Source organism: Aliidiomarina indica (assembly GCF_015354615.1).
GTDB classification, from domain to species: domain Bacteria; phylum Pseudomonadota; class Gammaproteobacteria; order Enterobacterales; family Alteromonadaceae; genus Aliidiomarina; species Aliidiomarina indica.
Genome location: NZ_JACAVQ010000004.1, coordinates 115,344 through 173,014 on the forward strand (window position 1 = coordinate 115,344; position 57,671 = coordinate 173,014).

Annotated in this window: 51 protein-coding genes and 1 riboswitch (2 of these 52 cut by a window edge); of the genes, 38 read left to right on the forward strand and 13 right to left on the reverse strand. The window is 50.2% G+C overall.

Translation table 11 applies throughout. The features are described 5' to 3' along the window. The 3 genes in view from recC to recD are tightly spaced (each overlapping or abutting the next) and all read left to right on the forward strand, a layout consistent with a single transcriptional unit that may run on beyond the window. Positions 1-699: the final stretch of an exodeoxyribonuclease V subunit gamma gene (recC, locus tag HXZ99_RS07785; protein WP_194756723.1), read on the forward strand. Its footprint begins 2,829 nt before the window's first position; only the last 699 of its 3,528 coding nucleotides appear in the window; its start codon lies beyond the left edge, outside the window; it ends in the stop codon at positions 697-699. Further along, positions 696-4,382 carry an exodeoxyribonuclease V subunit beta gene (gene recB / locus HXZ99_RS07790; protein WP_194756724.1) on the forward strand — a complete coding sequence of 1,229 codons (3,687 nt, stop codon included), beginning with the start codon at positions 696-698 and terminating at the stop codon, positions 4,380-4,382. Before recC ends, recB begins: the two co-directional genes overlap by 4 nt. After that, complete coding sequence (gene recD / locus HXZ99_RS07795) at positions 4,379-6,271, forward strand: exodeoxyribonuclease V subunit alpha (RefSeq protein ID WP_194756725.1); 1,893 nt, start codon at positions 4,379-4,381, stop codon at positions 6,269-6,271. The genes recB and recD overlap by 4 nt, the downstream gene beginning before the upstream one ends. A gap of 11 nt (positions 6,272-6,282) precedes the next feature. On the opposite strand, the gene HXZ99_RS07800 is transcribed toward recD, so the two are convergent. Further along, entirely contained in the window at positions 6,283-6,759 is a 477-nt protein-coding gene (locus tag HXZ99_RS07800; protein ID WP_194756726.1) for a peroxiredoxin, read from the reverse strand. A 184-nt stretch (positions 6,760-6,943) separates the two neighbouring features. Between HXZ99_RS07800 and HXZ99_RS07805 the strand changes: the two genes are divergently transcribed. Beyond that, a complete protein-coding gene (locus tag HXZ99_RS07805) occupies positions 6,944-7,891 on the forward strand; it encodes an ATP-grasp domain-containing protein (RefSeq protein ID WP_194756727.1) in 948 nt (315 codons plus the stop codon). Positions 7,892-7,905: 14 nt separating this feature from the next. Here the strand turns inward: HXZ99_RS07805 and HXZ99_RS07810 are convergent, their stop codons facing one another. Next, positions 7,906-8,796, reverse strand: a complete 891-nt coding sequence (locus HXZ99_RS07810) for an ABC transporter substrate-binding protein (RefSeq protein ID WP_194756728.1) — start codon at positions 8,794-8,796, stop codon at positions 7,906-7,908. A gap of 253 nt (positions 8,797-9,049) precedes the next feature. Here HXZ99_RS07810 and HXZ99_RS07815 point away from each other — a divergent pair, with 253 nt between their 5' ends. Both HXZ99_RS07815 and HXZ99_RS07820 read left to right on the forward strand, forming a co-directional pair. After that, complete coding sequence (locus tag HXZ99_RS07815; RefSeq protein WP_194756729.1) at positions 9,050-9,595, forward strand: PH domain-containing protein; 546 nt, start codon at positions 9,050-9,052, stop codon at positions 9,593-9,595. After that, positions 9,588-11,024, forward strand: coding sequence for a PH domain-containing protein (locus tag HXZ99_RS07820; RefSeq protein ID WP_194756730.1), 1,437 nt, complete (start codon positions 9,588-9,590; stop codon positions 11,022-11,024). Before HXZ99_RS07815 ends, HXZ99_RS07820 begins: the two co-directional genes overlap by 8 nt. Before the next feature lie 34 nt (positions 11,025-11,058). Here the strand turns inward: HXZ99_RS07820 and HXZ99_RS07825 are convergent, their stop codons facing one another. Continuing rightward, a complete protein-coding gene (locus tag HXZ99_RS07825) occupies positions 11,059-11,802 on the reverse strand; it encodes a ferredoxin--NADP reductase (protein ID WP_194756731.1) in 744 nt (247 codons plus the stop codon). Positions 11,803-11,990: 188 nt separating this feature from the next. On the opposite strand from HXZ99_RS07825, the gene HXZ99_RS07830 reads away from it, so the two are divergent. Next, positions 11,991-12,920, forward strand: a complete 930-nt coding sequence (locus HXZ99_RS07830; protein WP_194756732.1) for an alpha/beta fold hydrolase — start codon at positions 11,991-11,993, stop codon at positions 12,918-12,920. On the opposite strand, the gene HXZ99_RS07835 is transcribed toward HXZ99_RS07830, so the two are convergent. After that, positions 12,900-14,822 (reverse strand): M48 family metallopeptidase, encoded by a 1,923-nt coding sequence (locus tag HXZ99_RS07835; protein WP_194756733.1) that lies wholly within the window; start codon positions 14,820-14,822, stop codon positions 12,900-12,902. The genes HXZ99_RS07830 and HXZ99_RS07835 overlap by 21 nt on opposite strands. Before the next feature lie 20 nt (positions 14,823-14,842). Beyond that, the gene (locus tag HXZ99_RS07840; protein WP_194756734.1) at positions 14,843-15,433 is read right to left on the reverse strand and encodes a LemA family protein; all 591 of its coding nucleotides are present in this window, start codon (positions 15,431-15,433) and stop codon (positions 14,843-14,845) included. Between the two features lie 200 nt (positions 15,434-15,633). On the opposite strand from HXZ99_RS07840, the gene gmk reads away from it, so the two are divergent. The 4 genes from gmk to HXZ99_RS07860 all read left to right on the forward strand — a co-directional run bounded on the left by gmk (position 15,634) and on the right by HXZ99_RS07860 (position 19,378). Further along, entirely contained in the window at positions 15,634-16,263 is a 630-nt protein-coding gene (gmk, locus tag HXZ99_RS07845) for a guanylate kinase (protein ID WP_194756735.1), read from the forward strand. A gap of 114 nt (positions 16,264-16,377) precedes the next feature. Next, positions 16,378-16,659 (forward strand): DNA-directed RNA polymerase subunit omega, encoded by a 282-nt coding sequence (gene rpoZ / locus HXZ99_RS07850; RefSeq protein WP_194756736.1) that lies wholly within the window; start codon positions 16,378-16,380, stop codon positions 16,657-16,659. Between the two features lie 208 nt (positions 16,660-16,867). Then, the gene (gene spoT, locus HXZ99_RS07855; RefSeq protein WP_194756832.1) at positions 16,868-18,982 is read left to right on the forward strand and encodes a bifunctional GTP diphosphokinase/guanosine-3',5'-bis pyrophosphate 3'-pyrophosphohydrolase; all 2,115 of its coding nucleotides are present in this window, start codon (positions 16,868-16,870) and stop codon (positions 18,980-18,982) included. Between the two features lie 3 nt (positions 18,983-18,985). Further along, positions 18,986-19,378: a Rid family detoxifying hydrolase gene (locus HXZ99_RS07860; protein ID WP_194756737.1), complete on the forward strand. Its 393-nt coding sequence runs from the start codon at positions 18,986-18,988 to the stop codon at positions 19,376-19,378. A gap of 44 nt (positions 19,379-19,422) precedes the next feature. On the opposite strand, the gene HXZ99_RS07865 is transcribed toward HXZ99_RS07860, so the two are convergent. Further along, positions 19,423-20,772 (reverse strand): Na+/H+ antiporter NhaC family protein, encoded by a 1,350-nt coding sequence (locus HXZ99_RS07865; RefSeq protein ID WP_194756738.1) that lies wholly within the window; start codon positions 20,770-20,772, stop codon positions 19,423-19,425. A 214-nt stretch (positions 20,773-20,986) separates the two neighbouring features. Here HXZ99_RS07865 and HXZ99_RS07870 point away from each other — a divergent pair, with 214 nt between their 5' ends. The 12 genes from HXZ99_RS07870 (at position 20,987) to hemB (ending at position 33,525) form a co-directional block, all read left to right on the forward strand. Further along, entirely contained in the window at positions 20,987-22,516 is a 1,530-nt protein-coding gene (locus HXZ99_RS07870) for a carbon-nitrogen hydrolase family protein (protein WP_194756739.1), read from the forward strand. Between the two features lie 15 nt (positions 22,517-22,531). Next, entirely contained in the window at positions 22,532-24,607 is a 2,076-nt protein-coding gene (gene recG, locus HXZ99_RS07875) for an ATP-dependent DNA helicase RecG (protein ID WP_194756740.1), read from the forward strand. Positions 24,608-24,693: 86 nt separating this feature from the next. Continuing rightward, positions 24,694-25,446 (forward strand): bifunctional demethylmenaquinone methyltransferase/2-methoxy-6-polyprenyl-1,4-benzoquinol methylase UbiE, encoded by a 753-nt coding sequence (gene ubiE, locus HXZ99_RS07880; protein WP_194756741.1) that lies wholly within the window; start codon positions 24,694-24,696, stop codon positions 25,444-25,446. Continuing rightward, a complete protein-coding gene (locus HXZ99_RS07885; protein ID WP_194756742.1) occupies positions 25,446-26,072 on the forward strand; it encodes a ubiquinone biosynthesis accessory factor UbiJ in 627 nt (208 codons plus the stop codon). Before ubiE ends, HXZ99_RS07885 begins: the two co-directional genes overlap by 1 nt. A gap of 4 nt (positions 26,073-26,076) precedes the next feature. Next, positions 26,077-27,717 carry a ubiquinone biosynthesis regulatory protein kinase UbiB gene (gene ubiB / locus HXZ99_RS07890; RefSeq protein WP_194756743.1) on the forward strand — a complete coding sequence of 547 codons (1,641 nt, stop codon included), beginning with the start codon at positions 26,077-26,079 and terminating at the stop codon, positions 27,715-27,717. 33 nt (positions 27,718-27,750) lie between these two features. Then, on the forward strand, positions 27,751-27,999 hold the full coding sequence (gene tatA, locus HXZ99_RS07895; RefSeq protein WP_194756744.1) for a twin-arginine translocase TatA/TatE family subunit: 249 nt from the start codon (positions 27,751-27,753) through the stop codon (positions 27,997-27,999). A 3-nt stretch (positions 28,000-28,002) separates the two neighbouring features. Beyond that, on the forward strand, positions 28,003-28,401 hold the full coding sequence (gene tatB / locus HXZ99_RS07900; protein ID WP_194756745.1) for a Sec-independent protein translocase protein TatB: 399 nt from the start codon (positions 28,003-28,005) through the stop codon (positions 28,399-28,401). Position 28,402: 1 nt separating this feature from the next. Further along, a complete protein-coding gene (gene tatC / locus HXZ99_RS07905) occupies positions 28,403-29,131 on the forward strand; it encodes a twin-arginine translocase subunit TatC (protein ID WP_194756746.1) in 729 nt (242 codons plus the stop codon). Beyond that, positions 29,128-29,781, forward strand: a complete 654-nt coding sequence (locus tag HXZ99_RS07910) for a hypothetical protein (protein WP_194756747.1) — start codon at positions 29,128-29,130, stop codon at positions 29,779-29,781. Before tatC ends, HXZ99_RS07910 begins: the two co-directional genes overlap by 4 nt. A 10-nt stretch (positions 29,782-29,791) precedes the next feature. Continuing rightward, entirely contained in the window at positions 29,792-30,604 is an 813-nt protein-coding gene (locus HXZ99_RS07915) for a TatD family hydrolase (protein ID WP_194756748.1), read from the forward strand. Further along, positions 30,597-32,435 carry a sensor domain-containing diguanylate cyclase gene (locus HXZ99_RS07920; RefSeq protein WP_194756749.1) on the forward strand — a complete coding sequence of 613 codons (1,839 nt, stop codon included), beginning with the start codon at positions 30,597-30,599 and terminating at the stop codon, positions 32,433-32,435. The genes HXZ99_RS07915 and HXZ99_RS07920 overlap by 8 nt, the downstream gene beginning before the upstream one ends. Positions 32,436-32,514: 79 nt before the next feature. Next, complete coding sequence (gene hemB / locus HXZ99_RS07925) at positions 32,515-33,525, forward strand: porphobilinogen synthase (protein ID WP_194756750.1); 1,011 nt, start codon at positions 32,515-32,517, stop codon at positions 33,523-33,525. A gap of 5 nt (positions 33,526-33,530) precedes the next feature. Here hemB and HXZ99_RS07930 read toward each other — a convergent pair whose 3' ends face one another. Next, complete coding sequence (locus HXZ99_RS07930; protein WP_194756751.1) at positions 33,531-35,018, reverse strand: Ppx/GppA phosphatase family protein; 1,488 nt, start codon at positions 35,016-35,018, stop codon at positions 33,531-33,533. A 25-nt stretch (positions 35,019-35,043) separates the two neighbouring features. After that, positions 35,044-36,312, reverse strand: a complete 1,269-nt coding sequence (gene rhlB / locus HXZ99_RS07935; RefSeq protein ID WP_194756752.1) for an ATP-dependent RNA helicase RhlB — start codon at positions 36,310-36,312, stop codon at positions 35,044-35,046. A 100-nt stretch (positions 36,313-36,412) separates the two neighbouring features. Here rhlB and trxA point away from each other — a divergent pair, with 100 nt between their 5' ends. The 10 genes from trxA (at position 36,413) to trhO (ending at position 47,110) form a co-directional block, all read left to right on the forward strand. Further along, positions 36,413-36,739: a thioredoxin TrxA gene (gene trxA / locus HXZ99_RS07940; RefSeq protein WP_194756753.1), complete on the forward strand. Its 327-nt coding sequence runs from the start codon at positions 36,413-36,415 to the stop codon at positions 36,737-36,739. Between the two features lie 480 nt (positions 36,740-37,219). Then, on the forward strand, positions 37,220-38,482 hold the full coding sequence (gene rho / locus HXZ99_RS07945; protein WP_194756754.1) for a transcription termination factor Rho: 1,263 nt from the start codon (positions 37,220-37,222) through the stop codon (positions 38,480-38,482). Between the two features lie 3 nt (positions 38,483-38,485). After that, entirely contained in the window at positions 38,486-39,955 is a 1,470-nt protein-coding gene (gene ubiD, locus HXZ99_RS07950; RefSeq protein WP_194756755.1) for a 4-hydroxy-3-polyprenylbenzoate decarboxylase, read from the forward strand. Positions 39,956-39,959: 4 nt separating this feature from the next. Continuing rightward, positions 39,960-40,661 (forward strand): NAD(P)H-flavin reductase, encoded by a 702-nt coding sequence (fre, locus tag HXZ99_RS07955; RefSeq protein ID WP_194756756.1) that lies wholly within the window; start codon positions 39,960-39,962, stop codon positions 40,659-40,661. A 65-nt stretch (positions 40,662-40,726) separates the two neighbouring features. Continuing rightward, positions 40,727-40,840, forward strand: a riboswitch (TPP riboswitch). Positions 40,841-40,901: 61 nt separating this feature from the next. Further along, positions 40,902-43,025 (forward strand): TonB-dependent receptor, encoded by a 2,124-nt coding sequence (locus HXZ99_RS07960; protein WP_194756757.1) that lies wholly within the window; start codon positions 40,902-40,904, stop codon positions 43,023-43,025. A 12-nt stretch (positions 43,026-43,037) separates the two neighbouring features. Next, positions 43,038-43,292: a YkoF family thiamine/hydroxymethylpyrimidine-binding protein gene (locus HXZ99_RS07965; RefSeq protein WP_194756758.1), complete on the forward strand. Its 255-nt coding sequence runs from the start codon at positions 43,038-43,040 to the stop codon at positions 43,290-43,292. Further along, a complete protein-coding gene (gene pnuC, locus HXZ99_RS07970; protein ID WP_194756759.1) occupies positions 43,285-43,902 on the forward strand; it encodes a nicotinamide riboside transporter PnuC in 618 nt (205 codons plus the stop codon). The genes HXZ99_RS07965 and pnuC overlap by 8 nt, the downstream gene beginning before the upstream one ends. Positions 43,903-43,932: 30 nt before the next feature. Further along, on the forward strand, positions 43,933-44,772 hold the full coding sequence (locus HXZ99_RS07975; protein ID WP_194756760.1) for a phosphotransferase: 840 nt from the start codon (positions 43,933-43,935) through the stop codon (positions 44,770-44,772). After that, positions 44,747-46,081: an MFS transporter gene (locus HXZ99_RS07980; protein ID WP_194756761.1), complete on the forward strand. Its 1,335-nt coding sequence runs from the start codon at positions 44,747-44,749 to the stop codon at positions 46,079-46,081. The genes HXZ99_RS07975 and HXZ99_RS07980 overlap by 26 nt, the downstream gene beginning before the upstream one ends. 108 nt (positions 46,082-46,189) lie before the next feature. Further along, positions 46,190-47,110, forward strand: coding sequence for an oxygen-dependent tRNA uridine(34) hydroxylase TrhO (gene trhO, locus HXZ99_RS07985; protein ID WP_194756762.1), 921 nt, complete (start codon positions 46,190-46,192; stop codon positions 47,108-47,110). A 67-nt stretch (positions 47,111-47,177) separates the two neighbouring features. On the opposite strand, the gene HXZ99_RS07990 is transcribed toward trhO, so the two are convergent. The 3 genes from HXZ99_RS07990 to HXZ99_RS08000 all read right to left on the reverse strand — a co-directional run bounded on the left by HXZ99_RS07990 (position 47,178) and on the right by HXZ99_RS08000 (position 50,684). Further along, entirely contained in the window at positions 47,178-47,651 is a 474-nt protein-coding gene (locus HXZ99_RS07990; RefSeq protein WP_194756763.1) for a Dps family protein, read from the reverse strand. A 92-nt stretch (positions 47,652-47,743) separates the two neighbouring features. Next, on the reverse strand, positions 47,744-49,528 hold the full coding sequence (locus tag HXZ99_RS07995; RefSeq protein WP_194756764.1) for an ExeM/NucH family extracellular endonuclease: 1,785 nt from the start codon (positions 49,526-49,528) through the stop codon (positions 47,744-47,746). After that, positions 49,521-50,684: a chorismate mutase gene (locus tag HXZ99_RS08000; RefSeq protein WP_194756765.1), complete on the reverse strand. Its 1,164-nt coding sequence runs from the start codon at positions 50,682-50,684 to the stop codon at positions 49,521-49,523. Before HXZ99_RS08000 ends, HXZ99_RS07995 begins: the two co-directional genes overlap by 8 nt. A 141-nt stretch (positions 50,685-50,825) precedes the next feature. On the opposite strand from HXZ99_RS08000, the gene HXZ99_RS08005 reads away from it, so the two are divergent. After that, positions 50,826-51,449, forward strand: a complete 624-nt coding sequence (locus tag HXZ99_RS08005; RefSeq protein ID WP_194756766.1) for a hypothetical protein — start codon at positions 50,826-50,828, stop codon at positions 51,447-51,449. On the opposite strand, the gene cfa is transcribed toward HXZ99_RS08005, so the two are convergent. Then, positions 51,450-52,589, reverse strand: a complete 1,140-nt coding sequence (cfa, locus tag HXZ99_RS08010) for a cyclopropane fatty acyl phospholipid synthase (RefSeq protein WP_194756767.1) — start codon at positions 52,587-52,589, stop codon at positions 51,450-51,452. It abuts the gene before it with no gap. A 175-nt stretch (positions 52,590-52,764) separates the two neighbouring features. On the opposite strand from cfa, the gene udk reads away from it, so the two are divergent. Genes udk through HXZ99_RS08025 form a run of 3 tightly spaced genes read left to right on the forward strand, consistent with a single transcriptional unit; the run spans position 52,765 to position 55,368 of the window. Continuing rightward, a complete protein-coding gene (gene udk, locus HXZ99_RS08015; protein ID WP_194756768.1) occupies positions 52,765-53,397 on the forward strand; it encodes a uridine kinase in 633 nt (210 codons plus the stop codon). 28 nt (positions 53,398-53,425) lie between these two features. Next, positions 53,426-54,637, forward strand: a complete 1,212-nt coding sequence (locus HXZ99_RS08020) for a NupC/NupG family nucleoside CNT transporter (protein ID WP_194756769.1) — start codon at positions 53,426-53,428, stop codon at positions 54,635-54,637. 59 nt (positions 54,638-54,696) lie between these two features. Then, on the forward strand, positions 54,697-55,368 hold the full coding sequence (locus HXZ99_RS08025) for an MlaC/ttg2D family ABC transporter substrate-binding protein (protein WP_194756770.1): 672 nt from the start codon (positions 54,697-54,699) through the stop codon (positions 55,366-55,368). Here the strand turns inward: HXZ99_RS08025 and HXZ99_RS08030 are convergent. Then, the gene (locus HXZ99_RS08030; RefSeq protein WP_194756771.1) at positions 55,365-56,381 is read right to left on the reverse strand and encodes a hypothetical protein; all 1,017 of its coding nucleotides are present in this window, start codon (positions 56,379-56,381) and stop codon (positions 55,365-55,367) included. The genes HXZ99_RS08025 and HXZ99_RS08030 overlap by 4 nt on opposite strands. Before the next feature lie 165 nt (positions 56,382-56,546). On the opposite strand from HXZ99_RS08030, the gene gorA reads away from it, so the two are divergent. Continuing rightward, a protein-coding gene (gene gorA / locus HXZ99_RS08035) for a glutathione-disulfide reductase (protein WP_194756772.1) crosses the window boundary here: on the forward strand, positions 56,547-57,671 show its 5' portion. Its footprint extends 231 nt past the window's final position; the window shows 1,125 of its 1,356 coding nt (coding positions 1-1,125); the start codon lies at positions 56,547-56,549; its stop codon lies off the right edge, out of view.

Sequence of the window (57,671 nt, forward strand, 5' to 3'; positions counted from 1 at the left end):
GCGTTATTCGGAGAGCACGCGGAACAAGAAATTAGTCGCGTGGTGGAGGTGGTTCGCGAGCGACTGTCTGCAACGGGAGAGCATTGGCAGCCCTGTTCAGAGCCACTGCACGTGGAGATAGAGCTGGCTTCGCCGGATACTGACACGCAAGCATCAGCGCTAACGCTTACCGGCCAGATCGGTTCGTTATTTAGCAATCAAGCACAGGAACAAGCACTGGTTCTGGCGCGGCCTTCAGCCATTAGCGAAAAAAGCCAACCGCGCTGGAGCAATTTGATCGACGCATGGGTACAGCAACTGGCAGCAAATGCGGCGGGCTACCCGCTGCGGGTGGTGCAGTTTGGATTGGATACGCATTTGAGTATACCGCCATGGTCTGCGTCTGAGGCAAAAGCGCTCTTGCAAGACTTGCTTGGTCTGTGGTGGGCGGGTCTTCAGCAACCCTTACCGGTGGCGAGAAAAACCTCGATTCTGGCGGTGCAAGGAAAATCCGAGCGCGAGCTACAAGACAGTTACGAAGGCGGCTTTCACAGTAGTGGCGAAGTACAACAGTCGGCGGAGTTGGCGCGCTATTATCCGACACTCGAAAGTTTACAGCAGACAGGGTTCCTGGAATGGAGTGAGCGTATCTACGGGCCCCTTGTGCGCACTCGCTGTGATATGGCGGGACAAATGCAGGATCAGGGAGAGCCGCTATGAGTGCAACTATTCTGAACCCTCTCGCGTTTCCTCTTCAGGGCGTGCAACTCATTGAAGCCAGTGCAGGGACCGGAAAAACATATACCCTCGCTGCATTGTATGTGCGCTTAGTGTTGGCCCATGGTCGCGAGCAAGGCCCCCCGGGCGGACGTGGCTTGTTACCGCCGCAGATTCTTGTGGTGACCTTTACTACGGCAGCGACAGAGGAACTGCGTGACCGAATTCGGGCGCGGCTCGTAGAAGCGGCTGCGGTGTTTCGTGGTCAAGCAACACGGGATGACTTTCTCCAGCAAATGCTCAATGACTACGAGCAAAGTGAGCATGCGACCTGCGCGGCACAACTGCAATTGGCAGCCGAATGGATGGATGATGCCGCTATTTTCACCATCCATGGCTGGTGTCAACGCATGTTAAGTGAGCATGCCTTTGACTCAGGTCTCGGCTTTCAGCAAGAAATGGCTCACGATTTGGATGAGCTGATGCTGTCTGTGGCTCGGGATTACTGGCGGACATGGCTATATGGCTTGAATGATGCGCGCGTGTTAACTGATTTAGGCGGCTTGGCGCAATCACCAGATCAGCTTTTAGAAGCGTGTCGCCCCTGGCTTCGTCCTGAGCGGGAAGCCACGCAGTTTTTGGCGGCGGGCGTCGCCCTGCCGACGGCTCATTCCCCAGAACAAGCCTGTGCGGCGTTGCAAGAATGGTATAAAAAGCTGGAAAAACGGATTGCTCGGTTACAACCCCTGTTGACCGAAGATACCTTGGCATTCCTCGATGATCTTTACGCATCAGAGTGTTTGAAGAAAAACATTTATCAGCCGAAAACCTGGCTCAGCAAGGAACGGCCTTTGTTTCAGCAGTGGCTCACTATGCCCGCGCGCATTAACTTATTGCAAAGTGACGGCGAAGCCTTTGTGGTGAAATTTGCTCGCCGTAAGCTAGAAGCATCTCTCAAGAAAGGTGCTCAGATTCCGGACCATCCATTGTTTGATGTACTTGATCACATTCAAGACTTTCTTGCGACACGGCCTGAAATTCGCTTGGGTGTACTGAGTCATGCGGCTGAGTGGTTGGCGGCGGGGATTGAAGCACAGAAGCAGCGCACAGCGACCATGGGCTTTGATGATTTGCTCACCCGATTGCATAGTGCTCTTAAACGCCCGGGAGGAGAAGTACTGGCGCAACGGATTCGCGATCAGTTTCCGGTTGCAATGGTCGATGAGTTTCAGGATACAGACCCGATTCAGTTTGCTATTTTTCAGGCGATTTATCCGAAGGTATCCGCGTCGGAATACAATCTCACTTTGGTGGGCGACCCCAAGCAGGCGATTTATAGCTTTAGAGGCGCGGATCTCAATACCTATCTAAAGGCGCGGCGTTGGACCCAAGGTCGTCACTACAATCTACCCCGCAATTTTCGTTCAACCCATGCCTTGGTGGAGGCGGTAAACGCGCTTTTTGTGCAAGGCGAGCAACTCCCTCGTGGCGCATTTGGGTTTCAGTCAGATGCAGGTAATGAGCTTCCTTACTTTCCGGTCTCGGCACATGGCCAAACGTGGGCCTATGAAGAATCCGAAACTCAGGCGCCGCCAGTATCTTATTGGCTAGCGTCGGAACCGACGAAAGAATACAAAAAGCGCGATTATCAGCAAGAAATGGCGGAAGCCTGCGCTGACCGCATTGCCCAGATGCTAAATGGCTCTGCCGAGGGACGTTTGGGGCTGCGCCGAGAGCAAGAATTACAGCCGTTGCAGCCGAATTCATTTGCGGTACTGGTGCGCGATAGAAACGAAGCGCGGCTAATTCAAGAGGAACTGAGCCAGCGCCATATTCGTTCTGTTTATTTATCCGATCGGGAATCGGTTTTTGCCAGCGAGGAAGCGCAACTGGTACTGGCCTGGATGCAGGCTATCTATGCCCCAGATGATGAACAGAAACTTCGAGCCGCACTGATGTTGCGGTTATCTATGCAAAGCGACGCGCAACTGGCGGAGTGGCTTGACGACGAACAATCCTGGGAAGCGGTCACCGATCATGTCCGTGATTTCCAACGGATTTGGCGTTGGCAGGGCATTTTGCCGATGGTGCAGGCATGGCTACATCGCTTTCAGTTGCCCGCGCGCTGGCTATCCTTGGCGAACGGCGAACGTATTCTTACGAACGTGCTGCATTTAGCGGAGTTATTGCAACGGGAAAGCGCGCAACGAGATGGTGAAACCGGATTAATGCGTTGGTTCGCCACGCATATTCAGCAGCCATCGGGTGCTGATGAGCAAATTCAGCGGTTGGAGAGCGATGCAAGTCGAGTGCAGATTGTGACCATTCATAAATCAAAAGGTCTGCAATATGATTTTGTATTCTTACCTTTTATTTGTGCGGCAAAATCCGTAAAGAAAGGACGCGCGCTCCGCTACTCCGATGAATTTCAGATGGTACTCGATGTGATGCCTACCGATGATACGGTGGCGCGTGCCGACTGGGAACGTTTACAAGAAGATGTACGCCTTCTTTACGTGGCCCTCACGCGCCCGGTGTATGGCTGCTGGCTTGGACTAGCCAGTTATTCAGAAGGCCAAGGGCATTCGAGTAGCATCGGAAAAAGCGGCCTCGGTTATTTGCTTGGCTTAAATGCAACTACCGACGCTCACCAATTTCAGCAGGCCTTGGCGTCCTTGCCTTGGGTACGTGAGCCTTTGCCAACCGCCGCAGAGTTCACTAGAGCAGGTGCAGACGAAGAGCGTATTCCGGCACTGCAATTGTCACGTCCTGTAGCCCCCGAGCGTTGGTGGATTGCGAGCTACTCGGCGTTGCGAACCGATACCGAGGCTGGCAGCGCCGCACCTGATACGGCGCGACAGGCACAGCAACAGGATGATGATGAAGTGGATCCGGAGCAGCTGGCGCTAATCCTTTCTGCAACGTCCCAACCAAGCACGACTGTTGGGCTGCATGAGTTTCCTCGCGGTGCCAGTATCGGAACCTTCCTGCATGGACTGTTGGAATGGGCCTGCGAGCAAGGTTTTTCCGCATGTAGCGAGCTTAATGGTGAACAACGCCGGTTATTAGAGCGGCGCTTGCAACAGCGCGGATTGGCAGAACACAGTGAGTCTATTCAAACCTGGTTAAACGATATGGTGACAACGCCGTTAGCATTACCTCATGGTCAAAGCACTATCAATCTCGCCACCTTATCTGCCACGGTATCCGAGTTGGAGTTCTGGTTAGAGGCCAAGCATGTGTCTGTGGCAACGCTTGATCAGCTGGTACAGCGTTATTTTTGGCCCGGGTCAGCGCGTCCAAACCTACTGCCAGAAACCTTAAATGGCATGCTAAAAGGCTTTATCGATCTGACCTTTGTGGCAGATGACGGTCGTTACTGGGTCTGTGATTATAAGTCGAACTGGTTAGGGGAGTCAGCCGCCGGATATACCCAAGCGTCAATGCAAAAAGCTATGCTCGGGAAGCGCTACGATGTGCAGGCCGCACTCTATTTATTTGCTTTGCATCGGTTACTGAAGGCGCGCTTACCTGCCTACGAGGACAATCCGCAGCAGTATTTAGGCGGGGCTATGTATTGGTTTATACGCGAGCCTGCGTTAGGACAACTGTGGATGCCCGCTCCTCATGATTTCTTACAGGCCATGGATAACTTGTTCGCGACGGCCACGGAGGCAGCATTATGACACCCAATGATATGCAGCAATTATTGTCGGGTCTTGTTGATGCCCGTCTGTTGCGACCGGTGGATGCGCAGTTGCCATTGGTCCTTGATCGCATGGCCCCGCAGGCCAATCCGTTGCTTTGGTGGCTCACCGCCTTGGTGAGTTATCAGTATGGCCGAGGGCATACTTGTTTGATCCTTTCACAACTTTGTGAAAAGCCATCAGTTGTGCTTTCTATCAGTGATGATGATGTTCTGAAGCTGTCAGAGTCGAACCGACAACGGTGGCACGAAGCGCTCAGTTTATTGCAGGAAACTGCGCTAGACACTGCGCTTGATTCGATCTGGATACAATCCGCAGGCGCCAGTGCACAGGCCCCTCTGACCCGTGTGGATGATCGTCTTTATTTAACCCGACTGTATCGCGCTGAGGCCCTGGTAAAAGCAAAAGTTGAGCAACGCATGCCTATTCAAGCCGTGTCTGAAAATGTGTTGCAGCCACTGATTGCGTCGGCGTTTCCAGAAGCGGCCGACGCGCGTGCAAAGAACCAAATACACTGGCAGAGTTTAGCCTGTGCACTGGCGGTGCAGCGGCGCTTTACCATTATTACCGGTGGCCCAGGTACCGGCAAAACCACCACAGTGGTGCGCTTGTTGGCGGTGCTGTTACAAGCGCGCGAAAAACAAGCGCGCATTGCATTAGCGGCGCCGACAGGAAAAGCAGCCGCACGCTTAACTGAATCCATTCGAGAGAAGATCGGCGAGTTACCCGAGCAGATGCGAGACAATATTCCGCAAGATGTTGTCACCTTGCATAAATTGCTTGGTGCCCAGCCTCACCGCCGAGGCTTTCGTCATCATCAACAACATCCATTACCGGTCGATGTGGTGGTGGTGGATGAAGCGTCCATGATTGATGTGGAAATGATGGCGGCTCTTATGGCCGCCTTACCTGAGCACGCTCAGCTCATTTTGTTAGGTGATAAAGACCAACTCGCATCCGTTGAAGCGGGATCGGTATTGGGCGATCTGTGCTTGGGTGCCGAGCAAGGCGGCTATAACGAAAATACCATCGCGCATTTAGCACCTTATGCCACCGCTTCCTTAGCCTCCTATCAAGGCGACGGCAGTATGTATAATCAAGCCACCGTGATGTTGCGTGAAAGTCATCGCTTTGATGCATCGTCGGGCATTGGTCAATTGGCGAAAGCAGTGAATCAGGGCAGCGAATACCCCCAGTTGTTTGAGCAGTTTATAGATATCAATTGGTTGCGGGGCCATGTTGGCGATGATTTTCGAGCGCTTGTTATAGCGGGTTATCGCGATTATTTGGAGCAGATAAAGCGTGGTCCCCATGGCAGCGACAGCACTCAGTTGGAACTGTGGGCAAAGGCCGTGCTGAAACAACATCGTGCATTCCAAGTGCTGGTGGCGTTGCGACAAGGAGAGTGGGGTGTTGAGGGGTTAAATCGGCGCATCGCCGATTGGCTCTATGGCGCCAAACTCATTCCTACGACACAATCTTGGTACGCTGGTCGGCCGGTACTGGTGCGTCGCAATAACTACGGTTTAAAGTTGATGAACGGTGATATCGGCATTACCTTGCTGGATCCGAGCAGCGGTCGTCTGCGCGTGGCATTTGAGCAAGCGGACGGTACGATTAAATGGATTCTGCCCAGTCGGCTTGCAGATGTGGAAACGGTATTTGCCCTGACGGTGCACAAATCCCAAGGCTCTGAGTTTAAGCATGCGCTGTTGGCATTACCGGAGCGTATGAATCCGGTGCTCACCCGCGAACTGATTTATACCGGGATTACCCGAGCCAGTCAGAATTTTACACTGGTTACACCTGAGCCTGAGGTGTTTGCCGAAGCAGTGCAGGCCCAGGTGTTACGCAGTAGTGGATTGTAGCTCCCTAAGTATTAGAGATGTTTTAGGACATTCTCAACGGAACTTACATCGAAGCTTTTTGGATCTTCAACAAACAACTTATCGATGACGCCATCACGGATGATCATGGCAAAACGTTGCGCTCGCACACCGCCAAAATTGCCGGTATCCATGGTGAGTTCCATCGATTCTAACCAACTGCCGTCGCCATCCGAGAGCATGGTAATTGAACCACCGACATCTTGCTCTTTGGCCCAACTCGCCATCACAAACGCATCGTTAGTGGCAACACAATAGATGCCATCGACACCATTACTGCGCAGCGCTTCCGCTTGTCGCACATAGCCAGGAAGATGCTGCTCCGAGCAGGTTGGAGTGAAGGCGCCGGGTACTGCGAAAAGAACATGAGTGCCCGTTGCAAATAACTCTTGCGGATTCACTTGATCTAATCCAACTTGGCCTCGGGTGGTGAGTGTACCGGCGGGTACCTTCGTTTTTTCTGAAATCATGTTTGTATCCTTGCTTGGTTAGTGCGTGAACGGTGTAAAGACAACGCTTATGACAAAAGCGATCTAAACTGAATCGAATACGTACTGCTTAGTCAATTTCGATCTGTCTTACACTCGATTTGTATAAAGCATGAGTCGAGATTCAGTTAAAATCAATGTTTAGATGTTAACGATTGAGGTAGCGATGCGTCCAATCTATGTATTACATGAGAATGAAGAGTGGTTAGTGCCGCTGCGAGCAGAATTCGCCGCCCGTGGTGTCACCTTAAATGAATGGTTTTTAGACACCGGCGTGGTCGCATTTGACCAAGCACCCGAAAATGGGGTGTATTACAATCGAATGAGTGCAAGCTCCCATACGCGCGGTCATCGCTTTGCACCAGAGCTCACCCGCATGGCTCTGACCTGGCTAGAGCAGCACCCTGTGACTGTGCTCAACGGTACGCCCGCGTTGTATTTAGAGGTGTGTAAACTATCCCAGTATGCGGGGCTAAATAAAGCCGGATTAACCACCCCACGAACGCGTGCCGTGGTAGGACGCGAACAGCTTACGGAAGCTGCCCGCAACTTTTCCAGCTGGCCCCTAATTTTGAAGCCCAATCGTGGTGGCAAAGGTTTAGGCGTCATGCGCTTTAATCAGTTGGACGAACTTGCGCACTTTGTGCAAGGGCCCGATTACGAAGAGCCATTGGATGGTCTTTGGTTGCTTCAGGAGTATATTCAACCGAAAGCTCCCCATATCACTCGCTGTGAGTTTGTCGGGCAAACGTTTGTATACGCCGTTGATGTCAACACCGAAGGTGGCTTTGAGCTTTGCCCGGCAGATGTATGTGCTATCGGCGATGATTTTTGTCCAACCACGGCTAGCCCTGCTCAAGCCCCGAGTAAATTTCGGATTAGTCAGCGCTTTGATCATCATCCAATCATTGCACAGCTTGAACAATTCTTGCGACAAGCTCAGATTGATGTGGCGGGCATTGAAGTGATTGAAAACGAACAGGGTGAGCTGTTTGTTTATGACGTAAATACTAACACCAACTACAATCAGGCGGCTGAGAAAGCGGCGGGTGTTCAGCGCACTGGAATGGGCGCGCTAGCAGATTATCTGATTGAGCGCGCACAGCAGAACTAAGAATCATGACGCTATCACGGAATATCGTTGATGTGGGAGTCGCTGTTGTACTCCCACACGCGTTTTTGCAGTAATACGTTGTAAGGCTCATCCTCGGGTTTGCCATGAAACCAGCGATTAAGTATCCGTAAGAAATTAGGATCTTGGCGTATTTCCGGTAAAACCTCATTAATGCGCGCCGTGATCATACGTCCCCACTCGTTATCGGTACATCCGATAGCACCTAGCACATGCGTTCCAGAAGTTTCCGCTATCTCAATAAACTCCAATTGACTGCCACTAAAGTGCTTATCAAACGTGTGTAAAATTTGATAATCAATGGTGAAATCGATTCTGCCTGCTTTAATCATGGCAAGAATCGCCATGGTAGCGTTCTCACCCGTGTGAATAATCCGATAGCTATTTGGTGCGATTGCGTCGATGACCGGCTGCAGATCGCCATAGACACGACCAGACGGATAACCATAGCGATAATTACTCTCGCTAAGTAAGCGTGTGAGGGATATGGGCTCGCCGAAGGTTTCACGCATTTCACGGGCATTAGCTGCGGTGGTAATAATGCCATGGGGATAGTAAAAATGGGTGGGTTCGGTAAATACAGCCGAACGTGCGGCATGCGGCCGGTAAATCATACAGGGAAAACAACGGTTTTCGTTTTGTTCAAATTGTTGACGAATACGTGTTTGCGGCAAAATGGAACGCTGCGTTGGGATGTCGGGTAAATGCTGTTCAACGGAATCCATGAGCACATCACAAATACCTTCATTTTGCAGAGGACCGGCAACCACATGGAAAGGTGGTGCGGTATTGATCGCCCAATGTATATTTAACGGCGCTTGCGCCGCGGTAGTTCCGCACAGCGCTAAGGCAAATACTATCAAGCTAAAATTGCGAACATGGTTCATGGCTTAGTCTCAATCCATCATTGTTGCGCGTCGACCCGTTTATGTTAACGCGGTTGCTCTCACTTTGGTTCCAGTTCTCAGGGTAAATTTTGCGCGTCATTAAGTGTGCTGAATGTGCTGCAAGGATCATGAGAAGGAATCAGTGCGCTCGAATTGAATGGTATTACTCCCACTATCGAAGAAAATTAGATGAGAATCCAGTAAGATTTGTTAAATTGTACGCATATACTTACTAAAAAAAGAGTCGTTCAGCATGGAAGAATTGAAATGGCAGCATGTATCTCCTCGTTATGTCTCTCTCTTACGCATTGATAAAAGTATTTTATGCGGGCTTATTTTAATTGTTGTGTCGTTGCCCGCGATTCTAGTCGATGCGGTTCCTCTTTGGGCCGCGGGCATTTTCTGGGGCGCGTTATTTGTTTTGTGGCTGATCCTGATTTTCCTGTGGGCGCCTCGTCGGTTTCGGGTAACCGCCTTTGCCACTGAGCCGAAAGAAGTCCATTTTCGGGTTGGCGCCCTGTGGTACCGGCATACCGCCGTTACGCACAACCGCATTCAACATCTGGAAATTGAACAAAGCCCGTTTGAGCGCATGTTGGGTTTAGCGCGGCTGATTATCTTTACGGCAGGCGGTAGTGGCGCAGACCTCACCATACCCGGGCTAGCCCGGGACGATGCGATGGCGCTCCGGGATGAATTGTTAAGCATGATTCGTGATGAGCAGCTTGACGAGGCAGCGATTACTGAAGCCGGTCCGGTTTCGTCGGATGCTAAATCTGGGGACGCCACCAATGAGTGATTCTCGGCAATGGCAGCGCTTGCCATTACTGGCTCTCTGCTTTTTCTTCTTAAGTACCATTCGCCTCATGATGAAGCATCTTTATCAAGCGGCCCCGGCGTTAGCCGCGGCATTTATTGCGGTCAGCGCATTGCGTCCATTTATCCCACATATACTGCTGGGTCTCCTGGTTCTCATCATGATCACCACGGTGCTGCGATATCGGCGTTTTTTCTATGCCACTGAAACGCAAAGAATCTGCGTGAAACAAGGGGTGTTGCGGAAGGTAGAGCTTAATCTTGAGTATGATCGCATTCAACAAGCAGATATTGCGCGTCCTTTTTATTTTCGTCCGTTTCAATTGGCGATACTGAAGTTACAAAGTGCCGGAAGTAAAGCACAAGAGGTGGAAATTGCCGGATTACGAGTGGATCGCGCGGTCGCTATACAAGCAGAAATTCTTGCTGAAATTGAGGATGATAAAGGTGCTGGCGCAACCCAAGCGCAGGATTCAGAAGCCTCAAGCGGTGTAGATTTCACCTTCACGTTACCTCCCAGCGAAGTATTGCGCATTGGACTGATGCAAAACATTTTTGTGGTGGTCGGTGTAATAACGGCGCTGTTATTTTCAAATCAACAAGTGAATGCGCGTGTGCGAGAGCAGTTTGTTACCTTTGTGGAACAGTTCCCGAGCACCGGAGAAGCAATTTTTGCAATCGTAGCCATCTCCCTCGGTGTGCTGGTGCTATTAATTTTGGGTACCATTGCGATTCAGTTTAATAAATATTACGGCTATACCTTAACGCGACGAGGCGATCGGGTGCGTTATGAAGCGGGATTAACCTCAACGTTAACGCGTAGCTTTCGTGTTCAAAAATTGCAATTGCTAGACATTCGTCAAGGCTGGATGGGACGTTTATTGAATCGTCAGCAAATTCGTATTTCCCAAGCGGGCAACCAACAGAAACAAGATGGTAAATTTGTTTTGCCTTGTGTGTCGCCGAAAATTCGTCGGGAGTTTAATCAGGATTTGCGACTTCCACAGGCAAATTGGCAGCCAGTACATTGGTTAATGTTCCCCCGCTTTGTGCTGTTATTTTCCGGATTAGGGTGGCTGCTGTTCGATTGGCGCGTTGCGGCGGGCGTGTTGGTTGGCTTGACCATTGTGCGATGGCGCTGGTGGCACATGTTCGCATGGCACTTCGATGGCGAGTGGCTAGCCATTCGGCATGGTTTTATCGGCTCGCGCCAGCAGTGGATGCCGGCTGCAAAGCTACAGCATGTAAGCATTACCCAAGGGCCTATTCAACGCCGTTTCAAGCTGAGTAATTTGCAGGTCAGCACGGCGGCAGGCAATCTCTATTTACCTTACTTAAAGACCGCTACAGCCGAACGTTTGCAACAGCAGTTACTGGATGTGACCCGAGACAATTACAAACGCTGGATGTAAGTGAGCGCTTACAACTCGCGCTCACATCCAGCGCTTACTTCCAGTATTGCTCAACGGTGACATTGCCCGGTTTGCGGCGTAGGTTAATGTTAAGATTCCGCGCCGCTAACTCTGCTTTTGCATCGGTAATCATCTGTGGGTTACCACACAGCATGATTTGCGCGTCTTGATCTAAGGTTCCGCCAGTGGCGTGTTCCAACTCACCGCTGTGAATGAGTGCGGGAATGCGTGCATGCAGGGCACCAATGATGGGCTCGCGAGTTACTACCGGCTGATACACCAGTTGCTGCGGATAGCGGCTCTGCCATTCACGAATTTTATCTTGATAACACAGGTCGGCTTCGGTGCGGACACCGTGTACGAGATATATTTTCTCGTAGCGTTGCCATGGCTCATCGGTTCCCAACATGGAGAAATAGGGACCAATACCGGTACCTGTGCCGATAAGCCAAAGACTCTTACCATCGGGTATTTCGCTAAGAATAAAGAAGCCACTGGCCGGCTGGCTCACTTCTAGGGTATCGCCGGGCTGAAGTTGGTCGAGGCGCGGCGATAATTCACCGTCTGGAACCGTGGTGACAAGAAAATCGAGTATCGGCTCGCTGGGACTATTCACCAAAGAGTAAGCCCGTTGAATGCGCTTCTCTGGACCGGGCATGCCGAGCCGAACAAATTGTCCTGCGATGAAATCGAAGGGTTCGGTTTGAACGCGCAAACTAAATAAGTCTGCATGCCAACGTTTGTTCTCGACAACGGTTCCGGTAATCCACGTGGCCATTTAATCCTCACTTATTACATTCGCTTAGTGCATTATGATGAATGGTTTTGCGGCTAACAACAACCAGTGATAGCGAGTTCGAGCAAGGAGATTCTTTCGATGATAAATTCTTGTATGCTGTGATCACAGGCGTTATCCACAAAGCAGCCAATTGACATGGACACTTTAGACCGATTTGAGCGATTGATATGGCAAGTTTGATAGATCCAAAGCAGACGGTCAGCGCGGGCGGAATCCCATGGCTTCCCTTTACCTCATTGACCCCAGAAGGGTTTTCCATTCGGGGGCAACGCACCTTAGTGCACGCCAACTCAGACAAGCCGGTGGTGCATTTTATTCATGGCAATTCGTATTCAGGTTTAACCTACTTGCCCTTGTGGCAGGCATTAATACCTCATGTGGATATTATTCTGCATGATGCCCAAGGTCATGGTGATAGTGATGACGGTGGCCCATTTGTTGGTTGGAACCGATCGGCAGAGATTGCCACTGAAATTTGGCAGGGGTTGCGACAGGACTATCAAAATCGACCTGCGATAGGTCTTGGTCATAGCTTCGGAGGGGTACTCACCTCGCTTATGGCCGCTGCTGACCGCTCGTTGTTTGCGCAGGTGTTATTGCTTGATCCTATTGTCTTTACGCCCGGGATGTTGCGCTGGATGCAGCCCTTACAGTGGCTGCAATTGTATAGCTACAACCCCATTGCCAAGAAGGCCAGAAAGCGGCGCAGTGAGTGGGAATCTTGTGCCCAGGTGATGGAATCATTGCGCGGCAGGGGGATGTTTCGTGGTTGGGATGAACAGGCCTTGCAGGCCTATGCTGAGTTCGCAACGGCGCCCAATAAGCATGGCCAACGTCAATTAAAATGCACGCCGCAACGAGAGGCTGAGATTTTCTCGTCTTACGCCCGCGGGCTGTGGGGAAAGTTGCCGCAAATTGATGTGCCCACGCGGGCATGGGTGGGCGAAAAGAGTTATCCATTTGTCCATCAATCGATGGCACTTTGGCAGCAAAAAAATCCTAAGTTTTCTTACCAAGCAGTGCCCGGTGGGCACTGCTTTATGCTTGAGCATCCTCAGCAAATCGCGCAGAAACTTCTAGCTGCGCTGCAACGCTGATTCAGGAATGGGTTCGCCAATACATGTGGACAGGGCGGTAAGTAACTTCCGTTCAACCACTGTAATTTCACCGTCATGCTCTGCACAGGTAAGCCAAGCATTGACCATCCGTTCTTTATTCTGAGGCGCCCATTCGTTGATGCGGTCTAACACATCAGCCAGATCGCCAAAGCTAAACTTATGGTGAGGGAAGGGGACAAGGGGCTTAGGAAAGTGTTGCGCGCCCGCTTGAAATGCAGCTTCACTCGCTGTTTTATCGTTGGGGCTACCGTAATGAGCAAGCACCGACAATGAATACTCGGCGTCACTAACAAAGCGGGTTTTTACCAATGGCACACGTTTATTTGGGGCGAATTGGGCTAACACATAGCGCCGCACAATTTGTCCTAAACACCAATCATAGAGCGTAATTTGCTGATCCGCGGCAAGTACATCCTGCAACGTTGCCAGAATGGCTTTTGCTTCCTGTTCCGCGAAGCCTTTGAGTGCAGGGATGGACAATTCAACCAGTGGCAAACGCTCTTCAAGGGGTAAGTCGCGAACCTGCGTGTAGTCGTTTAGTGTGCGAGTGGCTAAGGCTTCACCATGTTGTTCACGAATTAAAGCCAGTTGCTTTTCGCGCACGGATTCATCGGCACTCAATGCAATAGCAAAGATAATGGCCTCAGCACCTTCTTGTTGGCGGACTTCTTCGCGCAAGGCTGCAGAAACCGGAATAGCACTACCAGCAACACGACCCCCGGCTTCTCCCGCGCCGAGTACAGCCCCGGTGAGTATTGTATTGAGCACCGCTTTCTTACGGGAATCTTGTTGAGATGCCTTTTCTTCTGCCGCCGCGTCACTTTTTTCTGCATCCAGCTCTTGTTTTAATTGCTGTGCAGAATTGGCCCGAAACTTACCGTCCCAACTAGGACGTACGCGTTTAATGCGTTTACTCAAGGGCGGGTGCGTTGCAAAAACCGACATCATTTTATTCACTGCTTGGCCAAAAAATAGATGGGCCGCTTCGTCTGCGTTTTTACTCTCAACCCGACTGCCTGGCCCGGATTTTTGTAATGCGCCAATTTGTTCTAGCGCGCCCCCGATACCGTCGGGGTTACGGGTGAATTGCACCGCTGAAGCATCGGCTAAATATTCGCGTTGTCGGCTCACTGCCGCTTTAATCAGGTTTCCGAACAAAATGCCAATGGCACCGATAATTAATAGACCAATCCCTATCAATGGCAGCGGATTTTTATCATTGCGGCGGCTAAACATACCCGTACGCAAGAGCAGGTAGCCGGCGTGGCTAATAAACAAAATGCCGTTCAGAATCGCCATAATGCGGATATTCATACGCATATCCCCATTAAGGATGTGGGCGATTTCGTGGGCAACGACCCCTTGTAATTGATCCCGCGTAAGATTCTCAACACAGCCGCGCGTGATCCCAATGACGGCATCCCCAGGAGCGTAACCTGCGGCAAATGCGTTAATACCCGATTCGTTTTTCAGTAAATATACCGGCGGCACGGGCATATTCGCAGCAATGGCCATTTCTTCGGTTACATTTAGGATTTTGCGTTCGATGGGGTCGCGACTATCGGGCGATAGACGGACGCCACCTAAAGCCTCGGCCACAATACGACCACCCCCGCGCAATTGTGACCATTTATATAACACTGCAAGGCTGATCGCAGAGAGGGTTACACCCATCGCGGCGACGATAATATCCCATTGCAGCGTGAAGCTCTCGGTGTGCGCTGGCGTTTGTTGTGACGCATGCATGCCGCCGCTGACGGCGGCCACAAGCAGGCCCGTGAGTGCCAACAAGCTAATGACCGCTAGCCCAAACAGAATCACAAGCAAACGCGTATTGCGTTTGGCGACGGCTTGATGTTCGAAGAAATCCATTGCTGCCATAGTTACCTCAAGTCGCCGTGTTAAAATTTAACTTCTGGCGCTTTCTGAATTTCTTCACGATCTTCAAACTGCAACAAGGTTGCGTCTGTACTGTGACCAAACATGCTTGCAAACACGACAGGTGGAAACGACTGCCGATAGGTGTTGTAAGCCATGACAGCATCGTTAAAAGATTGGCGAGAGAACGCAACGCGATTCTCTGTGCTGGTGAGCTCTTCACTCAGCTGCATCATATTCTGATTTGCTTTTAAATCAGGATAGGCTTCCATCACCACATTCAGGCGACCGAGTGCACTCGATAATGCCCCTTCCGCGCCCACTAAATTCCCCATCGCTTGCGCATCACCGGGTGCAGCGGCAGCGCCTTTTAAGGCCGCGGCGGCTTGATTACGGGCTTCTACCACAGCTTCTAAGGTTTCGCGCTCATGCTTGAGATAGGCTTTTGCTGTCTCAACAAGGTTAGGAATCAGATCGTAGCGGCGCTTCAGTTGGACATCGATTTGCGCGAATGCGTTTTCAAAGCGATTTTTTAAAGCGACAAGTTTGTTGTATATCCCGACTACATAGAAAACCAGTAGCACGAGAACAATTAGGGCAATCCATAACTCCATGATGTACTTCCTCTTTTTAGTGTACGCCGACGGTTCAATGCTTAGGCACTGTTATAGCACGGAAGTTCGCCGAAAAATATGTTTGCGGCGTGAATTCAGTGATCAACAAATAGCCATGCGGTATCGGAAGAATGGTGGCACTTGTGCAGGCTTTGGTGTACTTTAAAGTGCATTCTAAGACCTCCGGGAAACGGTTGCTTATGTCGAATGTGAGCGGAAATCTTTTTGTTATCGCGGCGCCGAGTGGCGCCGGCAAATCTAGTTTGATCAAAGCGCTATTGGAGCGCCACACCGATGGCACGATGGAGGTGTCGGTAAGCACCACTACGCGCCGACCGCGTCCGGGTGAGATAGACGGCGTGCATTACCACTTTGTTTCGGAAGATACTTTTCTCAAGCAGGTTGATAAAGGTGATTTCTATGAGTGGGCGAAAGTGTTTGACCATTACTACGGCACATCGCGCACTGTGATTGAGAAAACCTTGGCCAGCGGCACAGATGTATTTCTTGATATTGACTGGCAAGGCACACGGCAAGTAAAAGCAGCCTACCCTGGGGTACATACTATTTTTATTTTACCCCCTTCCAATGAAGAACTTGAGCGACGTTTACGTAGCCGTGGTCAAGATAGTGACGAGGTGATTGCGAAACGCATGGCCAAAGCACAGCACGAAATGTCGCATTATGCAGAGTTCAGTTACTTGATAGTGAATGAAGATTTTGACCAGTCCGTCAATAATCTAGAGCATATTGTGATGTGTCAGCGGATGCGCCGCTCGAAGCAGCAAATACGGTACCGAGAAGTCCTGCAGAATTTACTCCACGAATAGAGCTTGGCGTTAGCGGGTGATTTACAGTACAATAATTGCCCTTTTCGGCCATAGGGCTCGAAATTGGCGTGAAATGAGTTTTTTTAATTAGGTTTAACTTAAGGCGGAACATAAATGGCACGGGTAACAGTTGAAGATGCAGTAGATCGTATTGGTAACCGGTTTGATTTGGTACTGGTGGCTGCTCGGCGTGCGCGTCAAATTGCGAATGGCGGAAAAGAGCCTCTAGTTGAAACTAACAATGAAAAAGCAACGGTTATCGCGTTACGCGAAATCGAAGCAGGTCTTATCGACGCTGAGCGTTTAGATCAAGACGATCAAGAAGAGCGTTTTGCCCAAGATGAGGCAGAAGTTGCTGCAATGACCGCGCTTAAATCGCGCCATCACGAAGAATAATCTCCTTCAGCCAGTGGGTGTTTTCTGCACCTGCTGGCGCTTGCCCGTTGGCAAATCCTTCATTTCCCCTTATGCTCTCTGATATGCCTGTGAGTTTATGCCTGATTCATTGATTCGGCATAGTGTAAATGATTGCATGTGATGAGTAAGGTTGTTTGTGACACCACAACACGGCTTGAAATCCGCGAAGAGAAGTGAGAGCGCTGTAGTGTATCTGTTTGAAGGGTTGCGCAATTTAACCGAAGCATACTTGCCGAAAGTGCAAGTTGAACGCTTAGAGGCTGCATTTCATGTGGCTTTTCAAGCGCATATCGAGCAAAAGCGGCAAAGCGGCGAGCCTTACATTACCCATCCTGTGGCTGTGGCCTGCATGCTTGCAGAAATGCGACTTGACCATGAGACGCTCATGGCGGCATTACTGCATGATGTAATTGAAGACACCTCCGTAACCCATGAAGACCTCGCAGAACAGTTCGGCGCAACAGTTGCAGAACTCGTTGAAGGGGTGTCCAAACTGGATAAGCTTCAATTTAACAGCAAAGAAGAAGCTCAGATCGAAAACTATCGCAAGATGATTATGGCGATGGTGCAAGACATTCGCGTGATTCTTATTAAACTCGCGGATCGTACTCACAATATGCGCACGATAGGCCATTTACGCCCGGATAAACGCCGTCGAATTGCCCGCGAAACCCTTGAAATTTATGCGCCATTGGCCCACCGCTTGGGTATTCATAATGTTAAAAATGAACTTGAGACCCTTGGCTTTTGGGCCATGCACCCGTGGCGTGCGCGTTTGCTTGAAAGCCAAGTACGCAAAGCCCGCGGCAACCGCAAAGCACTGCTTGAGCGCACCCATAACGAATTGATTTCCCGACTTGAAGAACAACAGATTAAAGCCCGCGTCTATGGGCGCGAAAAACATCTGTATAGCATTTATAAAAAAATGCTGAACAAAGAGTTAAAGTTTGATCAAGTTATGGATATTTACGCGTTTCGGGTGGTGGTTGACGGTGTCGATACCTGTTACCGCGTGCTTGGGGCCGTACACAACTTATATAAGCCTATCGAAACGCGCTTTAAAGATTATATTGCGATTCCCAAATCGAATGGCTACCAATCCTTGCATACCTCATTAAAAGGGCCGCACGGAATTCCTGTAGAAATCCAGATTCGCACTGAAGAAATGGACTTAATGGCGGATCGCGGGGTTGCGGCACATTGGCTCTATAAAGATATCGAAGATAGTGGCACCACGGCTCAGGTGCGCGCACAAAAATGGATGCAAAGCTTAATTGAACTGCAGCAAAGCGCAGGTAATTCGTTTGAATTCATTGAGAATGTTAAATCTGATCTGTTCCCCGATGAGATATATGTATTTACACCGGATGGACGCATTATCGAACTACCACAAGGGGCTACCCCGGTTGATTTTGCCTATGCGGTACATACGGATATTGGCAACACCTGTATTGGGGCCCGCGTAAATCACAAAGCCTATTCATTGAGTAAAGCGCTGGAGAACGGACAAACGGTAGAAATTCGCACCGCCCCAGGATCGCGTCCAAATATTGCTTGGCTGAACTTTGTGGTGACTGCAAAAGCCCGCTTGAAAATCCGTCAGTATCTGAAAAATGCTGAATCTGATGAGGCCTTGCAGCTTGGTGAGCGCTTACTTCGTGCCGCTCTGGGTGCCCACAGTATGGACGATATCCCGAGTGCTGATTTTGAACGCGTGGCAATAGAACTGAAGCGGGATAATAAAGAAACCTTGTTGCGGGAAATCGGCTTAGGCAATTTGATGAGCTTGGCCGTGGCCCGTCGCTTAATGGGCGACGATAAGCGTCTAAAAGCAGCGGCAGGTGACGATGAACGGGGTCGTAGTTTAGCCATTAAAGGCGCTGATGGCTTATTACTTACCTTTGCGAAGTGCTGTCGTCCTATTCCCGGCGACGACATTATTGCCCATGTCAGTCCAGGTCGTGGTTTGGTTATTCACCGGCGTGAATGTAAGAACGTACGGGGCCATGAAGATGAGCCTGGGCGTTATTTCCCGGTGCAGTGGGACAATAAACCGGACTCTCAGTTTACCTCAGAGATTCGTGTGGAAATCGTAAATCATCAGGGGGCATTGGCACGCTTAACCTCAGCGATTGCGCAAACCGGATGTAATATTCAAGGGTTGAAAACAGAAGAAATCGATACCACGATCTATTATATTGATGTTGAATTAACTATTAATGACCGAAAACATTTAGCAGATGTTATGCGGCAAATCCGCAAAATGCCCAATGTGCAACGGGTCTCTCGTTTAAGGAAATAGCCCATGTCTAAAGTGATTGTTGCCACGGAGAATGCACCCGCGGCAATCGGAACCTATTCGCAAGCAGTGAAAATTGGAACCACGGTGTATTTGTCTGGGCAAATCCCTCTGGTACCCGAGACCATGACGATGGTTTCCGATGATTTTCGTGAGCAAGCGGTGCAAGTGTTTAAAAACTTAGCGGCGGTGTGTGAAGCCGCCGGTGGCGAATTACAAAATATGGTGAAGGTACAAATTTACCTCACTGATTTAAGTAACTTCGCCATTGTGAATGAAGTAATGGCTGAAAATTTCAGTACGCCTTATCCAGCGCGTGCAGCCATTGGTGTGCGAGCCTTGCCAAAAGACGCACAAATTGAAATCGATGGCATTATGGAATTACCGTCGACTAACTAGACGAAATACGATGAAACAGCCCACGCATTGCGTGGGCTTTTTTTTTAGATTGGTGCTGCCTCAGATTCCGGCTCGTTGGCTTTGATAGGGCCAAACAGGAAAATGGCAATAACGCCTACAATACCGAGCACGAAGCAATAGAAAGTATTCAAACTCACCGCCAATGGCGATACGCCGAAGGTGGCGCCCATGAGTAGGGCTTGCGCGCCATAAGGTAAAACCCCTTGCACCACGCAAGCAAATATATCTAAGTAACTGGCACTTTGCCGAGGGGCGACATTACCTTCCTTCGCAAGCCGTTTACTCACTTCCCCAGACAGCAAGATAGTGACGGTATTATTGGCCACCGCTAAATTAGTAAGCGCGGTAAGGCCGGCAATACCAAAAGCGGCAGAACGATCTTTGCGGCGACTCAGCCGGGTAGTGGCCCGTTCAACACTTTTGGCTAAAAACGCTAAGCCCCCTTGTTGCCGGATGAGGGCCGACAGGCCACCGATCAACAAGGACAACAGGAAGATTTCTTGCATACTGGTAAAACCAATATAGATATCTTGGGTGAAGGCAACTACGGCATAATCCACCGCCACCATGCCAAACAATGCCGCCAGAATGATGCCGAGGGTGAGCACCACAAAAACGTTTAGTCCCGACACCGCCAAAGCGATAATGAAGAAGTAAGGTAATGCAAGCCAGTAGTTGGCTTCAGGAGCCTCGATGGGTGCGCTTCCGGTATTAAAAAACGACAACACACCTATGGTCAAGATCGCTGCAGGCACTGCAATGCGAAGGTTGGTTCGAAATTTATCCTTCATCGCACAGCCTTGCGTGCGCGTTGAGGCGATAGTGGTGTCTGAGATAAACGATAAGTTGTCACCAAACATAGCGCCACTGACCAACACCCCTGCCATTAACGCCGGATTGATCCCCGCCACCTGAGATAGCCCAAGCGCCACCGGCGCCAACGCAGCAAGGGTACCCATGGACGTTCCCATCGCGGTAGACACCACTGCGGCGATAAGAAAAATCCCTGGCAAAATAAACGACGGTGGAATAATGGCTAAACCGAGCCCAACCATTGCATCTACACCACCCGTTGCGGCGGCAACGGTAGAAAATGCGCCTGCCAACAAGTAAATCAAACACATGGTAATAATATTGTTGTGGCCCACGCCCTCAACAAAAGTTTGAATGCGCCGATTTAGCTCTTCCTTGCTCAACAGCACCGCCAAGATAATTGCCGGAAGAATGGCAACCGGGCTGGCTAGCTGATAGAACGCCATTTCGACCCCTTGGCTATGGAGAATGATACCCGTGCCGAGAAATAACGTAAGGAATAACACAAGCGGTAACAGTGCAATGGCACTGGGTTTTACAGGTGGTGTAGTAGATGACATACAGCTTCTCAGTTTTGTTTTTTTAGACGTCTAGAAGCATAAACACCTTAATAGGGGATGACAACCCTTTTTCGGACAAGGCGAGTTTTTAGTGCGATCGATGAAATATCCGTTGGCTCTCCCGCTTGGCCGATAAAGGATGTACACTCAATAGCATGAATCGCTTCTTGATCATGAGAAGCACAAGCAAACACTAGTAGCATGAGGTAACGGGATGAGCCCAGAAGATCTGCACTTGCAACTTCGTAACTTACGCAACGAAGATTACCCACAGCTAAAAGCGCTCATGGATCGTGTATATGACGACATCGGCGGTGCGTGGGAAGAGCACACCATACGCAAGTTAGTTCGGGAATTCCCAGACGGCCAGATTTGCCTTGAGGATAACGGGGTCATTGTTGGCGTCGCGCTGACAGTTCAGGTGACCTACGATAAGTTTTCCAACCCCCATCAATATGACGATCTCTTAGGCAAGCGCGATACCATTTTAAATGAAGACGATGGCGACGCCCTTTATGGGCTCGATGTGCTTATTCATCCTGATTACCGTGGCTATCGTTTAGGCCGGCGCTTATATGATGCGCGTAAAGAGCTCTGTATTCAGGAAAATCTAAAAGCAATTTTGGCCGGTGGCCGCATTGTGAACTATCACAAGTATGCGGACGATATGACCGCAAGCCAGTATTTAGAGAAAGTGCGTCGCCGGGAAATCTACGATCCTATTTTAAGTTTCCAGCTGGCCAACGACTTTGTCGTAAAACGACTGCTCTACAAATATATGCCGGAGGATAAGAAATCCAGAGGGTATGCCACTTTATTGGAATGGAGCAATTTCTTATACGAGCCGGCAGATACGGTTATTTCATCGCGCTCGCGCAATGTACGCGTTGGTGCAGTGCAGTGGCAAATGCGTTCAGTAAAGTCTGTAGAAGAACTCCTGCAACAAGTCGAGTACTTCGTGGATGCGATTTCCAGTTATAAAAGCGACTTTGCATTGTTCCCCGAGTTTTTTAATGCGCCGCTCATGGGGCTTTCGGATAAAAGCCAACAAATGTCGGCGATTCGCTTTTTAGCTGGATTTACCGAGCGTTTTCGCAAAGAAATGTCACAGATGGCGGTGAGCTATAACGTCAATATCATTACCGGATCGATGCCATTGCAGGAAGGGGACTCTCTCTATAACGTCACCTATTTATGTCGTCGTGATGGTTCGGTAGAAGAACAGAAAAAAATTCATATTACGCCTCATGAAAAACGCGATTGGGTTATTGAAGGTGGGGATAAAGTACAGGTGTTCCAAACCGACGCAGGGCGCGTGGGAATTTTAATTTGCTATGACGTTGAGTTTCCTGAATTAGGGCGCCTAATGGCCGATGAAGGCTTGGAGATCTTATTTGTGCCGTTTTGGACAGATACCCGAAACGCGTATTTGCGAGTGCGCCATTGTGCGCAAGCACGGGCTGTTGAAAATGAGTGTTACGTGGTTATCTGCGGGAGCGTGGGCAACTTACCAGAAGTGGAAAGTCTCGACGTGCAGTATGCGCAATCGTCGGTATTCTCACCGTCTGATTTTGCATTCCCCCATGATGCCGTTATGTCGGAAACGACGCCAAATACAGAAATGCTGATGTTCTCAGACCTCAATCTCGATGAGCTACGTTATCTGCACAACGAAGGCTCGGTTACTAACTTAAAAGATCGCCGCACGGATATGTATGATGTTGTGCGGAAATGGCGAACATAAGGATTTTATCGCCCCATGAGTGCGTTGGCGGAGATTACGCTTACGACGCTAAAAGGCGTCGGCCCGAAAATGGCAGAGCGGCTTACCAAGCTAGGCCTGCTGACAGTTCAGGATGTGCTGTTTCATTTGCCACTGCGCTATCAGGATCGTACCCGCGTTACCCCAATCGCGAGTTTGCGGGTAGGCGATTATGCCACTGTGGTCGCGGATGTTGTGGATGCGAAGGTGCATTTTGGGCGGCGCCGGGCCTTGCTGGTGCGTGTGCATGACCGTTCAGGTACCTTAACGCTGCGCTTCTTTCGATTTTCTGCCGCCCAGCAAAAGCAATTTAGTACCGGCCAAAAAGTGCATTTGTATGGTGAAATGCGACCGGGGCCAACGGGCCCTGAAGTGATTCATCCTGAGTATAAAATTGTTGAGAGCACGGAGAGTATTCGCGTTGACGATGCGCTCACCCCAGTGTACCCCACCACGGAAGGTGTTCATCAGCTCACATTACGTAATCTAGTGACTCAAGCCCTTAGCTACTTAAACAGCACGAGTTTGCCGGAATTGCTTCCGGCTGAACTGCGCTCCGGTAGACCGGATTTAATCACGGCTATTCGTACCTTGCATCACCCGCCCCGCGACATTAATCAGCAACAGCTATTGGACGGCATTCACCCAACCCAGCGCCGACTTGCCCTAGAAGAGTTACTGGCGCATCAACTCAGTATGCTATTTGCGCGGCAGCAGCAACAAGCGGTAGCGGCGCCTGCGATAGCGCCGTCGCAACGCTTAAAGCAAGCGTTGTTGCACACCTTGCCGTTCTCTCCTACCGCCGCACAAACCCGAGTAGTGGGAGAAATTGAATCGGATTTACAGCTTGGTTTGCCGATGTTGCGCTTAGTGCAAGGGGATGTAGGTTCAGGAAAAACGCTAGTGGCCGCCATGGCCGCTTTATCGGCGATTGAAGCGGGCTATCAGGTAGCGCTGATGGCACCCACCGAGTTGTTAGCAGAACAGCATGCGCAAAGCTTTTCTATGTGGCTCGAGCCGTTAGGTATTCGGGTTGGTTGGCTAACCGGAAAGCTCAAGGGTAAAGCGCGTGCGCAAACCTTACAGGAGCTAGGCGATGGCACCCTTGGTTTTATTGTCGGTACCCACGCCTTGTTTCAAGAGAGCGTCCAGTTTCATCGTTTGGCCCTGGTGATTATCGATGAGCAACATCGGTTTGGTGTCCATCAGCGCTTGGCGCTGCGGGAAAAGGGCGAACAACAAGGTATGCATCCGCATCAATTGGTGATGACGGCGACACCGATACCGCGCACCTTAGCCATGACCGCCTATGCGGATTTAGCGACCTCGATCATTGACGAGCTTCCACCGGGTCGAACTCCCGTGCACACAGTGGCTATTCCCGATACACGGCGTGATGATGTGATTGAACGCTTGCGACACGCCGTGATCAGTGAGAAACGTCAGGTATACTGGGTGTGCACCCTAATTGAAGAATCGGAAGTATTGCAGTGTCAGGCGGCAGAAGATACCGCCGCATACTTGCACGAGACCCTGCCTGAACTGCGTATTGGTTTGGTCCATGGTCGGCAGAAAAGTGCGGAAAAAGAATCAGTTATGCAACAGTTCAAGGCCCATGAACTGGATTTGCTAGTAGCGACCACGGTTATTGAAGTGGGTGTCGATGTGCCGAATGCAAGTTTAATGATTATTGAAAACCCAGAGCGCTTGGGGCTAGCGCAATTACATCAACTGCGTGGGCGCGTGGGCCGTGGGGCGGTGGCGAGTTCTTGCGTGCTGCTGTATAAAACCCCCTTATCAAAACAAGCGCAAGAGCGCTTAGGTGTGCTGCGTGATAGTCATGATGGTTTTGTTATTGCTGAAAAAGACCTGGAGTTGCGCGGCCCTGGTGAGTTACTCGGCGCCCGGCAAACCGGCTTGGTACAAATGAAAGTGGCGGATTTAGCCCGGGATAGCGATCTCATTCCGGAAATACAAAGCATTGCTCAACAATTATTCACGCACTTTCCTCAACACAGTGACGCTCTCATGCAGCGTTGGCTGCCAGATAAGGAACGCTACGCTTCCGTTTAATTGTGCGCGGAATGTGCCCTGTGTATTGGGCAAATCGTCGGTATCGTATACACTAGGCCTGAATTTTAATAGCCAGGCAGTTTTTCATGAAAAAGCACGATGACAGTACACACTTTGGTTTTAAAACCGTTGCTAAAGACGAAAAAGCGACCATGGTTGCTGGTGTGTTCCATTCTGTTGCAGGCAAGTATGACTTAATGAACGATGTGATGTCGTTTGGAATTCATCGCTTGTGGAAACGATTTACTATTGATTGTAGCGGTGTTCGTCGCGGCCAAAAGGTGTTGGATTTGGCGGGTGGAACCGGCGACCTAGCGGCGAAATTTTCGCGCATGGTCGGGCCGGAAGGCGAAGTTGTTCTTGCCGATATTAATGAATCAATGCTGCAAGTGGGTCGTGATAAATTGCGTGATATGGGAATCGTTGGCAATGTGCGTTACGTGCAAGCCGATGCTGAGAAACTGCCATTTCCCGATGATACTTTCGATCTTATTACCATTGCTTTTGGACTGCGCAACGTGACCGATAAGGACGCTGCACTTCGTTCCATGCTGCGGGTGTTAAAGCCGGGCGGCCGCTTGTTGGTGTTAGAGTTCTCGAAACCTGAAGTTGAGCTTCTGTCGAAAGCGTATGATATCTATTCTTTCCATGTTATGCCGCGTATGGGCGCATTTATCGCCAACGATAAAGACAGTTATCAATATTTGGCGGAGTCGATTCGCATGCATCCAGATCAAGATACCTTGAAGACGATGATGGAAGAGGCCGGCTTTGAACAGGTGACCTATCATAACCTCACCGGCGGTATTGTCGCACTCCATCGAGGTTTTAAATTCTAATGCCAGTGCTTCCGGTGGTTCGGGCGTCGATTGAGCGAGCGTTGAATGTCGCGCTTGCCAACGACCCACGTGCCAAACAGCGTTTGGCCGGGGTGCAGGGAAAGTGTTTCCGCTTGCATGTACTCGAGTTGCCTGAACCCATGACGCTATTTTTCTACCCTGATGCTATTGCGCTATTGGGGCCGGATTTTGAAGCCGTGGATGGTTCGGTAACTGTGGCTTTCGCTGATCTGTTTGAATTGAGCGATGCCAGTAAAGTGACGCAGATGCTGCAGACAGGCAAGGTAAAAATTACCGGCGATCCGGTGTTTGCCCAGCAGGCGGCACAGGTGTTTCTCAAACTTGATATCGACTTTGAAGAAATGTTTGCCAACTATTTGGGTGATGTCCCGGGTTATTGGCTGGCGCAGGGCATCGAAAAACTGCGTCGATTGAAGCCTCGGACAGCGGATATGAAGCAGCGCGCAAGCGATGTGCTGACCAACGAAATGAAATTAGCGGCAAGCCCTTTGTTTTTTGCCTTGTACCAAGATGATGTCCAGGCCTTGCGCAAACAATTGGATCGTTTAGAGAAACGAGTAGATTCTATAGCGAAGCGGCACGATCTGCCGCCGAAAACGGAGTAAGCCGGTGCGAGCTTTTCGCTTATATAAAATTTTTAGTACGCTGCTTAAGCACGGAGTGGATGATTTAATTCCACGGCGCTGGCTGCCCTGGTACATCCGATTATGGCGCCGCAGTGCGTTTTGGCTACGCAATAGATACCCGGATAAACCCTTAGCAGAACGCTTGCGCATGGCGTTAGAAGCACTCGGTCCGGTGTATGTGAAACTGGGCCAAATGTTATCAACACGGCATGACTTGCTTGAACCCGAGATGATTTTACAGCTGTCGATGTTGCAAGATCGGGTGGTGCCATTTCCCGGTGAGGAGGCCCAGCGGATGGTTCAGGAATCTTTGGGCATCGCCGACATTTCTGAGCTATTTGAATCCTTCACGGTAACACCCATTGCCTCCGCGTCGATTGCGCAAGTGCATGCGGCCACCATCCGCCATAAAGAAACGGGAGCGACTCAAGATGTCGTGGTGAAAGTCACGCGTCCGGGCATTGTGAAAACCATTGATGCGGATCTAGAGTTAATGGAAGCGGTAGCTGGATTAGCCGCACGCTATTTGCCTGATGGCAAACGCTTGAAACCCGTGGAAGTTCTCCAAGAGTATCGCAAAACCCTATATAACGAGTTGAGCTTGGATCGCGAAGCGGCCAATGCAATTCAGTTGCGCCGTAACTTTACCGATTCGGAACTCCTGTATATCCCTGAGGTTTTCAGTGAGTATACGCGCCCGAACGTGATGGTGATGGAACGTATCTATGGCATTCCAGTGAACGATGTGGCGCGCATTCGCGAGCTTGGTATTGATTTGAAAACCTTGGCGGAGCGCGGTGTTGAAGTGTTCTTTACGCAGGTATTCCGTGATTCCTTCTTCCATGCGGATATGCACCCGGGGAATATTTTTGTCGACCCAGAATCGGCCAGTAACCCACGATATTTTGCGGTGGATTTTGGCATCGTCGGTACCCTAAACCGGGAAGATAAACGTTATCTTGCGGAAAACTTTATCGCCTTTTTTAATCGAGATTATCGCAAAGTCGCAGAATTACATGTGGATTCAGGCTGGGTGCCCACAAACACCAATATTGAGGAGTTTGAGTCGGCTATCCGTACGGTATGTGAACCCATTTTTGAAAAACCATTGGCAGAAATTTCCTTCGCTAACGTGCTTCTGAATTTGTTTAACACCGCACGACGCTTTGAAATGGAAGTTCAGCCGCAGTTGGTGTTATTGCAAAAAACCCTATTGTATGTGGAAGGTTTGGGCCGCCAACTCTATCCGCAGCTGGATTTGTGGAAAACGGCAAAGCCCTATTTAGAACGTTGGATGCAAGAGCAAATTGGCTGGCGCGCGCTGGTCAGAAGCTTAAAAGAGCAAGCGCCCTATTGGGCAGAAAAGCTGCCGGAAATGCCGACTTTGCTATACGATACGTTAAAGCAGGTACGCAATAGCAGTCGCAATGCCCAGCATTATGCAGATGTGTTCTTAGAACACCAGAAGCGGGCAGCGGTGAGCCGCTGGTGGAGCTTGCTGGCGGCAAGTTTAACTATAACAACCGCGGCGTTCGTAGTCGCGCCAATGACAATGATTTGGCCCACAGTAACGGGCGTAGCAGCCGTACTGACGTGGTGGCGAGCGTGGTCGGCCAAACCTTAAACGAGACGTTGAAAACGTAAAGAGAGAAACAACATGGGTATTAGTATTTGGCAATTATTAATCATTCTGCTCATTGTGGTGTTGGTGTTTGGAAGTAAACGCCTGCGCGGCTTGGGTAGTGATTTAGGTTCTGCGTTTCGGGGCTTTAAGAAAGAAATGGATTCGGATCAGAAGGCGGATAAGAAAGAAACTGAGCAATTGCAAAAGCCTTCGTCGGATTCTGCCTCACCAGAGGACAGTAACGAAAAGCAATCTGAGCAGGAGTCGCAGAAGCGCGATTAATCTATGTTTGATATCGGCTTTTGGGAATTACTGATCATAGCGGTTATCGGGCTTTTAGTGCTCGGCCCTGAGCGCCTGCCCGGTGCTATCCGCTCATTGCAGCGCAGCATTGCGAAATTCCGAGCCTTTGGTAGTCGAATGGAAGCCGAGATTAATCATGAATTGCGCGTGAAGGAACTGCACGATCATTTAAAGCAAATTGAATCGGCGGAAGATATGGAAAACCTCTCCCCCGAGTTAAAGCGTTCGCTAGAGGAGTTGCAACGGGCGGCTGCGTCAGTGCGGCAACCCTATGCACCAGAGCTTGATTCTGGACAAGAAACTTCCGACCAAGAGAGCAACACGCCAGCCTCCGATCAGAGCGATAACGCCTCAGATCCCAGCAAGCCAAAGGATTCTTAGGATGCAAGAAGCAGGCTTACTCGATCACTTAGCGGAGTTGCGCAAAACCCTACTGCGATCAGTAGCCGTTGTGATGTTGATTTTCGTAAGTTTGATCTACTTTGCGCGCGATCTCTACCGCTGGCTGGCGGATCCCCTTATGGCACACTTGCCTGAGGGAACCAGCATGATTGCCACCGATGTCGGCGCGCCATTCTTTGCCCCATTTAAACTTACCCTCGTGGTTGCGGTGCTAGTCGCCATCCCATTTCTGCTGCATCAAATCTGGCGTTTTATTGCTCCCGCGCTGTACCAAAAAGAGAAGCGCTTGGTTGCGCCTTTGCTCATTAGTAGCAGCTTACTGTTTTATGCAGGCATCGCGTTTGCCTACTATGTGGTGCTGCCACTCGCATTTGCCTTTTTTACCAGCATGGCACCGGAAGGCATCACCATAGCCACCGACATCTCCAGCTATTTGGATTTCGTGCTTAAAATTTTCTTTGCTTTCGGAATTGCATTCGAAATTCCGGTTGCCATTATGTTGTTATGCTGGAGCGGAACCGTTACACCGCAAACCCTGAGAGAGAAACGCCCCTATGTGATTGTGGCGGTTTTTGTGGTCGGTATGCTACTCACGCCACCGGACGTAATTTCCCAGACCTTACTTGCAGTTCCGATGTGGTTACTGTATGAACTAGGCATAGTGTTGGCTGGCTTTTATACAAATAAAACAAAGGAGGAACAGCCGTGAGGTTTGCCGCAAAATTAGTAATTGCAAGTGCATTGGTGATGACGAGTTCGCCCTTAAGTGCTGACGAATCAGTGAGTGCCCAATTGAAGGCCTGTGCGCAGATTCAAAGCGCCCTACAACGCCTCGATTGTTTTGATGAGCTTGCTGCGGGTATTGAAGCAACGTCGGCGCGAGAGCGCGGCCGCGGCGCAGCGCAGGGCCGTGGTGCCGATGCGCGCACACGGGGACAGGCTCGTGCTGAGGAAGCACGTGAACAAATGGATCCGGAAGAACGCGTAGAATGGGCCCAGCGGCAAAGTGAAGAGCGCGCTCGCGAAGCAGAAGCGCGTGCCCGCGCAGCAGAACAGCGTGCTGAGCAAGCCGAAGCGCGCGCTCGTGAAGCTGAACAGCGTCGGCAAGAACAGGCGGAACAGTCGGGTAAACCGATCGAAGGCCGTGAGTATGTGAATATTGTGGAAGCGTGGCAGAATCCACGCGGCGTCTGGCTGTTCCGTTTAGACAATGGACAGGTTTGGCGTCAGCAAGGTACGGAGACTTTCCATTACAGTGCCAGCACTCAGTATTACATTGAAGAAGGACGTTTATTAAATAGCTACTTCTTGGGTACTGATGGCCAGAATCGGCGGATTCGTGTGCGGTTAGATCGGTAGGCATGCCGTCATGCTTGTCGATTGTGGCGTAAACCTTACGGCCCCCGCGTTTCGTGATCGAATCGCGGAAACCATGCAAAACGCACAGCAGCATGGCGTTACCCGTATGGTGTTGATCGGGACCTCGCTAGAAACTAGCGCCGATGCAGCTCAGTTAGCCGTGCAGTGGCCCCACTGCGTGGCAACGGTCGGTGTCCATCCTCATGATGCAGCGCAGGTTCCGACCGATTATATAGAACGTCTCCGTGATTTGGCCAAGCAACCGGGTGTGCGCGCTATGGGTGAGTGTGGGTTGGACTATAATCGCAACTATTCACCACCGGCGGTTCAGCGTCGGGTGTTTGCAGAGCAACTGGAACTCGCTGTCGAGTTGCAGCTTCCAGTTTACCTGCATGAGCGTGACGCCCTTGCCGATCAGTTAAGTATTCTAGATGACTATATTGGAGAACTGCCGGGCGCGTTCACCCATTGCTTTACGGGCGACCAAGCCAGTCTCGAGGCCTATTTAGCCCGCGATTGCTATATCGGTATCACCGGTTGGGTTTGTGATGAACGTCGTGGCTTGGATTTGCAACAGGCATTGCTGCATATCCCCGATGACCGTTTGTTACTGGAAACTGACGCCCCTTATCTATTACCTCGCACCATCAGGCCAAAACCAAAATCACGGACCAATACGCCCGCGTATTTACCCTACGTTGTGCAAGAAGTGGCGCGGCTGAGACAACAATTTGAGAACGATATTGCAGTAATCAGTAGCCGCAACGCAGTAACTTTATTTGGCGATTGGCCGGCTTCGACTGCGGAGATACGTCATGGCTAAATGGGCTGCTGCACATCGATGGAAAGGACTCTGGCCACTGATTATCGTGCTATGTGCATGTCTTTCTATGAGCACCGCAGCTGCTGAAGAGCGCATAGTTCCATCCGTTTCGTATGTAAAAGATAGCAATGCTGAATATATCTTTGAGCAGGTCATGGCACTGCCAGAACAAGCCTGGACCTCACTCGGTACTGACTCTATTTCGTTTGGTTATGACACCAGTCCTTTTTGGTTTCGCATTGATATTCCGGCGGGCACGGGCGACCGCTTGTTGCAAATTGAGTATCCGCTTATCGATGACGTGCGACTCTATTATGTAACGCCTGAGCAAGCGCCTGTGCATTATGCAATGGGCGACCGGCTCCCCTTTCCCGAGCGCCCTATTTTAGCCAATTCCTTTGTGACCAAAATACCGTTTGATCATGCCCACACCGCGTTCCTTCGAGTGGAAACAACTAGCTCGGTTCGCGTGCCATTGTATATCTGGCAAGATAGCAGTTTTTACGCCAGTCAGGGACCGCTGAGTGTGGCGGTGGGATTGTATTTTGGCGTATTGATTTGCATGGTGGTGTACAACCTTTTCGGCTATGTAGTTACACGCGAGACCAGTTTTTTTAGTTACTCTGTTTATGTGGTTTTTACCGGTTTGCTGATGTCAGCGCTCAGTGGTGTCGGCTTTCGCTATTTGTGGCCCGAGTTTATTTGGTTGCAGGAGCGCGCCATCGTGCTCTTTGGGGGCTTTGCCTTCGTCTTTGCAACGCTATTTATTACGCAATTGCTCAACTTGCGAAAGAATGGGCCTAATTGGCACCGCGGGCTAGTGATTTTAGGCATTGTCGCGGGCATTATCGCCGTAGCCAGCATGCTGTTACCCTATTCTTTGACAATTCGTATGCTGCTCGCATTTGCAGTTATTGCATGCAGTTATGTGATGGTTCTTGGCGCGGCGATGTGGTTGCGCGGCATGATGTATGCGCAAATATTTATGTTGGCATGGTTTACCTTTTTGGTTTCCATCATTTTCAATGCGCTAGGTTATCTGGGAATTCTCGACGGCCAGTTTATTCAACGATATGCCATTATGATCGGCTCCGGTATCGAGGTCTTGCTGCTGTCGTGGGTAGTCACGTTAATGTACTCGGAAGAGCGAACACAAAAACTTGAAGCCCAAGATAGTGCATTGAGACATGCGCTTGAGGCGCAAGCAGCTCAGCGTGAATTGAATGAGGCTTTAGAGGCCCGTGTGGCAGAGCGCACTGCAGAGTTGGAACAAGTCACCGCTCGCTTAAAACTTGCCAATATTGAGCTTGAGCGTAAGAGTCATGAAGACGGACTCACGCGCCTATTTAATCGGCGCTATTTTGATGAACGGCTGTTGCAAGAATTCAGTGAATCTGAGCAGCGCGGGCAGCCATTATCGGTAATTATGGTTGATATCGATAACTTTAAGGCCCTAAACGATACCTATGGACACATGATCGGTGATGATGTGCTCGTGGCATTTGCCAAACGATTGCAAGAAACCGCGAGTCGCGTCCACGATTTTGTGTGTCGTTACGGGGGCGAGGAGTTTGTTGTGGTATTGCCCGGAACGGATGCAGATGCCGCGCATAAAGTGGCCGAGCGTTTACGTACGGCTATTCGCTCAGAGCCGTTTCAAAGTGCAGCAGGCCCGCTAAAAGTTACCGCCAGCTTTGGTGTTGCAACCCATACAGCGACTTCGCCTAAGGCAAGCGGTCAGGATTTATTAGATGCGGCTGATAAGGCGTTGTATCGCGCGAAATCACAAGGACGCGACCAAGTGGTTCAGATGCTTGCCTCCGATGAGTAGCAATTATCCTCGGCGGATTCGTCTTTTTTTACCATTTTCCAGTACAATACACAGCAACATGCACGAAATAGGATAAACCATGTCTGTCTACCCCTTTGCTGGATTTCCCATGCGTAGAATGCGTCGCTTACGCCGGCACGAGTTTAGTCGTCGTTTAGTGGCGGAAAACCATCTCACGACTGCAGATCTTATCTATCCCATGTTTGTGCTTCCGGGAGAAGGAAAAAGAGAGGCGATAGCATCAATGCCGGGCATTGAGCGTGTTTCTATTGATCATCTCGTGGCGGAAGCAAAAGAATTATATGCACTAGGCATTCCCATGATCGCAATCTTTCCGGTAACCCCAGACAGTGCGAAATCGGAGTTGGCTGAAGAAGCGTGGAATTCAGAAGGCCTTGCGCAGCAGGCGGTACGGGCAGTTAAGCAGGCGGTGCCGAATATTGGGATCATGACCGACGTGGCCCTCGACCCGTTTACCACCCACGGTCAAGATGGCATTATCGATGCGAGTGGTTATGTGCAAAATGATATCACTACCGAAGCCCTCGTAAAGCAAGCCTTGTCTCATGCCGAGGCTGGCGCTGATGTGGTGGCTCCATCGGATATGATGGATGGACGTATCGGCGCGATTCGCGAAGCGCTAGAACAAGCCGGCTTCCCAATGGTGCAAATCATGGCCTATTCAGCCAAGTATGCATCTGCTTATTACGGGCCATTCCGCGATGCTGTCGGATCGGCTGGAAATCTAAAAGGGGCGGATAAGAAAACCTATCAAATGGATCCGGCCAACGGTGATGAAGCACTGCACGAAATAGCCCTAGACTTGGAAGAGGGTGCCGACATGGTCATGGTAAAACCCGGCATGCCTTATTTGGATGTGGTGCGGCGCGTGAAAGAGACCTTTAACGTGCCTACCTTTGCTTATCAAGTAAGCGGCGAATACGCGATGCACATGGCCGCTATCGAAAAAGGGTGGTTGGGCGAAGCGACTATCTATGAATCATTACTGGCGTTTAAACGGGCGGGCGCGGACGGCATTCTAACGTACTTCGCGAAACGCGTGGCGCAACAACTCAACGAGCAAAAGTAGCCCGATTACACTTCGTTCAAGGTTAAGCCCCCGAAGCGCTGTTGCCACAGCGCTTCTTTTTCATACAGGCTCCGTAAATAGGGATTGGCTTGTAAGTAACCCTTCGGAAAATTCAAAACAAAGTGATCGTCGTTCACCGTGAGGATGCCATTGGCTATCATATCGTCGCGGCGGCGCTGGCAGCCTAATACAGCCAGTCGTAGCACCCGACTGAGTCGCGCTAAAGGTAAGTAATCGGGTAGTGATTCAGGCTCTGCATCATCGTCGATTATACCGGCCACACCGCCAAGTAACTCCAACAAGAACTCGCGTTCACGTACGGAGAATCCAGGCAAGTTGGTATTGGCAAGCATATAGCGGCCGTGGCTGCTCGCGTGCTTGTAGTTTAGGGTAAGGCCGATTTCATGCAGATAACTGACCGCCCGTGCTAACCGTTCGGCACTTTCTCCTTGAATATCCATCCATGACTCTGGGCAGGCCTCTAAATATTGATCAGCGAGCTTTTCAACGCGAGCAATTTGGTCTGCATCCAGATGATAACTTTCGGTCAGGCTTTCGAGCGTGCGTAATTGCACATCGTTGTGTTGGAGTTCTTCGAGCATGCCGTAAATTAAGCCCTCACGAAGTGCACCTTCCGTTGCTTCAATGGTTTTCATACCAAGACTTCGAAACGCACCGATGAGGATGCATAAACCGGTGATAAACACCGGCCGCCGAACAGGGCGCAAGCCATGAACATCAAGGGCCTCAATACTGCCGAAATTAATGCATTCTTGCAGGAGTTGTTCTAACCAGGTAAGGGTAAAACGCAGTGGTAGCCCACGGGCAATGGCAATCTCCTCGAGGGACTTAAAGGTGCCGGATGCGCCGAGCGCAGATTCCCAGCCATGCTGCTGATAAGCGCCTACGTGCGGTTGAATCAGTTTTTGAACCTTGGCAATGGCTGCATCAGTATTGCTGCGGGTAATGTCGCCGTCGTGAAAAAACTCATTAATAAGCGTGACACAGCCCATATCAAGACTTTGCAAATAACGTGACTCAAAGCCCTCACCCACGATGATTTCAGTGCTGGCACCCCCAATATCAATCACTAACATGGCGCCTTGTACTGAGGTCGTGTGGGCAATCCCCTGAAAGATAGTCGCGGCTTCTTCATCGCCACTGATGATACGGAGCGGATGCCCGAGGGTATCGCGAACTTGCTGTAAGAAAGGGTCGGAGTCTTTAAGTTTTCGCAGGGTTGCCGTACCCACGGCGGTAATGTTTTCCGGGGCAATATCGCGCACCCGGTCGGCAAAAATAGCTAAGCAATCGAGCGCGCGCGTGCGCGCTTCCTCATCGAGGTCACCTTGCGCTGTAAGGCCTCCAGCAAGACGCACTTTACGGCGAATTTTAGAGACCACTTGCAGGGAACCGGCAACCACACGCACTACGAGCATGTGGAAACTATTGGAGCCCAAGTCGATGGCGGCATAATATTGTTTTGATCGCATCGTATGGGCTCCGTTCTATCGTCGTTTAACCGTGCTTACGTTGGCGCGGTCCGGAGTGGCGGCGGCTATGTTCGCGACCACTTTGCAGGCGACGTTTTTGGGGAATGTGCGGCTTCTTGAGATCAGTTAACAGGGCATCGCTGTCATATTTGGTGACGGCAATTTCATGTTGAATGTAATTCTCAATGGCTGGCAAATTGTAGACATACTCTTCACAGGCAAAACTAATCGCTTTACCGCTAGCGCCGGCACGACCAGTGCGGCCGATACGGTGCACGTAATCTTCACAGTCGTCAGGTAAATCGTAGTTGAAGACGTGACTTACCGCAGGAATATGTAAACCGCGGGCGGCAACATCGGTGGCCACAAGAATGTCGATCTTTCCTTCGGTAAAATCTTCCAGAATACGGAGACGTTTGCGTTGCGGTACGTCACCGGTGAGAAGACCAACGCGATGCTTGTCAGCAAGTAACCAGTGGTAAACGTAACTGCACCCATGCTTGGTATTACTGAAAACAATTGCTTTATCCGGCCAATCTTCTTCAAGTAATGTAAGCAATAACTTAATTTTGTCTGGCTTTGAAGGATAGAACAGCTCTTCTTCGATTCGGGCGCCTGTCATTTGCTCAGGCTCGATCTCAACACTGGTTGGATCGTTCATTTGTTCGTAAGCAAGCTCTTTCACGCGGTGTGAAAGGGTGGCTGAAAATAATAAATTGAGACGCTCCGGCGCCGGTGGCATTTTTTTCAACATGTAACGGACATCATCGATAAAGCCTAGATCGTACATACGATCGGCTTCGTCGAGCACAACCACATCGATATTATCGAGTTTATAGGCGCCCTGTTTGAAGTAATCAATTAAGCGCCCACAGGTGCCGATTAACACGTCAACGCCTTCTTGCAGCTCGGCGCGTTGGGCATCGTAGCCCTCACCGCCGTAAACCACCGCCATTTTCAGGCCGCAGCTTTTTGCAATAGCTTCACCGTCGTTAGCGATCTGAACGGCAAGTTCTCGCGTAGGAGCCATAACAAGGGCACGTGGTTGCGTTTCGTCCGGATTTCTCTTGGGATTCGTCATCAAGTGGTTGAATAATGCCACAAGAAAAGCGATAGTTTTTCCGGTGCCGGTCTGTGCTTGACCAGCCACATCTTTGCCCTGCAACGCAAGTGGCAAGCTCATTGCTTGTATTGGCGTACAGAACTCATAGCCGATTTGATTTAAAGCATCCAGAACTTTAGGATGCAAACCCAAGGCGGCAAATTGGGTTTCAGTAAGGTGTTTTTTGCTCATAGGTGCAGAGTTTAACAGGTTTAGACTTGCATTAGAAAACAGAATATAATGCGCTGCTACAAAAAAGTTAGCAATGCATGCAACCGATTGGAGATGCAACATGAGTGATAATATTGTTCAGCTAAGTGACGATAGCTTCGAAGCCGACGTGATTAACGCTGATCAACCGGTTCTCGTAGATTTTTGGGCCGAGTGGTGTGGTCCGTGCAAGATGATTGCGCCGATCCTCGATGAAGTTGCCGATGAATTCGCAGGCAAACTGAAAGTGGGTAAGCTGAACGTTGACCACAACAATCAGACGCCTCCGAAGTATGGTATTCGTGGTATTCCAACTTTATTGCTGTTTAAGAATGGTGAAGTGATTGGAACCAAAGTAGGCGCGATGTCAAAAACGCAATTGGCAGAGTTCCTCAACGAACACGTCTAAAGTTCCAGAAGGTCAAGGAAACATCCCATGGGTGGCTCCATTTGGACCTGAAATTTGAACGCCCTTTGTGCAAACAGGCATAAGGGCGTTTAAAAACTGGACGATTTAAATTTTTGGTGTTACTTTTACCTCGGCAGCACTTCTGATGCTGAGCCACTACAAACCAGCTTCAGTAAATCATCGCTTTCCAGACTGCTGCATGTTGCTTGCTAGCCCGCAAGCAGATAATAAAGTTACCCGTAAACAAATCCGAAGGTGTGTTGTTCAACGTAGTTGACGTATTGGTTCTGTCATCGGCTTCGGCTGTATGGTTGCCTCACACAGCGTTCTACGGCACATGCAAGATAGAAATCGAAACTCAATAAGAGCACAGCTTTAACGACATACGCATTCACAATTGGCATTCTCAGAACTGACATATTTCTGTGCCATGGTGGAACGCAAACCTCAAATCTAACCACTGATTAAAACCTACCGACTATGAATCTGACTGAATTAAAGAACAAGCCCGTCAATGAATTGGTAAACCTAGCCGCAGAAATGGGCTTGGACAATATGGCGCGCTTGCGCAAACAAGACATTATCTTTGCCATCCTCAAAGCTCATTCAAAGAGCGGCGAAGATATCTTCGGTGATGGCGTTCTTGAAATCCTCCAAGACGGCTTTGGCTTCCTTCGCTCCGGCGATTCCTCTTACTTGGCCGGCCCAGACGATATTTATGTATCGCCTAGCCAAATTCGTCGTTTTAACTTGCGTACGGGTGATACCGTAGCGGGAAAAATACGGCCACCGAAGGAAGGCGAGCGTTATTTCGCGCTTCTGAAAATCCGTGAAGTAAACTTCGATAAACCAGAAAACTCGCGCAATAAAATCTTATTTGAAAACTTAACCCCGTTGCACGCCAATGAGCGTTTGCGCATGGAACGTGGTAATGGTTCAACCGAAGACATCACCGCACGTATTCTTGATTTAGCCTCACCTATCGGTAAGGGCCAACGTGGCTTGATTGTTGCGCCACCGAAAGCAGGTAAAACCTTGCTTCTGCAAAACATTGCGCAATCTATTGCGGCCAATCACCCAGATTGTGATTTGATGGTACTGCTGATTGATGAGCGTCCAGAAGAAGTGACCGAAATGCAACGCTTGGTGAAAGGCGAAGTGATTGCATCAACCTTCGATGAGCCAGCCAGCCGACACGTTCAAGTAGCAGAAATGGTGATTGAAAAAGCCAAGCGTTTGGTAGAACACAAGCGTGATGTGGTAATTTTGCTCGATTCGATTACGCGTTTAGCGCGCGCATATAACACCGTTATACCCAGTTCAGGAAAAGTACTGACCGGTGGTGTGGATGCCAATGCGTTGCATAAGCCAAAGCGTTTCTTTGGTGCAGCTCGGAATGTAGAAGAGGGTGGCTCGTTGACCATCATCGCCACGGCACTGATCGATACCGGCTCGAAGATGGATGAAGTCATCTACGAAGAATTTAAAGGGACGGGTAACATGGAATTACACCTGAACCGTAAAATCGCCGAGAAGCGTGTTTTCCCAGCCATTGATTACAACCGTTCGGGCACCCGTCGCGAAGAGTTGTTAACCACACCTGATGAGCTGCAAAAAATGTGGATTCTGCGGAAAATCGTTCACCCTATGGGTGAGATTGAAGCGGTCGAGTTTGTCATTGATAAATTGCAAATGACAAAAACCAATGATGAATTCTTTGATTCTATGAAACGGTCAAAATAATCCATGAAGTATCGTGATCTCCGAGATTTCCTTGCTCAGCTTGAGCAACAAGGACAGTTGAAACGCATCACGACGGAAATCGACCCTAAGCTGGAAATGACAGAAATTGCCGACCGCACGCTAAAAGCGGGTGGTCCGGCATTGTTATTTGAGAATCCGAAAGGCCATACCATCCCTGTACTTGCCAATTTGTTTGGTACACCCGAGCGCGTGGCTATGGGTATGGGCCAAAGTGACGTTGCGCAGTTGCGCGAGGTGGGTAAATTACTCGCGTATCTAAAAGAGCCTGAGCCGCCTGCGGGCTTCAAAGACGCCATGTCGAAGTTACCCTTGCTAAAGAAAGTACTGAGCATGGCCCCGAAAGTTCTCAAAAAAGCACCCTGCCAAGAAGTGGTGGTGTCCGGTGATGATGTCGATCTCACCTCAATTCCAATTCAGCACTGTTGGCCCGGTGATGTTGCCCCGCTAGTAACCTGGGGTCTCACGGTGACCAAAGGGCCATTGAAAAAGCGCCAGAACCTCGGCATTTATCGGCAGCAATTGCTTGGCAAAAACAAGTTGATCATGCGTTGGCTGAGTCACCGCGGTGGTGCACTCGATTTTCGCGAATTTTGTTTGCAGAATCCCGGCCAGCGTTTTCCCGTATCGGTGGCGTTAGGTGCGGATCCAGCGACCATTCTAGGCGCAGTGACACCGGTGCCAGATACGCTGTCTGAGTATGCTTTTGCCGGCTTGTTGCGGGACAGTAAAACCGAAGTGGTGAGCTGCGTCAGTAATGACCTGCAGGTTCCCGCTCATGCTGAGTTTGTCTTGGAAGGGTATATCGAACCGGGCGAGATGGCAGAAGAAGGACCCTATGGTGATCACACGGGCTATTACAACGAAGTTGAGAAATTTCCTGTGTTTACCGTGACCCATATTACCCATCGTAAAGATCCGATTTATCACAGTACCTATACTGGCCGGCCCCCGGATGAGCCAGCAATTTTGGGCGTGGCACTGAATGAGGTGTTCGTTCCTATTTTGCAGAAGCAGTTTCCAGAGATCGTCGATTTCTATTTACCGCCTGAAGGCTGTTCCTATCGTATGGCCGTGGTGACGATGAAGAAGTCGTATCCCGGTCATGCCAAGCGGGTCATGCTCGGAGTATGGTCATTTCTGCGCCAGTTTATGTACACCAAATTTGTGATTGTCTGCGATGACGACGTAAACGCGCGTGATTGGAAAGATGTGATTTGGGCGATTACAACGCGCATGGATCCGGCTCGGGATACTGTATTGATCGAGAATACCCCGATCGATTATTTAGATTTCGCGTCGCCTGTTGCAGGTTTGGGCTCGAAGATGGGGTTAGATGCAACCAATAAATGGCCTGGTGAAACGGATCGTGAATGGGGAACCCCCATTACGATGGATGAGGCCACAAAGCAGCGTGTTGATGCGTTGTGGGATGAGTTAGGAATTCTGGACTAGTTATATGTATCAATGTGTTGCCGAAGTACGTCGCTGTGAAGCAGTGAACGATTTTGTTTATCTTGTCGATTTGGAATTGCCAGAAGCGGTCGCGTACACCCCAGGACAATATTTATTGGTGGTGATGGGAGAACGTGATCAGCGTCCATTTTCGATTGCATCGACGCCAGCAGAGGGTCGTCGTGTTAGTTTGCATCTTGGGGCGACTCCAGACAATCCGTATGCGTGGGAAGTGCTTGAAGCCATTCGCAGCCAAGGTCAGCTGAATGTGAGCTTGCCGCACGGCGACGCCGGCTACGATGCGGATCGAACACGCCCCCTGCTGCTTATCGCAGGCGGGACCGGTTTTTCTTACACCTGGTCTATTTTACAAGCGCATCTGGCCCGCAATACGGATCAACCCGTGGTGTTGTTTTGGGGCGCGCGGCAGTTGAGCGACTTGTACATGCACGATGAATTATTAAGCTTGGCAAAAGCACATAGCCATTTTGATTATGTACCCGTACTGGAACAACAGGCGGGTAGCGAAGATGCCGTGAAACAAGGTTTAGTGCTCAATGCGGTGTCTGATCATTGCGATGATATCGCGCGCTATGATGTGTACATTGCGGGTCGTTTTGAAATGGTCCGGGTCGCCCGCGATACATTTCATGCCATGGGCTTACCGAAGCAACAACTTTTTGGCGATGCGCTGAGCTTTATTTGAAATTCATCGCAAAGTCGTTATACTGCGCGGCGTTGGTTTGGCGTGGGTAGCTGCGGCAAACACAACGATTACCAAAGGGGTGCCCATGTGGGCTGAGATGTGAGTTGGCGAAGGCTAATTCCGAACTCTTTGTACCTGATCCGGTTAATACTGGCGTAGGGATTGGTAATGCACTTCAGACCAATACGGCGGATAACCGGATCTCATCTTTTAGCAGGTATTCAAAAGAAGAGATCCAGCATGACTATTTCAAAAGTAACTCGCGCGGTTTGTACCGCACTCTCTCTTGGTGTTCTCGTGCCATTTTCTGTGGCCGCAGAAGACAACGTTGAACAAGACGCACAATCTATCGAACGCATCCTGATTATTGGCGATTTCCGCGCCCGTGGCATTGAAGATGTGGCGGGTAGTGTGTCTGTGCTGCACGGTGAAGATTTGCGTGGCCGTGAAGCCGATCATCTTGAAAACGCCCTTATCATGGCACCGAATGTTAATCTTGCCTCTGGCGCGAGCCGCAGCAGCTTTTTCCAAATCCGCGGTATTGGCGAACGTAGCCAATTTGTCGATCCGATCAATCCATCAGTGGGCTTGATTATCGACGGGATTAATTACAGTGGTATTGGCGCCGCCGGTACCTTGTTCGATATCGGTCAAGTGGAAGTGTTCCGCGGTCCGCAAAGCACCCGTTATGGGGCTGATGCCATGGCTGGGGTGATCTACCTTGGTTCTGAGCCGGTTGATTTTAGCAGCGGCGGACAGGTTGAGGCGTTGTGGGCAAATTATAATACCTATGCCGCCGGCGTTGCTCTTCAGCATGGCTTTAGCGATCAGTTTGCCATGCGCGGTTCATTGTATAGTTTTGTTAGTGATGGCTTCCAAGAGAATATTTTTCTTGACCGCAAGGACACTCAAAACAAAGATGAGCTGACACTGCGCTTAAACAGCACATGGCTGGTGAGCGAGGATCTGACCTTAGATTTCACCTACCATCGTTTTGATATCGATAATGGTTACGATGCTTGGTCATTAGACGGCAATCGCCAAACCCTGTCGGACACCCCTGGCCGCGATACCTTGGATAGCCACGCCGGCCGCGTTGCCGCCACCTATTCTGGTAACGATGGCTATATTGTTGAATTGATGACGTCGGCATTGTGGGCAAAATCTGAATATAGCTACGACGAAGACTGGGCGTTTGAAGGCATTCGTCCGGGCTGGGAATATAATAGTTTTGATGCCTACTTCCGAGACCGCGAGCAAGTGGAAGTAGAAGGACGTATTTTATCAGACCAACCGATCGCGCTCTTCGGCTTGCCAACAGATTGGCTCTATGGTGTTTACTACCAAGCGCGTCGGCAAGATTTGGACCGTGAATACACCTACTTAAGCGCACCCTTTGCCAGCCGCTACGACACGCATCGTACGGCAGCTTATGCAGAACTCCAGCAGCAACTGACCGATCGTTTGCGTCTTACGTATGGCTTGCGCTGGGAGCGCTATGGCAACGACTATGCCGATAGTCGGGGCATTACCGCAGAACCGACCGACTCTGCTTGGGGCGGACGGGTCAGCGTTGAGTATGCATTGGCACCTATGCGTCAGGTCTATGCAACGGCTACTCGCGGTTTTAAGGCTGGTGGCGTGAATGGTGAAGCCCTTGGCCGCGTCGAAGACCGTAATCTTGAAGACCATCGGGAGTTTTTAGAGTCGAGAGCGACCTTTAGTCCAGAGTATCTGACGAGTGTGGAAGTGGGTTACAAGGCATTTTTGCCAGAGCATAGCCTGCAGTTCCAAGTAAACGCGTTTTACAGCTGGCGCGACGACATGCAAGTAAATGCGTACGTAGAACGTGATGGCGTGTTTGTGACCTATGTGGATAACGCATCCGATGGCAGCAACTATGGTTTAGAGGCATCGGTTAACTACTTTGCAACCGACCGCGTTCGCCTATTTGCTTCGTTAGGATTGTTAGAAACACAATTTAACGATTTGTTGCTACGGGACGGAAGCAATCTGCGTGGCCGTAGTCAGGCCCATGCTCCTCGCTATCAAGCCCATGTGGGTGGAGATTTTGAACTCGGTCAAGGACTCACCCTGCGCGTAGAAGTGGATGCCCGCGATCGTTTCTATTACTCCAACACCCATGATCAAAAGTCATCACCGTATCAATTACTGCATGCGCGTTTAAATTACGCCATCGGCGATTGGGAATTGAGTCTGTGGGCGCGTAATTTGTTCGATGAAGATTACACCACCCGTGGATTCTATTTCGGCAATGACCCACGTAAAGACTATGCACCTGAAACTTATGTGCAGTGGGGCGAGCCACGTCGTGTGGGTGTCACTGCACGCTATCGATTTTAACTGAGGTGAACGATGCAATTCTCAGCAGAAATTAGTTTATACCCACTGGCCGATGAATTTCGGCCAGTGATTAAAGAGTTTGTTGAGCGTTTAGCAACTTACTCTGAGATTACGGTAAACACGAACACCATGAGTACACAAATCTTCGGTGATTATCGTACCGTGATGACGATTGTGACCGATGAGCTTGAGAGGGTATATCAGAAGGTTCCATCTCAGGTTTTGGTGTGCAAATTTATCAACCGCGATCTCAACCCAAATGGATAGGCTGCTCGATATTCTTGAAATGTCGTCCCCGGTAGAACTTACCGCGGTTGCCTTGGCGATTGTCTATGTGGTCTTTGCCATTCGACAAAGCCTGTGGTGTTGGCCGGCGGCGATTGCGAGCGCCTCGCTGTTCTCGTGGTTCTTTTATCACGGCCAGCTGTACATGGAATCCGGCTTGCAAGCCTATTACGTGGTCATTGCGTTTTATGGCTACTGGGTATGGCGCAACAAAGCGACTAACGGTGCCGCGCCGATTTCCACAAAGCCTCTCGGTTTTCACGTCGTTTGGATTTTCCTGTTGATCGTCAGTAGCATTGTTATTTCAATTCATCTGCGTTTACACACGGATGCTGTGTTTCCAGAACTCGATACAGTGACCACACTGTTCAGCTTGTTCGCCACCTATTTAGTGGCGCGCAAAGTTCTGGAGAATTGGCTATATTGGATTGTGATTAACAGCATGTATGTCTGGTTATTCATGTTGAAAGAGTATTATGTGACTGGGACTCTTGCTGCAGTTTATGTCATCATGTCTATCATAGGCTTTTATCGTTGGCGGCGGGATTATCGCCAAGGTGTAAAATCACAGTCAGTGCTTGCACGGACGTAAATAGCTGACGTCAGCACAGAGGTTTGATGCATGCAATTTCCCACGGGATGTCTTGCCCACCTTCCAGAGCACGGTACATGGAAGGCCGTATCGGTGGGACGGGATTTAGCAAATGCAACCTGGCGCATCAGCAATGGTCAGCTCCAATATCTAGTGAAACAATACGCCCATGATGCGGCCTTTGGCCGCGTCACGGGTGATACGGTTATGCTCGATCGAGCATTGGCGGCGAGTGGTATTGCTCCCGATGTGATTTGGTCTGATACAGAGCAGGGTGTCTGTGTTTTTCGTTGGATTGATGCAACCACCATTGCTGATGAGTTTGATCCGATCAAGCGCGCCGACCTGTTAGGCCGCACTCTTGCCCGTATTCATCTGGAAACACCTTCTGGCGCGCGCTGGAGTTTGCGCGAGCGCGTGGAAGAGTACTGCAAAACACTCGAAAAGTATCATCCAAAAGCCGCGCAGCAAGCGCGCGATGATTGTGCAAGCTACGACGATCTATTTCAGCGCTGGGAACAGGGTCCGCATGTCTTTTGTCATCATGATCTAAACGCTGAACATGTGTTTCTTCTAGAACAGCCACAAGTGATTGATTGGGAATATGCCGGCTATGGACATCCCGCCTTTGATCTCGCGTCTACATTAGTAATTAATGATTTATACGATGACGAGATAGATACGCTACTCGATAGCTATTCGCAGTTTTCTGAACATCGGATAGAGCGCGATGAGTTGCGCGATTGGGTGCGCTTAGTTGCCTTGGTGAATCGTATTTGGTTTAGTGTTCAAGATGCCATTGCACATGCGCAAGAGAACAGCCAGAACGCAAGGGAGCCGCACCATGAGCAAGCACAAACGGGATATTAGCGAAACACTGTACCAGTATCTTGCAGAGGATGAAGATGCGCGGGTATGTAAAGACATCCCCGAAGATGCGTGTTCAGAGCAACCGAAAGCCTTCATGTTGCATCTGTGGTCGCTTACCTTAACCAAGCTCGGTGATTCTCTGGTGAGTGCTCGTTTGATTCTGCCGTGGATGCTCTCGGTGACCGGGGCCCCTGCTTTCTTTATCAGCATGTTAGTTCCGCTGAGAGAATCGTTGGCGCTGTTGCCCCAATTGTTTGTTGCCCAACGCATGCGTGAGCGCCCGCTACGAAAATGGTTTTGGGTGGCCGGATCCATCGGGCAGGCGATCGCCTTGTTTGCAATTGTCGCCGGCTTATTCTGGCTAAATACGGAAACCCAGTTAACGCCGTTAGGGTTTGGCTGGTGGGTGATCGCTTGGCTCACAGTGTTTAGCTTGTCTCGGGGCGTTTGCTCGGTGGCAATGAAAGATGTCACCGGAAAAACGATTTCTAAAACCCGGCGTGGGCGCCTCACCGGATTAGCTGCCACGAGCGCCGGATTTATGACCCTTGCTACCGCATTATTGATTATTTTTGCCCCCGAGGTGGAAGGAACCATGGGCTTGTTTGTGTTGCTGTTCGGTGGCGCAGGCATGTTGTGGTTAGTCGCTGCGTGGAGTTTTGCGCTGCTGCCGGAAGTACCGGGGGCAACTCAGGGCGGTGGAAATGCGATTACCGAGGCGATTAAATCACTCTCCTTGCTTTGGCGTGACCGTCAGTTTGGGGCCTTCGTGGCAACCCGCGCACTGCTCGTGTCCTCTGCTTTTGCTATTCCCTACATTGTGGTTTTAATTCAGCGAGAAAGCAGTGGCGCCCTTACGGGGTTGGGAAGCCTCATGCTCGCAAGTGGCGCTGCGGGTATGCTAGCCGGACGTTTCTGGGGTGTTTGGTCGGATTCGGCGAGTCACCATGTGATGGCGGCCGCGGCATTTATGGCCTCGTTAGTGATGGTGCTTACGCTCGTGATCGCCGCATTATCAGCGCCGCTTTTGGGGCATGTGGTGGTGGGTGGCGCGATTATTTTCCTTGCGGCTGTGGCCCATCACGGTGCGCGCGTTGGTCGCAAGACCTATCTGGTGGATATGGCAAATCAAGAAAATCGTGCGCAATACACGGCAGTGAGCAATACCGTGATCGGGATTATTCTGCTGTTGGGGATTCTACTCGGGGTGCTGGATGAATTTGCTGGCACCCATGCGGTACTTACCTTACTGGTTTTCATTGGGTTGATTGCGGGCTACCGTGCCCTGCGTTTGCCAGCGGTTGAGTAGCAACCGAACAATTGCTTGGTTACTGGCTCTGGCCACGGATTTTCTATATAATCCGCGCCGTTCTGGCACTGAACTTACGATTCAGCCAGCTAAGAGAAGGTAATAACTATGCAGTATATTTGTGCGGCGCTCTACAAGTTCGTAGAGCTCAATGACTTTGAAGATATTCGTCAGCCATTGTATGACGTGATGGCGCAGCATGAGGTGAAAGGAACACTCCTGTTAGCGCGAGAAGGTATCAATGGCACCATTTGTGGAACCCGCGAAGGGGTTGACGCCACTCTCCAGTTTTTGCGAGACGATCCGCGCCTTGCAGACTTGGAACATAAAGAATCACCTAGCGAAACCCAAGCGTTTTATCGTACCAAAGTGAAGCTCAAAAAAGAGATTGTCACCATGGGTATGGATTGGATTGATCCGAAAAACGTGGTGGGTACTTACGTGAAACCGGAAGATTGGAATGCGTTGATTCGCGACCCAGAAGTACTGGTGATTGATACGCGCAATGACTACGAGTACGCCGTAGGCACTTTTGCAGGCGCGGTCAACCCAAAAACTGAAACATTTCGGGAATTCCCAGAGTATGTGAAGGCCCATCTTGATAAAGAAAAACATAAGAAAGTGGCGATGTTTTGCACCGGTGGCATTCGTTGCGAGAAATCCACTGCCTATTTAAAAGAGCTCGGTTTTGATGAGGTGTATCACCTCCAAGGCGGCATTCTTAAGTACTTAGAAGAAGTGCCCGCAGAAGAGAGCACATGGAATGGTGAGTGTTTCGTATTTGACCAACGGGTCACTGTGAAGCACGGGCTTGAGCAGGGCAGTTACGATCAATGCTATGCGTGTCGGATGCCGATTACCGAGGAAGAAAAAGCCTCAGACAAGTATCAAAAAGGGGTAAGTTGTCCTCATTGCTTCGATAAAACCACACCGAGTCAGAAAGAGCGATTTGCTGAACGCGAACGCCAGATTGAGCTAGCCAAGCAGCGCGGAGAAAAGCATATTCGCGACGGCCGCCTTGAAGGTTAAGCGCCCCTAGATGCAGAAAAAGCGTGCCCCTGAGATTCAGTGGCACGCTTTTTTTATTGGGAGTTGCTTATCCTAAGTAGGCATTCAGCATCCACGCGGTTTTTTCTTGTTCTTTAATGTAGTCGCTCATTAACGAGGCCGTCCCTTCATCATTTGCGTCACTGGCCAATTGCAGGATATCTCGTTGCAGGGCAATCACTACCTGATAGCTGTCGAGTATTTGCTGAACGCACTCGCGCCCTTCATGCACATCTTTTGCTTCTTTAATCTGGCTTGATTCCAAATAGCTTGAATAGGCATGCCGTGGCCGTTGACCTAGCGTAAGAATGCGCTCTGCAACTTCGTCAATTTTTAGCAACAGGTCATTGTAGGTCTCTTCAAATTTCACATGCAGCTCAAAGAATTTTTCGCCTCGCACATTCCAGTGAAATCCGCGCACGTTCATATAAAATATTTGATAATTAGCCAATAACTGATTGAGCTTATCAGCTAACGATTTTGCGCTTTCGGTTTTGAGTCCTATTACACTTAACTGTGTCATTGTTGAATCTCCTTGTGTCAGTCTATGCCATTAGCTTAGCAAAGCCCTGCCAGAAAGATATTGATCTAAATGAATCATTCCGTTCGCTTTTATCAATGCAGCCGTTCTGTTTCAAGAACCACAATAATCGGGTCGTGGTCAGACGCTCGATAGGGTGCTTGCGAATACCATGCCTGCCGTTGCTCCGGCGTTTTTTGCCCGAACGGATATTCAAATGCAACGGGCTCATCGGCGTTTACATGCCAATGCCGCAAACCTCGCACTGCGTCTTTGATCGATTCATGAGCAAGTATGTGATCAAGGCTCCCTTTTTCACCGCGAAATACATAGGAGTAGCCTTCCGGCTCAAATGTCTCTGCGAGATTGAGGTAGCCGAAGTCGGCGAGTTTTTGTATCGGATCTTCTTGTGCATACGCGTTAAAATCGCCTAAAACAACATAGTTCTGGTGATTGATGCTAAGAGGATTGCTCTCAAGCCAGCGAACAAGCTCCTCAGCAGCTTGTGTACGAAGAGGGTTCCAACAACCTTGCCCATCGCCTTGATTGGCATTTATATCGTCGCTAGCGCGCGGACAGCTGCCCTTCGATTTAAAGTGATTGGCAACCACAGCGACTTCTTTGTTGGACGCCAAGACTCGGAAGTTCTGTGCCAACGGCGGACGACTCCCCCAGTTAAAGGCACCTTCTGTGGTCCAACGAAGAGCACTGATGGGCTCTACGCGGTCGCGGCGATAAATGAGCGCTTGCGTAATCGCATCGCCACCCACTCGCGGGGCATCGGCGCTGCTAAATGCATACACATCGCTGCCGATGGCTTGGTTGAGGCCCCGAGTAAGATCTTGGATGGCGCTAGTGCTATCAAAGCCATCGTTTTCCATCTCCATGAGCGCATAGATATCACCATCCAAAGCAATGATGGTGTTAATGATGCGCACCCGCTGCCGCTCAAACTCGGCAGGCGTTTCAGCACCGCGTGGGGTAGGGAATCCGCCGCCTTGGCCATCGCCGTTAAAGTAATTGAGCACGTTGAAAGCGACCACGCGAAGATCCCCCTCATCGAAGGAAGGCACTTCCGGACGCGGATTGGTGGCTTCAAAATGAGGCTCGGCTACCGGGTGGAAATGGAAATTGCGCCCTTCGATAACAAACACACCCTCTAAGTTGGAGACGGTATCGCCAGTTCTTACAGGTCGTTCAATATGTAGCCCAGGTGCCGGGTAGCGAACCGTTTCTGGATACTCCTGCTGAGAACCATCGTCGAGCACAAAGCGGCGCGCGTTGTTCAGCGCTGCTAATTGTGCTGCTTCTGCGCCGGGGCTAACCACTTGGGTCGGTACCCAGAGTCGTTCGCTTGCGACATCGAGGGTTCCAAATCGGGCTAATTGGTAATGACCGATGACCGTCAGCGGCGGCTCGATGCGTACCCGCTGAAACAGCACGTCAGAAAGTGATGCATCAGCGCTAAGCGGAAAATCAATAGCTGTTGTGGTCACCGGTTGATTATTGGCGCATACGGTAAAGTGACGCACATCGGTTAGTTTATAATGACCTTGATAGGATGCGACTGTGCCGGTTACGCGAACCCGATCGCCTACTTGAACCTCCGTCACATCGTGATTCTCGCGGACGAACGCAGCGCCAGAATCACTCTGAACAAAGAGCCCAGAAAGCTTATCTTCCCCCAGAAACTCGCCATGAACCGTGGCTTCAATGGCAATGGTTTGGCCAACGCGAGAGCCTAAATTGGCAAGACCAATACTCGCCTCGCCGCATTGCCCGTTGATTTCCGAAGCATCTGATATGGCTGATGGGTCGTCACTACATGCGCTGATCAGCAAAAGCGCACTGAAAGAGATGAAAATACGAAATTTAGTCACGGTGGCGTCGCTCCGGGTGAATAACATGGGTGGCTTTGATGCGTTCATCTGCATAACAGCCGAGAACTTTAATAAAACGGGTCATCGACTTGAGTTCCTTCACCGCAGCTTGCCATTCAGAGCTTTGCTCATGGATGGCGATATCAATGTAGAACAACTCTTCCCAAGGGTTGCCGGGCATCGGGCGAGACTCAAGTTTGATCAGGTTTAATTCATGCTGGCGCAAAATAATCAGCGCATCAGCGAGGGCGCCAGGATGGTTGTGGGTGGCCATAATGACGCTGGTTCGTGCTGGAAGCTGATGTGGGACTTTTACCGGCTGCCGTTGCACCAAAATAAAGCGGGTTTGGTTTTCAGGTTGATCGGCCAAGTTGTTAGCAACCGCGACTAAACGAAATAGCGCCCCACCACTTTGCGAACCAAGCGCTGCAACGCCGGGCTCTTTGCTCAGGGCCACTTTCTCCATAGCATGGGCCGATGATGGGCAGGCCACAATATTGACGTTGTCTAAATGACTTAGGTAGCGTGAACATTGGGCAATGGCCTGAGGATGCCCATACAAGGTGGTGATGGGGGATTCTTCATCGCCCTCCCGCACCAGAATTTGGTGCTCCACCGAAAGGTAGGTTTCCGCGACAATATGTAAATCAGTATGCCGCAGTAAATCGTATACTTCGTTGATGGAGCCGGATGTGGAGTTCTCTATCGGTAAAATACCAAGTGGCGTGCGACCATCTTCGACCGCGGTTAGCACATCCCGAAAGGTTTCACAGGATAGTCCTTGTAGGTGACATTGACGGCGTCCCGCGTACCCTTGCGCGGCTAAATGGGAATAACTGCCAGCGGTTCCTAAATGGGCAATATGCAGGGTTCCAGTGCCCTTGCCTTGCTGAATCCACGCTTGTTGCATCAACACCGAGTCTTCAATAATGATGTGATAAAGGCGCGTTAAGTAACCGGGATCTAAGCCTAACTCAGCGCCTTGTTCCATTAATTGAAGTAGCAGTGATGCTTCGCGCTCGGTGTCGCGAATTGTGCTGGCTTGGGTGGCTTTGCTTTGTGCTACGGCTAGAGCTACATCGCGACGTTCTGCCAAACATTGCAGAATGCGCGAATCAATCGCTTCAATTTTCTTTCTAAGTTCTTTCAGATCCATCAATCGACCTACTACGTTTACTGTCGCGAACTGAACACTATCACTTATTTACGCTCATTTTTCTATCTCTACGGGATCGTTTATAGTGCGCTACTGCAGGATTTTTATAGAAACACGCGTTAAAACCCGAAGGAGTAAGTCATGAGGCATCTGAAAGTAGCTGCAGCACTAGGAACCAGCCTGATTTTTTTAAGTGCATGTGGTACTGAGCAAAGCCAAGAAGCGGACGCGTCCGAGGTGCAGTCGCCCCAGACTCAGTTTTTTTATCAACTTGCCACCTTGTGTGGGCAAGCCTACGCCGGTGAGCGCGTGGTAGCTCGCCCAGGACGCGATTTACTTGAAGGCGATGAAGCACTGATTGTGCATTTTCGGGAGTGTTCGGAGAATCGAATTTGGGCACCCTTTCACATAGAAAAGCCTGAAGATAACAGTTGGGATCGTTCGCGTACGTGGATTTACACCTTACATGACGACCATATCGAACTTTATCATGATCATCGCCATGCAGATGGCACGCCGGAGGACGACTCAGGCTATGGTGGCAACACGGTAACTGCAGGAAGCCCTGATCGACAAATGTTTATCTATACGGCCCGAACTGGCGAACAGGGTGAAGTACTCGGTTGGCGCATCGAAATTGTGCCAGGTGAGCGTTACACCTATGGCACCATGGCCGATGGCGATTGGACCTGGCGTATCGATTTCGATTTATCACAACCGATTGAGCCTCCACCCGCGCCTTGGGGTTATGAAAAGGGCGAGTAGTCAGAAAGAGTCGACCGAGCCTGAATCGAGGTTCGGTCGCTGATAACCACCAATCTTCCCTTGTGGCGAGAGTACCCACTGCCATAACTGAATGTCCCGCGCCCGAAAAGCGCCGGCACAGGAAAGCAGGTAATAACGCCACATCCGATAAAAGCGGTCGCCATACTCGTCTTTGAATTGGTGCCAATGGTTCTCAAAGTTTTTATGCCACGCCATGAGGGTGCGGTCATAATCAGCACCAAAGTTATGTAAATCTTCGACGACGAACAAGCCTTCGGCAGCACGGCTGATCTGTTGTAATGCAGGCAGCTCGCCGTTCGGGAAAATATACTTGGCGATAAATGGGTCGGGCATGGTGTTGGCGCGATTGCGCCCTATGGTATGCAACAGGGCTAAGCCATCTGCCCGTAAGCAGCGATGGACCACGTCGAAAAAAGTCCGGTGATTTTTCGGACCGACGTGCTCGAACATACCTAAACTCACTACCCGGTCGGCCTTTACATCGAGGGAACGATAATCTTGCTCATGAATCTCGATGGGGTAGTCGGCGCAAAGCTCACGAGCCAGAGCCGCTTGCTGTTTTGAGATGGTAATGCCAACACACTCAACACCATAATGCTCCGCGGCGTAGCGCATAAAACTCCCCCAACCACAGCCAATATCGAGAACTTTCATGCCAGGTTGAAGTTCGAGCTTACGGCAGGTTAGCTCGAGTTTATCTTTCTGTGCCTCTTCTAGATTGCTCGCCTGTTGCCAGAAGCCACAGGTGTATGTCAGTCGTGAATCCAGCATAGCTTGGTAGAATGAGTTGCCGAGATCGTAATGAGCTTGCCCTACCTGCCACGCGCGTTTACGGCTTTGTAAATTGAACCAGCGGTTTTTCAGGGTGTGCCACAAGAGCCGACCGGGGCTCACTTGTTCATGCACATCGTTGCGTAGTAAACGAAAGAAAAACTCATCCAGCGCATCGCAATCCCATTCTCTATCCATATAGGCTTCGCCCAATCCGAGATTGCCTCGCGCCATGGCTTGGGCAAGCGCACGGTCACTGTGCAACTTCATATCCCAAGGTCGTTCTCCATTTACTTCAATATCCGCTGTTTTTAGCAAACGTTCCGCAAGACGATAAGAACTACTCATGCAAATAACCCTTTAGCTGCCGAATTTAATTTTTATGTAGTTCAAAAATAGCAAATTTTTCGGTTCTTGCTGCTCTTTTCCGTCGATTTGCTGAATTTCGTATTTATAAATGACGCGTAATTCGGGATAATGCCCGCCATTGTGTCTGTAATGTCAACGCAACGTGGGTCTCTCAGTGGGAAAAACAACGATTATTGCGATCGCAGGACCGTCTGCCTCAGGAAAGAGTTTATTCGCCTCTACTGTGTATCAGGAGCTGGTGGCTGAACTGGGTGGCGAGCGAATTTCAGTGCTTTCAGAAGACGCGTATTACCGCGATCAAAGCCATTTATCACTAGACCAACGGGTGTTAACAAATTACGACCATCCGAGTGCGTTTGAACATGAGTTACTCACCAAGCACCTGCAACAATTGCGCGATGGCAACGCTGTAGATATGCCTCAGTACAGCTATAAAGAGCATACCCGGTTGGAGCAAACCATTCAGGTAACCCCAGCGCGGGTTATTTTAGTTGAGGGAATCCTCCTCTTATGTGATCCTCGATTACGTGAGCAGTTTGATATTTCAGTATTTATGGATACGCCGTTGGATATCTGTTTGTTGCGCCGCATCAATCGAGATATTGAGCGCCGAGGGCGATCGTTGAGTTCAATTACCGAGCAATATGAGAACTATGTTCGCCCCGCATTTTTTGAATTTATATTTCCGTCGAAGCAGTTTGCGGATCTTGTGGTGACCCGAGGCGGTCAGAATGAGATCGCGATCGATATAATTAAAACAAAGATTCGTCAACTTCTAGCGGAGTAGCGGACCCGGGTAAGTTAAGGGATATACAATGATAAGCCTAATCGGCATGGCGTTTCTGCTTGCAGTCGCATTTGCTTTCTCAACAAAACGATCGTCCATTCGTTGGCGCACTGTAGGCCTCGCGTTCGCGCTACAAGCTGGGTTGGGAGCCTTTGTGCTTTACGTTCCTCTTGGCCAAGATTTACTCGGTGGCATCGCTTTCGGGGTGGCGGCCGTAATCGGCTATGCAGGTGACGGCATTAGTTTCCTATTTGGCGATCTGGGTAACTATTCGCAGGGCTTTATCTTCGCGATTCACGTGCTAAGTGTCATTGTATTCTTCTCCTCCTTAATTTCTGTGTTGTATCACATTGGCATTATGACCCGTGTGATTAACTTAATCGGTGGTGCATTACAGAAATTGCTTGGCACCAGCCGTCCCGAGTCAATGTCTGCCGCGGCAAATATTTTTGTCGGCCAAACGGAAGCGCCATTAGTGGTGCGTCCATTTATTCCTAATATGACCCGCTCAGAGCTTTTCGCCGTAATGGTAGGCGGACTCGGTTCGATCGCAGGGTCGGTACTGGCCGGTTATGCCGGTTTAGGTATTGAGCTGAAGTATCTCATCGCGGCTTGCTTTATGGCGGCGCCCGGGGCCTTGTTAATGGCCAAAATTATTGTTCCGGAAACAGAAGAGCCGAATAACATCATCGAGAATGTGCCCACAGAAGAGCGTCGTGCAAATGTAATTGATGCGGCTGCATCGGGTGCGTCGAGCGGGATGCAGTTAGCCCTGAACGTCGGCGCAATGTTGTTGGCTTTTGTGGCTTTAATTGCCTTAGTCAATGGTGTTTTAGGCTTTGTAGGCGGCTTCTTCGGTTACGACGAGCTGACCATGCAAACAATTTTTGGCTTTATTTTCCAGCCGTTAGCTTTCGTTATGGGTATTCCATGGGCTGAGGCGCAACAAGCGGGTAGCTTTATAGGTCAAAAGCTCGTCATTAATGAATTTGTTGCTTATCTCGATTTCGCTCAAGTGAAAGATGAAATGAGTATGCAGAGCCAGGTCATTATTACCTTTATGCTCTGCGGTTTCGCCAATTTCTCGTCCATTGCCATTTTGTTAGGTGGATTAGGTGGGATGGCCCCGAGCCGACGTAAAGATATTGCAACGATGGGTATGCGGGCGCTGTTAGCTGCTACGCTAGCAAACCTAATGAGTGCTTGTATTGCTGGCTTCTTTTTCGCGCTGGCAGCTTAGTGATTCAACGGGGTGTGGTCTAAAATCAGATCACGCCTGAAGCAAAGAGGGATGAAGGTATGAAATCGGTGGTTATTGGTTTATTTGTGCTGATATTTGCCTCAACCATGGGCAGTGCGCAAAGTAGTGAGCTAGACACGGAAAACCCGTTTCGTATGCTCGAGCAGATTGCTGAACGGATGACGGCCCGTATCGGCGAAGAGCGTTCACGGATTGAAGCGAACCCGAATTATCTACGTACCATTATGGAAGAAGAGCTGCTGCCTTACTCTGATTATCAGTTTGCAGCTCGTTCTGTGCTGGCGCGTAACTGGCAGCGTTTAAATGAAGATCAGCAAAAAGAATTTGTTGAAGTTTTCCGGGAATATCTGATTACCACTTATGCACGCGTGTTTACTCAGTTTGATGAGAGCAAGCACAAACTTAATTTCGCGCGGGGTGGTGATTACGAAGGTCAGCGTCGTGTTGTGGTGCGGGCACAGCTGGTTGAAGAAGGTGGGCGACCACCGATTCGCCTCGATTTTCACATGCAGCGGCGCAATCCAGAGGCACCTTGGATGGCCTTTGATTTAGTCGCCGAAGGTGTGTCGATGCTCAATACTCAGCAGGCTGAGATGCAGGCGTCATTAAGACAAAATGGCATTGATGGCACCATTCAATTATTGCGCGAGCGGGCCAGTGTTGACATTCGTCTCGATGAAGACCTCGACGTGTCTGACTTTACCAACTAATCGCCAAACCACATCTCAAGCTCAAAGCCTAATAAGTAACTACCTAAGCGGGGTTCATTTAACTCACGACGAGGCCAATGAATCCCGCCATAGGTTTCAAGAAAGAGCCAGTCTCGCAACCAGCTTCGACGATGAATAATGCGAAACCCATAGTCACGGACGGGTACGTCCATTTTGGTTTCTCCGCGCCAGAAAAATTCAACGGCCATCGCGCGCTCGGGGGCATAAATATGGTAGCTCGCGATACTGGAGCGCCATCGATAGCCGTCAATACGTTCCGCTCGGGTGACATCCATACTAAGTCGATTTAACCACTCTGAGTTCGGGCTGTTTTCCCAATCGAAGCGCTGATTCGCGCCAAAACCGTCACTATTTCGCCAGAACAAACTACTGCGACTGCGAACTTGGTTGTAATCATTAAATCGATATTGCTTGAGGTACCGTACTTGGGTGTAGAGGTCGGCGCGCAGTCCGCCGCGAATACCCGCGGATACGGAAAAGCGACTATCTTCACCCCGGCTCGGATCAAAACCTAAGCCGACAATCCATTCTTCATTTCCAGTTTCACGGCGAATAACAGAGCCTTGGCGATGCGTATCCTCACCCGTAACAAAGTCGTCAAAATCAACCCGACCGACAATCGCGGAAAAGCGTTCTTCGGTATTTGGAAGGGTAAACTGGGCGCGAAAACTTGAGCGTACTTTCCAGCCCTCATATTCGCTCCACTCGGGGCCTACTGAGAGGCGTCCGCGGGAGCCAGGGGCATCGTCGAAGGAGCGAGAATCGCCGAAGAATTGATCGAACCAACGTGCGGTTGCGTCAACAGAATCCTCAACCCCATCCTGAATAGTATCGAGCCAGCCAAGGTCTAACTGCCGTTCCGGCGCGTCGTCTTCTTCTGGTTCTTCAGCGACTGAGAGGGGGGTTAGCAAGTAGCCTAAAATCACCAAAAAAGTGAGGCTTCGCATACAACGCGAGCGTGCTTTATCTGTGACGTAGGCATTCCGGTGCATAGTGCTCTCCCAGCAAATTTTCTCACTCAGATTGCATGATCATAGCTGAAACGTCCAGATAAGGTTAATCGAATTTTGTGTAAACACAGGCAGGGGTGACGCATGGTATACTACGGGCGTTTATCAAATCATGACTAACGTGAAGCAAATAATGAGCGAGGGAACATGAGCAGACATTACGATTACCTGAGTATTGGTGCAGGCAGCGGTGGCATTGCATCGGCGAATCGAGCCGCTATGCGAGGCGCCAAAGCAGCAGTCATTGAGGCCAAAAAGGTCGGAGGTACGTGCGTTAATGTCGGTTGTGTTCCGAAAAAAGTGATGTGGTATGGCGCTCACATCGCCGAGGCGATCAAATATAGCGAAGCGTATGGATTTCAACTCGAACAAAAAGGCTTTGATTGGGCAACATTGGTAAAGAATCGAGAAGCCTATATTGAACGAATTCACGGAGCCTACCATCGCGGTTTTGCTGGGAACGGTGTTGAGTTTATCGAAGGCTATGCGCGATTTGTCGGGCCGAACGAGGTGGAAGTCAATGGGGAGCGCATTAGTGCCGACCACATCACCATCGCCGTGGGTGGACGCCCAACCATTCCTGCTATATCAGGGGCTGAGCACGGAATAGATTCCGACGGCTTTTTTGCCTTAACTCACCAGCCAAAGAAGGCCGTGGTTGTGGGCGCTGGCTATATCGCTGTTGAGATTGCCGGGGTATTAAACGCGCTAGGAACGGAAACACATCTACTGGTGCGTCATGATCGTCCACTGCGGGGCTTTGATCGTGACATTATTGATACATTGTGTGATTTGGCTTTGCGCCACGGACCGACCTTGCATCAGTATTCTGAAGTGAAATCTGTGGTTAAGGAAAGTGATGGTTCGCTAACAATTACCACCTTGAGTGACGAAACGATTCGCGATGTGGATTGTTTGGTGTGGGCTATTGGTCGTGAACCTGCCACCGACGGCATCGGCTTGGACGTTGCTGGCGTGGAAACCGATGATGCGGGTCATGTCCGCACAGACGCTTATCAAAATACCAATGTGCAAGGCATTTACGCAGTGGGCGATATTACCGGTGAGGCGCAACTCACTCCAGTCGCCATCAAAGCGGGCCGTTTATTAGCGGAGCGTCTTTTCAATAAAGATATGCCCGACGCTCACATGGATTACAGCTTAATTCCTACGATTGTGTTTAGTCACCCGCCTATTGGCACCGTTGGCTTGACCGAAGTAGAAGCGGTGGAAAGCTATGGCGAAGATCAAGTGAAAGTGTATAAATCCGGC

What these genes read in the sequence shown, in the direction of transcription:
- HXZ99_RS07830 (WP_194756732.1), top strand. Translation starts at nt 11,991, where the DNA reads ATGGCAAGTTTGATAGATCCAAAGCAGACGGTCAGCGCGGGCGGAATC.
- ubiE (WP_194756741.1), top strand. Translation starts at nt 24,694, where the DNA reads ATGAAAAAGCACGATGACAGTACACACTTTGGTTTTAAAACCGTTGCT.
- HXZ99_RS08005 (WP_194756766.1), top strand. Translation starts at nt 50,826, where the DNA reads ATGAGGCATCTGAAAGTAGCTGCAGCACTAGGAACCAGCCTGATTTTT.
- HXZ99_RS07860 (WP_194756737.1), top strand. Translation starts at nt 18,986, where the DNA reads ATGTCTAAAGTGATTGTTGCCACGGAGAATGCACCCGCGGCAATCGGA.
- HXZ99_RS07930 (WP_194756751.1), bottom strand. Translation starts at nt 35,018, where the DNA reads ATGCGATCAAAACAATATTATGCCGCCATCGACTTGGGCTCCAATAGT.
- HXZ99_RS07980 (WP_194756761.1), top strand. Translation starts at nt 44,747, where the DNA reads ATGAGCAAGCACAAACGGGATATTAGCGAAACACTGTACCAGTATCTT.
- HXZ99_RS07820 (WP_194756730.1), top strand. Translation starts at nt 9,588, where the DNA reads ATGAGTGATTCTCGGCAATGGCAGCGCTTGCCATTACTGGCTCTCTGC.
- recD (WP_194756725.1), top strand. Translation starts at nt 4,379, where the DNA reads ATGACACCCAATGATATGCAGCAATTATTGTCGGGTCTTGTTGATGCC.
- HXZ99_RS08020 (WP_194756769.1), top strand. Translation starts at nt 53,426, where the DNA reads ATGATAAGCCTAATCGGCATGGCGTTTCTGCTTGCAGTCGCATTTGCT.
- tatC (WP_194756746.1), top strand. Translation starts at nt 28,403, where the DNA reads ATGCAAGAAGCAGGCTTACTCGATCACTTAGCGGAGTTGCGCAAAACC.
- hemB (WP_194756750.1), top strand. Translation starts at nt 32,515, where the DNA reads ATGTCTGTCTACCCCTTTGCTGGATTTCCCATGCGTAGAATGCGTCGC.
- HXZ99_RS07805 (WP_194756727.1), top strand. Translation starts at nt 6,944, where the DNA reads ATGCGTCCAATCTATGTATTACATGAGAATGAAGAGTGGTTAGTGCCG.
- HXZ99_RS08030 (WP_194756771.1), bottom strand. Translation starts at nt 56,381, where the DNA reads ATGCACCGGAATGCCTACGTCACAGATAAAGCACGCTCGCGTTGTATG.
- HXZ99_RS08025 (WP_194756770.1), top strand. Translation starts at nt 54,697, where the DNA reads ATGAAATCGGTGGTTATTGGTTTATTTGTGCTGATATTTGCCTCAACC.
- HXZ99_RS07865 (WP_194756738.1), bottom strand. Translation starts at nt 20,772, where the DNA reads ATGTCATCTACTACACCACCTGTAAAACCCAGTGCCATTGCACTGTTA.
- pnuC (WP_194756759.1), top strand. Translation starts at nt 43,285, where the DNA reads ATGGATAGGCTGCTCGATATTCTTGAAATGTCGTCCCCGGTAGAACTT.
- HXZ99_RS07885 (WP_194756742.1), top strand. Translation starts at nt 25,446, where the DNA reads ATGCCAGTGCTTCCGGTGGTTCGGGCGTCGATTGAGCGAGCGTTGAAT.
- ubiD (WP_194756755.1), top strand. Translation starts at nt 38,486, where the DNA reads ATGAAGTATCGTGATCTCCGAGATTTCCTTGCTCAGCTTGAGCAACAA.
- HXZ99_RS08000 (WP_194756765.1), bottom strand. Translation starts at nt 50,684, where the DNA reads ATGGATCTGAAAGAACTTAGAAAGAAAATTGAAGCGATTGATTCGCGC.
- HXZ99_RS07920 (WP_194756749.1), top strand. Translation starts at nt 30,597, where the DNA reads ATGGCTAAATGGGCTGCTGCACATCGATGGAAAGGACTCTGGCCACTG.
- HXZ99_RS07870 (WP_194756739.1), top strand. Translation starts at nt 20,987, where the DNA reads ATGAGCCCAGAAGATCTGCACTTGCAACTTCGTAACTTACGCAACGAA.
- gmk (WP_194756735.1), top strand. Translation starts at nt 15,634, where the DNA reads ATGTCGAATGTGAGCGGAAATCTTTTTGTTATCGCGGCGCCGAGTGGC.
- HXZ99_RS07825 (WP_194756731.1), bottom strand. Translation starts at nt 11,802, where the DNA reads ATGGCCACGTGGATTACCGGAACCGTTGTCGAGAACAAACGTTGGCAT.
- tatB (WP_194756745.1), top strand. Translation starts at nt 28,003, where the DNA reads ATGTTTGATATCGGCTTTTGGGAATTACTGATCATAGCGGTTATCGGG.
- trxA (WP_194756753.1), top strand. Translation starts at nt 36,413, where the DNA reads ATGAGTGATAATATTGTTCAGCTAAGTGACGATAGCTTCGAAGCCGAC.
- HXZ99_RS07960 (WP_194756757.1), top strand. Translation starts at nt 40,902, where the DNA reads ATGACTATTTCAAAAGTAACTCGCGCGGTTTGTACCGCACTCTCTCTT.
- rhlB (WP_194756752.1), bottom strand. Translation starts at nt 36,312, where the DNA reads ATGAGCAAAAAACACCTTACTGAAACCCAATTTGCCGCCTTGGGTTTG.
- tatA (WP_194756744.1), top strand. Translation starts at nt 27,751, where the DNA reads ATGGGTATTAGTATTTGGCAATTATTAATCATTCTGCTCATTGTGGTG.
- rho (WP_194756754.1), top strand. Translation starts at nt 37,220, where the DNA reads ATGAATCTGACTGAATTAAAGAACAAGCCCGTCAATGAATTGGTAAAC.
- HXZ99_RS07975 (WP_194756760.1), top strand. Translation starts at nt 43,933, where the DNA reads ATGCAATTTCCCACGGGATGTCTTGCCCACCTTCCAGAGCACGGTACA.
- HXZ99_RS07965 (WP_194756758.1), top strand. Translation starts at nt 43,038, where the DNA reads ATGCAATTCTCAGCAGAAATTAGTTTATACCCACTGGCCGATGAATTT.
- HXZ99_RS07835 (WP_194756733.1), bottom strand. Translation starts at nt 14,822, where the DNA reads ATGGCAGCAATGGATTTCTTCGAACATCAAGCCGTCGCCAAACGCAAT.
- HXZ99_RS07915 (WP_194756748.1), top strand. Translation starts at nt 29,792, where the DNA reads ATGCTTGTCGATTGTGGCGTAAACCTTACGGCCCCCGCGTTTCGTGAT.
- HXZ99_RS07800 (WP_194756726.1), bottom strand. Translation starts at nt 6,759, where the DNA reads ATGATTTCAGAAAAAACGAAGGTACCCGCCGGTACACTCACCACCCGA.
- trhO (WP_194756762.1), top strand. Translation starts at nt 46,190, where the DNA reads ATGCAGTATATTTGTGCGGCGCTCTACAAGTTCGTAGAGCTCAATGAC.
- HXZ99_RS07840 (WP_194756734.1), bottom strand. Translation starts at nt 15,433, where the DNA reads ATGGAGTTATGGATTGCCCTAATTGTTCTCGTGCTACTGGTTTTCTAT.
- cfa (WP_194756767.1), bottom strand. Translation starts at nt 52,589, where the DNA reads ATGAGTAGTTCTTATCGTCTTGCGGAACGTTTGCTAAAAACAGCGGAT.
- HXZ99_RS07810 (WP_194756728.1), bottom strand. Translation starts at nt 8,796, where the DNA reads ATGAACCATGTTCGCAATTTTAGCTTGATAGTATTTGCCTTAGCGCTG.
- HXZ99_RS07815 (WP_194756729.1), top strand. Translation starts at nt 9,050, where the DNA reads ATGGAAGAATTGAAATGGCAGCATGTATCTCCTCGTTATGTCTCTCTC.
- recB (WP_194756724.1), top strand. Translation starts at nt 696, where the DNA reads ATGAGTGCAACTATTCTGAACCCTCTCGCGTTTCCTCTTCAGGGCGTG.
- HXZ99_RS07990 (WP_194756763.1), bottom strand. Translation starts at nt 47,651, where the DNA reads ATGACACAGTTAAGTGTAATAGGACTCAAAACCGAAAGCGCAAAATCG.
- rpoZ (WP_194756736.1), top strand. Translation starts at nt 16,378, where the DNA reads ATGGCACGGGTAACAGTTGAAGATGCAGTAGATCGTATTGGTAACCGG.
- recG (WP_194756740.1), top strand. Translation starts at nt 22,532, where the DNA reads ATGAGTGCGTTGGCGGAGATTACGCTTACGACGCTAAAAGGCGTCGGC.
- fre (WP_194756756.1), top strand. Translation starts at nt 39,960, where the DNA reads ATGTATCAATGTGTTGCCGAAGTACGTCGCTGTGAAGCAGTGAACGAT.